Origin of the sequence: Chitinophaga sp. (genome assembly GCF_036569185.1) — a bacterium.
Classification (GTDB): domain Bacteria; phylum Bacteroidota; class Bacteroidia; order Chitinophagales; family Chitinophagaceae; genus Chitinophaga.
Window position 1 is genome coordinate 1 of record NZ_DATCRD010000172.1, and the last position, 57,671, is coordinate 57,671.

Below are 57,671 nucleotides of genomic sequence, written 5' to 3' on the forward strand. Positions count from 1 at the left end.
AAATGCTTCTCCGCACATTCAATCTTCATCCTTTCCCGGTCTCGTAAAAGCGACCTGTCTGCCGCCGCCTTTGCATCTTTTGTTTCTGCTACAAAGAAAAGCCTTGCTTCAGTTCCTTCAACTTTCTTAATCAATGCCCAATCGGGATTATAAGCTCCTACAGGCGTTTTTACCTGGAACTTCGGAGGGAGCTTTACATAAAACAGGATATCCTCCCTGTTTTCGCAATCTTCCGCAAACTTCCGTTCAGGGCTGCTCAGGGAATCTATTACCACGTAATTATAGAGCGTTTTTGCGGGGTTCTTTACTGCTATAAGATTGTCTGTATACTGACCTACTTCCGCAGATTCAAACAACTTCATTTCGTAGGTTTGTCCCGCTATTTTCTCATATACAATGCCATCTATCTTAATCCGGTCCAATTCTTCTTTTATAATTTTCACTACCGAATCCATAAATAACTGCGGGTTATGAAAGATCTCTCCCAGCCTGCCGGATGCCAGGATGACCCGGATAATAGTATTTCTTGTAAGCGCTGTTTTCGACTGGATATAAGCAACAAAGTCGGGTATATCGTATTGGGTATCTTTAACGATCCTTTCTTTGGAACCTTTTTGTTCGCCGCCCAGTTCTATCAATTCACCATCTTTATTCCTTACAAACTTCGCTGCATTCCTTTCCCTGTAAATTAAAGGCTTTTCAATGGCAGGCATTTTCTGCAAAGCGGCTACACAGCGCTTTACAAGGTCTTCCGTGCTATAATTTACTTTATAGATGGTACGGAATTTTATCTTCTCCCAGAGTGCTAAAAAAAGTGTGTCTTCCAGCCACTTATCTTTCAGCTTCACCTCTCTCCGGCTTCTGGCATTCCTGATCCTGCCTTCAAACTTAACGCCGGTATCTTCTTCTATTTCCGATTGCAGCGCTTTGGAAAATGCTTCATAAGATTCATTGGCGATTACCGTAAGCCGGTTCACAGAACGTTCCATATTACGCTCCCCTTCCTGGTTCACGCACAAACGAAGCCCCCGCCCGATTTCCTGCCGTTTCTTCATATCGGATTTAGTTTCATTGAGCGTGCATATCTGGAATACATTGGGGTTATCCCAACCTTCCCTTAATGCAGAATGACTAAAAATAAACCTCAATGGCGTGGTGATATCCAGCAAACGTTCTTTATCCTGCATGATCAGTTTAAAAGCATCATCATCCGCTTTTGACGACTTCCCTTCTTTGGAATCCTTAAATTTCCCTTTGTCCTGGCTGAAGTAACCGTTATGTACTTCATCCACGTCATAATTGTACAAACCGCGATAAGCAGGCATTTGCTGCCATCTGGCAAAGCTTTCTTCAAACCATACGGCAAACTTTCCCTTCACAGGATTGCCCTGCTCATCATAGCTGCGGTAGTTAGCCACCCGGTCAATAAAAAAGATAGACAACACCTTAATCCCTTTGGCGCTTAATTCTTTCTCCTTCTTAAAATGATTCTCTACCGTAGCATCAATCATCTCCTTTAATACCTGGTCGGTAAGCCCGCCTACAGCTGCTCCTTTATAAACTATACTACCACCCGAAAGCGCGATATAACCGTTTTCTGCATCCAGTTCATTGATCACATGCCCATCCCTGTAAATATCCCAGCCTTTGGACAGCTTATACAGATCATCTCCTGCTTTTGCGGTGACCTGTTTTTTCTGTACGCCCGTTTTCTCATTTATAAAAATGGTGAGCTTAGCGGTAACAGATTGCTTCGCAGTTTTAAACCCATCCACGCTGATAAATACGCCGGAGTGATCGTTCTTTGCCAGTACCGAATCTACTTCTATCTGTTTTACCAGCCCCAGGTCGTATGCCTCCACAGGATCCAGCTTGTAAACAAGATTGTACAAACTTTTATGCGTAGCGGAATAACGGAGCGTAAACAAAGGATGCAGGTTAGCAATAGCCCGCTTACGGATATCCGTTTCCATATTCTGCGGCTCATCAACAATCACAATGGGATTAGAGCGCTGGATATACTCAATCGGTTTTACCCCTGTTTCCCTTACCTGGTTAATGATATTGGCATCTTTGGTAAAACTGTCGATGTTGATCACCAGGATCTGGATCGCATTGCTTTTGGCAAAATTACCCAGCTCTGTTAACCGGCCGGAATCATATACCCTGAATTCAGCCGGTTGGTTTTCGTACAGCTCCTGGAAATGATCAAACGTAATAGCAAGACTTTTCAGTACCCCTTCCCTGATAGCCACCGAAGGCACTACGATCACAAATTTCTTAAAGCCATACACCTTGTTTAACTCATAAATACTCCGCAGGTAAACATATGTTTTACCCGTACCTGTTTCCATTTCTATGGAGAAGTTGGGAAAATCCGTTGCTACCGATGATGGGGTAATATCCCCTTTACCATCTGCCCCTTCATTGTACCATAGCTTTTCTATTACCGCAGATATTTCATCTGCCCTTAGATGATTGTCAATTTGTACTTTATTCAGGTTGGCCAACAACTCATCTTCCGTTAAGGAAAGCCGGTTACCTACTCCTGTTTCCGTAAACTGTATGCTTCCGCTATCAGCAGACGTATAAGAAAACTCCACCGCTGAATTATTCAGGTGCTGGCCTTCAAACAGGTCTATCACCGACTGGATCGCCCTTTGCTGGTGGGGCTGGTCTTTATCAAATCTAAGCTTCATTTACAAGTTGAATTAGGTAATCAAATAACTCATGCGAAAAAGTGTTGTAGGCGGGTCTTGCAAATAATACAGACTTTGCCACCTTCTCTCTTTCTATCACGTCGATCTTAATATCCGCATGATGAGGGCTGTTTTCCTTGGTTCCCCAAACGATATAAAACAGCCTGGGCCTGTATCCCAGCTTTGCGTTGAAATCATCTGCCAGGTTAAAGAAAACATTGAACCGTCGCCAGTCTTCCTGGCTGTATTTATCAATGCGTTCCTCCGCTACAGGCGTATCGATATTATGTGTTTTAAACTCAATGACAGCCGTAAACCGCTGCTGGCGGTGATCATAGATCATGGCGTCAATATCGCCGGGCCATGGATTGGTGGTGTTATTGGCCAGGTAACATTCCACGTTGGAAGAAGCCGTGAGCAGGTGCTTCACCTGGTTAAAGCTAAAACCTCTCAATGAGCGGATCCCCTGTTCCAGGTCCGAAATATTGGATCTCTTATAAGTATGTATTTTTAATTCCTCATTTTCTATATGCAGCTTAATGGAGTGGATGAGTTTAAGCGTCTTATCATAACCGGTTGGATAATCTACCGGCCAGATGAAAATGCGGGACTCACATTGTAACCCCTCCGCCAGGCGGCTGATGAGCAACAATTCGTTCCCCGGGATCACATGGGTAATATCTTCCAGTGAAATATTTTCACCGGGCTGTTCCTCTATATATTCCAGCTTCTTAAAAATACCGTTTACTGTCTTTTGCTTATTTATAACGAAACCATCTACGCTCACTACTGAATAGGCAGGATTATCCGTTCTTATCCATCGCACAGGATCGTGATCAGTGATCTTAAAAGACACTGTTTTACCTTCGCAAACCCTCTTTTCCGGTATCATTAAAATCATATTCCTGTCAGATAGTGTGAAAAATTATCCCGGCATCTTCAAACAGCAGCTGGATATTGGTTTTATCCTGGTCGCTCTTTTTGAAGATAGAATCAAGGAAAACCACCGTGCCGGGTTTCATCTTTATAATTTCTTTTGCAGAAGAGATACTTATGGCGTCAGTGCCTGCCACCAGTTTTTTCTCCGGGAAATGATAAAAATGATCCCCGTTGAAAGTAAGCACATTGATAGCAGATGAAAGCGGAACGCCGTGTTTAATGGCAATTTCCCAGGCCATTTTTTCTCCTGCTGCGGTATCTTTTTCTACCGTATCAAACATGCGGAGTTGTTCCACGATATCAGCTTCGCTCTTCAGAAAATCGCCCCTCCATATTTTGAAATTGGAATCTGAAAGCCGGAAGCAGCGGAAGCCTGCCGGGGCCTGTGTTCCGGTTTGCTCGTTGATGGATTGGGCCACTTTGCTCAGTCGTGTTTGGGTGACTTCTGCAATAGTTTTAAAGCCCAGTTTATACGCTTCATCTGAAGCATCGATCTTTTCAGGAAGCTGTACCAGTATAAATTTGCGGTTCGATCCTTCTTCCTTGTTTAACTCATACACCGCATGCGCCGTAGAGCCTGAGCCGCCAAAAAAGTCCAGTATCAGATCATCTTTTGAAGTGGAGATCTTTATCAGCGCTTTTAACAGGCGGGTTGGCTTTGGGTTATCGAATACATTTTTACCATTAAAGATTTCAGTAAGTTCAGCAGATCCTTCCTGGTTGCTGCCAAATTCCTGGTGCCCCCAGAAGTTGTGGGCGCTTTGGCCTTCCTCCATCCGGTCGCCCAGGTAGAATTTTTTGCGCGGCCAGCCATCTCCCCCGCTGGGGAAATAAATTTTCCCTTCTGCTAAAAGCTGTTGGTAAGTGCTTTCAGCGCCCATCCATTCCTCGTTTAATACCTTACCGGTTGGCGTGGTGATAGTATATTTAGAGCCAGTTTGCCCTGATCCTGCTTTCCAGGGTTTGGAATCCCAAGGGCCCAGCGGGTCTTTGTCGGGGTTGGAATAACTTCCCTGTCTTGTTTCGGAAAGCGGGATACCATAAAAGGTATTTTTCTTTTTCAGCGTCTCCGAATTTTTGGCGTAAACAACAATATACTCAGCTACCTTTGAAATCATTTTTGATTTATCGTTCGGCTGGTTATGCCGTCTTCTCCAGGTGATGATGGCTTCTTTATTCTCTTCTCCAAAAATTTCATCCATTAAAAGCTTGAGGTTGGCCAGTTCATTATCATCAATACTGATAAAGATAATACCATCATCGCTCAAAAGGTTCTTTGCCAGGAAAAGCCGGGGGAGCATCATCGACAGCCAGTTGGAATGAAACTGCCCGTTCTCTTTCTTGTTCGGACGGAACAGGCCTTCTTTCATCATAAAGCCTTCCTCATCCTTTTCTTTAATCCTCCTGAAGTATTCTTCTTTTGTTTCTGAAAATTTATCAGGATAGATGAAGCTATCGGAGCCTGTGTTATAAGGAGGATCGATACAGATGGCCTTTATCTTTCCATAATAAGATTTCTGCAACACTTTTAATACTTCCAGGTTTTCCCCTTCTATGAATATATTTCCGGTGTTGTCCCAATTTACGGATGCATTGATATCCGGCGCCAAAGTGGCAGTGGTAGGCATTTGCAGCACTCTGAACGCTTCGCTTTTACCAGCCCAGTTCAGCTGGTAACGCTCGTTGTCGGGGTTGATGTTTTCACCCAGTAATTGTTTTAACTGGTCTATATTCAATTTATCCTCCGTAAAAGCGCCGGGGATAATATCTTTCAGCTTTGCTATTAAGTCACCTGTTACGTTTAACGACTTACCATCCATGTCCTATTTGTCTTTTAATCTTTTTTCTGAATTTTTAAGCACCTTATGCGCAAGAGGTTCCTCTTCCAGCAGGTCCACAATCTTATCGGAGAGCCAGGTAACCATTAGTTCTTCTGTATTAATTTCCAGCAGTTCTGCCAATTTCCCTACCTGTTCTTTCTGGGCTTTCCTTTCTCCCCGTTCTATTTTGCTGATAAGGGCCGTATCTATTTCCAATGCAGCAGCCACCTGCCGCAGCAGCAGTCCTTTCTTTTCCCTTAACCGCCTGATTGTTTCACCGAAATTTTCCTGTTTCATTTTATTGACTTGTCACTAATTGTCAAATGTAATAAAAAGAAGGCAAAAAAAAGAAGGCGCCTCACCTGTGATGAGACGCCTCCTGCATTTTCATACTCAAACTATGCTTAATAGGTAAGTTTCGTGATAGAAGTTACATCATTGATACCCTGGAAATAAAGCCCCTGTTTTCCTGTAGCGGAAGCCACATCAATTACATAGAGATACAATTTACCGCTGTCTTCTTTCATTACATAGTAAGCGGTTTTCTTATCTGCCTCCACATACACTTTCATGTTGTAGCTCATCTGCGCATGTTCCGGCACACCGGTTACATAGGTAACTGTTTTCTTGTATACATCCACAATGGCCAGTTTCACGCGACCGCCGCTTACCCCTCCTGTTACATTGCCGGTATATAGGGTCATCAGGAATTTGCCGTCTGCAATATACTCGCCCCTGGCCAATTTGGAGCCGGTAGCCGCTTCCACGTCAAAGAAATAACCCTGGTCAAATACTTCTGTATCTTTTTTTATCCGGATGATAGCGGAATGTTTGGTGGACTTCAGCGAACCTGATCCTCCTGCGGTAGACCATGCGTATACATCGCCGTCTTCCACCTGCTGTACACCCTGCATACCAAACCAGTTACCGATAAAACCGGTGCGGCCATCACGGATCACTTTCTGGAAAGCCAGCTCGGGGTAAGAGAATACGGCAATCCAGGTGCTGTCTACATACTTCGTATTCTGCCCGTCTATACCGGGAGTGCTGCTATAAGGCACATAAATTTTGTTCCCTACCTGTGTTAACCCATTCCACACTGCCATCTCATCGGTGCCGGTGATCTTAGCCAGGTCCACGCTGTTACGCCCTGCTACTTTACTGCCCACGGCATCAAAGCGATAGAGGGTAGCCACGGAGCTTTCTTTTGAACGGTTTACGGAACCGCCTACATAGGCATCATTATTCACGGTGCCGTAAATCCCGGTGAACTCTGTATTGATAGCCGCGCCCGCCTGTACCAGCTTTCCGTCTGCATCCAGTTTGTAAGGCGTGGTAGGCCCCTGCGCTGCATACACAATTCCAAACAGTTTGTTGTTCTGGCGAATAAAAGAATAGGCTTCCGTTTCCACGCCCACCCCGGTAGTGGTGAGTGTTCCTTTGGTGACATCTGTTACGGGCACAATGTAGCGACCTGCTTCTCCACCGGAGCCATCGGTATACACCACAAATACAAATTTTGATTTTGTGCCGCCGTTATTATCGCCACCGCCATTGCCCGCAGGGTTATCATCCTTGCTGCAACCAGCGCCGAAAAGGGATACAGCACCCACACAAAGTCCCATGAGCAGCGTACTGCTTTGTCTTTTAATGAACATCTTGTTTTTATTTTATGATGAAAGAAGTATTTACATTTATTAAGCAGGATCTTTTACAAAGAAATACCGCAGCTTCACATTGAAGGCACGGCCGGGTTTCTGCAAACTGAAATTGTCGTACAGCGTTTTGTCAAACATATTCAGCACACCTGCGCCCACATTGTATTTCCCGTTCTTCAGGGAGTACACGATATTCATATCGTGCGATACCTGCTGTGGTACAATGTATTTGGAATCCTTTGCGCCCTGGCTTGGCCAGCGCAGGTAAAATTTTTCTACAAACAATATATTATAGCCTATACTGAGCCGGGTATCTTTCCAGATCACATTTCTCAGCGTAAGCGCTGCATTGGCGTTGCCAAAGAAGTAAGGCATATTGGGAATGCGGTCTTTATACACCTGGCTCTGCACTGTGCTGCCTGGTTCTATACGGGTATTATTCCGCAGGTTCTGGTAGGTTACATTTACACCGGCGGTGAGCAGTTCTTTAAAAGTATACCTCACATCCGCATCTACCCCCCTGTTGGTAACATTGCGGGTATTCACCGGCATCATCAGCTGGCGGCCGGTGAAGCTCACACCCTGCAGCTGGTTACGGATATAGTCCTTTGCATTCCTGAAAATAAAGTTGCCATCCACTACAAAGTGATGGATCTTATTTACATAAAAATTATAATTCAGGCCGATATTGATATTATCGCTGCTTTCCGGCTTCAGATCCGGGTTCCCTGTCAGGTTAATTACATCGCCAAAAAGCTCGTCGTTGTTGGGCAACCGGTAAGCTTTTTCATAAGATACCTTTGCCTGTAATGCCGGCAGGATAAAATACGTAGAGGCGATACCGTAGCCCCACTGGTCTACCGAACCCGACTGGTGATAATACTCCCCATCCGCCAGGATACTGCTTTTGCTGCCCTGGTGATAATTTTTCAGGAAGATGCTGGTGCTCCAGCGCTCATTATAATCAAACTTATAACCAAGACCCGCAATATTCTTAAATGTTTTCTTTGGTTGTTTGTCGGCCTCATTATCCGGGTCAAACTTATTTACGCCCGTGCGGTTGAAAGTAGTCGCCACATTGCTTAATACAAATGAATGATGGTCATTTAACTGGTAAGAAAGATTAAAGTTGCCGATACCATTGTTATTCTTGTACCGGTAATCCATCCGGCTGAATTCCCCGCCGGGTGTGGAAGGATTATTAGGATCCTTATACTGCCATTGCCCCAGCCAGTTATACATGCGGAACAGGGTATCCACCGATCTTTCCTCACCTGGGTTATACATACCGGAGATACGCAGGTCCAGCCCCTTTACAAACAGGCTGGTTTTGGTATATTTAAGCGTGGGCTGAATGATAGAACCGCTACGGGTACGGCCTCCAAACACATCATACATCCTGTTACCGGTTTGAATATCCGCATGGTTCCGGCCCAGCATGATGCCCAGCAGTAGCTGGTCCGCATACTTTTTTCCCACCACGCCAATGTTGGCAACAATCGCTTCATTATGATAGCGGTCATGGAATCGTCGCACACGCATGGGCGTATACACGCCGGTTTCAAGATCGGCTACATCCACATTTACCTTATAGTTGTTGTCTGAATAATTCTGATAAGCGTTTACCTGCAGGGTAAGACCGCTTTTTGAAATGATACCTGCATTAATGGAAGATTTATGTGTATTGAAGGAACCATAGGAATAAGATATATCCAGATAAGTGCGGGGAGCGGTATTGGTAACAATGTTTACAGCGCCGCCTAATGCGTCGCCTCCCAACCATACCGGCACCACGCCTTTATACACTTCAATTCTTTCCGCAAAATTGATGGGAATATTATTCAGCTGGAAGGAAGAGCCGAAGTTGTCCATAGGCATGCCATCCACAAAAAACTTCACCTGTTGCCCTGTAAACCCGTTCAGCGAAAAATTAAGATCGGCGCCGGTTCCGCCCGATTCCCGCACCCTCACGCCAGCTACTTTGTTCAATACCTGGCTCACATCCATAGCGGTGTTGTAGAGCTTTTTAGCATCTACCGCGACTACATTATAGGATTGTTGCCTTACTTTTTCTGCTTCCGTTTTTCCTGAAACGGTCACCTCTTTCAGGTCCCGGTCTTTTTTTAACCGGATCACCGATGGCTGTGCCGGTATTGGCAGAGGAGACTGTGACTTTGCCAGGTTTAAAAAAAGGCATAGGAAAGCCATCAACAAAATTTGCTTACTTTGCATTGCTTTTAATGTTTACCACGTTTTAAGCCCCTCTCATAAGGAGGGTGGCCACACAGGTGCGAACTGTGTGGCCTTTTTGATTGATTTAATAAATATTGCTACTGATATTTTTTGTTTCCACAGATCAAAAAAGGAAATTTTTTTTTGCATTAAACCATAGCCGGGCCTTCCTCACTTTATCACTACAGGTACAGGGTATGTTGCTGGCTGACCATTCCTGCTGTATATCCGGCACTTGCCAACGCTTACAGGCTTAAAAATTCACGACCACAAAGATCGGCTATCGAATACTGAATTGTTTTCGAATTTGGGAAAAATCCGGGAGGTAATTGGTTTTCTTTGAAATACCCGGGAAAGATGGGTAAACGCGTGTAAACGCTGCTATTTTGTAAGAAAACGCCCCTGCTATTATCATTATTGTGCGAAAAAAAATATAGTTCAGAAACGATATTTTCCCGGTTAGGACCTTGTATTTTTGACGCTGCTCATCTATAAAACCCATCACGATGCACAGCTATTTACTTTCTTTCCGGGAGATAAACAGATCAGATATTGCCATCGCAGGCGGCAAAGGCGCCAACCTCGGCGAGCTGTCGCTGATCAACGGGATACAGGTGCCGGAGGGCTTTTGTGTTACTACCGATGCCTATAAAGCAATAACAGGAAGCAACCCGGCGTTGAACAGCCTGCTTGATGAGTTAGCCCATTTAAAAGGGGAACAGATCAGCCACATCAGCGCAAAAATTCGCAGCACCATTGAAAATATACCCATACCTGCAGATATCAGTGAAGCATTGGGGAAATACCTCACAAAATTTGGAGAGCAGGATGCCTATGCGGTACGGTCCAGCGCTACCGCTGAAGACCTGCCCACGGCCTCCTTCGCCGGCCAGCAGGATACTTATCTCAATATAACCGGGAAAGAAGCCATCCTGCAGCATATCCGTAAATGCTGGGCCTCGCTGTTCACCGAAAGGGCCGTTATCTACCGGCTCCGCAATAATTTCGATCATCATAAAGTATACCTGGCGGTAGTGGTACAGAAGATGGTGTTCCCGCAGGCATCAGGCATCCTGTTCACTGCTGATCCCCTCACGTCCAACAGGAAAGTGGTATCCATCGATGCCGGTTTCGGACTGGGCGAAGCCCTTGTTTCCGGCCTGGTAAGTGCGGACAACTATAAAGTGCATAACGGTAAAATAACCGGTAAAACCATCGCTGCAAAGAAGCTGGCCATTGAGCCCCTAAAAGATGGCGGTACAGCAGAACAAACGGTTGCCCCTGCGTTGCAGCAGCAACAAACCCTTACTGATGGGCTGATCCTGCAACTGGAACAGCTGGGCAGAAAGATAGAAGCGCATTTTGGCGCTCCCCAGGATATTGAATGGTGCCTGGCAGATGGCGTATTTTATATTGTACAAAGCCGCCCTATCACCACTTTATTTCCCATCCCCGAGGCGAACGACCAGGAAAATCGTGTATACATCTCCGTGGGGCATAACCAGATGATGACCGACGCCATGAAACCGCTGGGGTTATCCTTTTTCCTGATGCTAACACCCGCTCCTATGCGTACCGCCGCCGGCCGGCTGTTTGTAGATGTCACCCATCATCTTGCGTCTCCCGCCGGCCGGAGAATAATGATCGATGTATTGGGAAAATCAGACCAGCTGGTGAGAAGCGCGCTGCAAAACATTACCAGCCGGGAAGACTTTATTAAAACAACCACAGATGACAAAGAAGCCCCGGCTTCCGCCAGGCTCAGCCAGTTCGACACTACGCCTGACTTTCAGCCCCGGATTGAAAATGACCCGGCCATTGTTAGCGGGTTGATTAAACATTCCGAAGAGTCCATAGAAGCGCTAAAACAAAATATTCAATCAAAGTCCGGATCAGCACTGCTCGATTTTATTCAGGAAGATATCCAGGAATTTAAAAAGATCCTGTTTAATCCGCGAAGCTCCGCAGTGTTCCTCACCGCTATGGATGCTTACACCCGGGTCAACGAAAAAATATACGCATGGCTGGGCGAAAAAAATGTAGCCGACATTCTTTCTCAATCCGTAGAGCACAATATTACTTCAGAAATGGGCCTCGCACTGCTGGATGTGGCGGATGTGATCCGCCCCTATCCTGCCATCATTGCATACCTGCAACAGGTAAAAGAGGAAAACTTCCTGGAGGAGCTGGTACAATTTGAAGGAGGAAAAGAAGTCCGCGAAGCGATCATCGCTTATCTCAATAAATACGGCATGCGATGCAGCGGGGAAATTGATATCACTAAAACCCGCTGGAGCGAAAAACCAACTACCCTGCTTCCCCTGATCCTGGGCAATATCAAAAACTTTGAGCCCAATGCCAGCCGGCGGAAATTTGAACAGGGAAAACAGGAAGCCCTGGCAAAAGAAGAAGAGCTGTTATCCAGGTTGAAACAATTGCCGGAGGGAGAACAAAAAGCGGCGGAAGCCCAACAACTGATCAGCTATATCCGGAACTTTATTGGTTACCGGGAATATCCTAAATACGGCCAGATCAGCCGGTATTATGTTTACAAACAGGCGTTGCTGAAAGAAGCGGAACAACTGCTGGAAGCCGGCGTTATTCACGAAAAGGAAGACATCTACTACCTCACTTTTGAAGAGCTACGGGAAGTGGTACGCACCCGGCAGCTGGATCACCAGGTTATTTATCAACGGAAAAAAGATTATCAGCAATATGAAAAATTAACTCCTCCCCGCGTCATCACATCCGACGGGGAAATTGTTACCGGCGCCTATAGCCTGGAACATTTGCCGGCGGGGGCCATTGCGGGGCTACCGGTTTCCTCTGGTATGATAGAAGGCCGCGCGCGTGTTATTTTAAGTATGGAAGATGCAGCCCTGGAAGATGGCGATATATTAGTGACCACTTTTACTGATCCCAGCTGGACGCCTTTGTTTGTCGCCATCAAGGGGCTGGTCACCGAGGTAGGGGGACTAATGACCCATGGAGCCGTTATTGCACGGGAATATGGCCTGCCGGCCGTAGTGGGAGTAGAAAATGCCACCAGGCTGATAAAAGACGGGCAAAGGATCCGGGTAAATGGAACAGACGGATATATAGAAATACTATAACCTGCGGTTGCCCCAGGGAATTCGCTAACTTTGTCTTATTATGAACGGATATGCCATAGCTCCCGGCACTGATAACGGGTCTACCTCTATTCTTCGCTACCGCACTACTACGCCTCCCGCCAGGTCCAGGATAATGCTGCAGCAAAACCTGTTCACCTTTTTGCTGGACGGAGAGAAAACCGTTCATTTCGCAGGCACACAGGTTACCGTAAAGCCTCACCAGTTCGTAATGCTGGCCGCAGGGAACTGCCTCATGAGTGAAAAGATCCCTGCAGAAAATGCAGACTACCATAGTATCCTCTTTTTCTTCGATAGCAAACTATTATCAGACTTCTTTACCCGGCATGCTGCATTAATTGGCGAACCGGCCAAACAACCGGTTGATCGCCCCTTCCTGCTGCTGGAGAAAGACGAGTTCCTGGTAAATTTCACCCGTTCACTTGACTACATGCTGAGCGGCGATAAACCCATTTATCATGACCTGCAAAAGGTAAAACTGGAAGAGCTGTTCTTGTATCTTGCCGTGCAATACCCCGGGCAGATACAGCAAATCAGGAACATGAACGCCGCCACCGGCGACGACCTGGTAGTGCGCCAGGCGGTTACATCGCACATAAACAACAATATCACGGTGGAAGAACTGGCCTTCCTGTGCAACATGAGCCTGTCTACCTTCAAACGCCGGTTTGCCCGTATTTACGGCAACAGTCCCAACAGGTGGCTGCTGGAAAAACGCATGGAAAGAGCGGCCCAAATGCTGCGGCAGAGCGACCGCAAAGCGAATGAGATCTATTATGAGCTTGGCTATGAAAACCTGTCCAGTTTTGTACAGTCCTTCAAGCAGGTGTATGGCATCACCCCCAAACAGTACCAGTTGTTGAATTGAACGTTTAGCTACATTTTCTGAACGGTTGCCCATCCTTTGTGACTGGTCTTTGCATCTACCTTTGAATAACAATTCAAACAAAATGGAAAAGATCATGACAACAGCAACAGCCGCACAAACATTTACACTGAAAAGCAATGAGCTTGGCGGTCAGCTCACCAATAAGCAATATGCAAACGGGATGGGCTTTAACGGGGAGAACCAATCGCCACAGCTATACTGGGAAAACTCTCCTGCAGCGACACAATCCTTTGCGGTAACCATTTACGACCTGGATGCGCCCACCGGCAGTGGTTTCTGGCACTGGGTAGTATTCAACATCCCCTCAAACATCCGTGAGCTGGCCTCCGGGGCCGGCGATCCCGGTGGGCGCCTGCTTCCTGAAGGAGCCATACAAAGCAATACCGATGCCGGTATGCCAGGTTATATCGGCGCAGCGCCCAATGAAGGCCCGGCCCACCGTTACCTGATCACAGTATATGCACTCAGTAAAAAGCTGGAGCTGGATAAAAATGCGACGCCTCCCTATGTAGGTTTTAACATGCACTTTGCTACACTGGCTAAAGCTTCGCTGGTGGTTTACGGGCAAAAACAATAGCGTATCAATATGCCCTGGCGCTTACAGCTGCCGGGGCATATCATCTTTCTGATGTCGCAAATCGCCCGGAGATTGTCGCTTACAGGGCGCCTCCAATTTACCCGGCCGGAGTATTTTTGTATCATAACAGAAATACTACACAAGATGAAAATCACTATCTATCTCGCTGCTTCCGCCAATGGAATGATCAGCAATAACAGGAATGTACCGGATTGGTTATCGCCCGAATACGGCCAGGGATTTATGGCTATTTGTGAACGTACACAGGCCGTGATCATGGGAAAAACAACCTATAATATCCTTGCTCCTAATTACCTGCCCCTGAAAGATGGCTCGCTGGTGGTGCTGACGCATGATACCGGAGCTACACCGGCCCAACCCAATGTACAGTTTACCAGCAACAGCCCCGAGGCAATTGTTGCACAACTCAGCGCCAAAGGACATACCGAAGCCGTGATCATTGGCGGTACGCAAACCGTAAGTGCCTTTATAAAAGCAGGACTGGTAAATGAGCTTATCCTGGTAGTGGAGCCGGTGCTGTTTGGCAAGGGGCTGCCATTAATGGAGGAAGTGGATCTTGAATATAAACTAACGCTGCTGGAAGTGAAAAAGCTGAATGATAATAGCGTGGAATTGCGTTATGAGGTGAAGAAGTAGGAGGTTTAAATATATAGCAACGGCATGGATACAGTATGGATACTCCTCGTTTACGCCATATATTCCCCGTATCCGAGCCCTATTCCAGCCCTATAATAGCCATATTTTATAGATACGGCGTATCTATAGGTGAATTCTGTGTCAGTGGTTGGCGGGGTATAAATATAACAGGAAGGGACAGCAGCGTATAATAGCGAAAATATAATATTAGCGGCAAACAAAACGACCGCACTACTTGTCGCAAACAACTCTTAAAATGTCGCAATAGCCGATCTGGGTTGTAAAATGACCTAATTACTTTTGTAAAAACTAATAATATGAGAAAGATAAAATTACAAATGAACATTCTACTTGACAATAAGTGGGACAGCGGAATGTCTGACTTTAGTATTGATAATCTCACCAATGTGGATTGCATTCTGCATGGGAGAAAAACCGGGGAAGGGTTTATTCCATATTGGACTGAAGTGGCAAACAATCCCAATGATAGTGAGCATAAACTTGGAAGACGGTTTGCAGAAATTCCAAATGCAGTTTTTTCAAATACTCTCAGGGACAGCAAGTGGGCCAATACAATCATTATAAATGGCAACTTAGCAGAGGCAATAAAAGCACTGAAAAATGAAGATGGGAAAGACATTATTGTATATGGTGGCGATTCATTTGTATCATCATTAATACAACATGATTTAATCGATGAGTATTATGTGCTTACCAACCCTGCTGCATTAGGCAACGGACAACAAACCTTCAATCCTTTAAAAAACGAATTAGCGTTAAAACTTGTAGCGTGTAAAGCGTTTGCCTGCGGTGCAGTTTTAGTGTGTTACTCAAGACAACGATAATATTAAAACAAGTATACCAGGGTCGTATGCGGAGAAACGCCTGTTATTTCGAGCCCTATTCCAGCTCTTTAATAGCTATACTTTCATAGATATGGCGTATCCACAGGTTAACTTTGTGTCAATACCTGGCAGGATATAAATCATTTATACCCCGGCCCCGGTAATTTGCTGAAATTGGTTGCTGTGAAGCAGATTAACAGCTTTTATAGGGTCATAGCGATACGGGTGCACTAACAGCTATAATTTCTATTGCTTCACAATTAAAACCGATGACACCGTTCTCATAATCTTCAATCTGAAAATTGATATTCTCCAGGCCATTAGCTGAAACATCAAGAATATTAAATCCCGAAATCTGTTGCCATCCATTTCCAGGAAAATCAAGTCTCAAATTTGAAACACTATGAAAATCCAGCTTTATTTCAAAAAAATCAGTAGCCATATCAGGCCAGCCTGACTCATTGCCTCTCAATTGGCAATAAGCAACCATTGTCAGACAATGACTTGCCCATTCAACACTTTTAACAAATGCAATGTCCGATGGTTTCCATGCTGGATAGATGCTTGTAATCCTTTCCAGGTTATTTATTTTTTTCATTCCGGTAACATTCTTTAAATTATAAAACGCCCCAGCCCGACCCGCCACAGACAAGACATGTACTATCCTCACTTAAGCAACCCTGGCATAGAAAAAGATATGACTTCAAATACCATTTTCCATCAAAAATCATTTCCAGTCTATAAGGGCTCCCATCCGCGGCATCTAAATATGCTTCAACAATATTCCCGTTTGTTGTAACTATCTTCTCCAGTTCAAAATCAAAATCAATATTATTTATCAGGTATCTCATCTCGAAAGACGGATGAATAACATCATGTGTTGTAAGCCGTTCAATAATTTTAGTGTTGTTTCTATAACTTTTAAATGTTGATGATACAAATTTTACTAATTCTACTGGTGTCATCTTTTAATTTTTAAAAAGGGAAAACGCAGTTTGTACTTTGGCAACTTACTATAAAGTTCCTTCTTAATAATTGAGATCATTATACAACTTCCCTATTCCATTACTATCGAAATAGTACTCATCCTTAATACTCCTGGAATGATCTTACCTTCTATACTTAAGTAGTCGGTATTAATTACTAAATCAATATAGGTATCTGAATTTACTATATTGAGAATTTCATCATACCCTCTTCTAAAAGAAATTTCGGGAAAATTGAAGCGAACTTCTCTTGCACCGGGCAATATCTTTTTTAAAAAGCTAAAATCAAGGGTAGAGAATAGTCCTTTAAATATTACTTCTATCAACATAACGATGCTGTCTATACTATTAATCTAACCTCCCTTTTAAATTGGCAAGCCGTCTGCAACCCTATTCCCGGAAAATCCCCACCCACTCACTCATTCCTACCAACGGCTCAAAAGCATTTCTCCCTCTCTCTTTTTCAATAAAACTTTGACAAAAACTATATACCATGTACCACAAATTAATACTAATCCTGCTAATAGCCACATTGACCATTGGCATTACCTCCTGCTCAAAAGACGGGCCCGCTGGTCCGCAGGGACAACAGGGAGAAAAAGGCGACAAAGGGGATAAAGGCGATAAAGGCAACACCGGCCCCACAGGCGCCACAGGAACAGCTAACGTAATTTATTCAAACTGGATCAAGCTGGGTTTCTCCGGGAATGCAGCCCGCATTCTTGCACCCAAACTTACACAGGATATTATAGACAAAGGCGAAATAAATGTGTACGTTAAATCACGGAACGTAATACGAAAGCTGAATATTGAAGAAGGTGGCGGGCATTATGCCATGTATGTTTTCTTCGCGGGGGAGATTTACATATACACTAATTTTTATACCGATTATGACGAGGATAGTTACCGCTATATTCTCATTCCCGGTGGCGTACCTGCACGTAAAGCCAATATCAACTGGGATAATTACTATGAGGTATGCCAAACCCTGGGTCTGGAACCTTAACGGCACTTCTTTGAAAACCTTTTCCCTGGTAACGCCTGACCAGCGCTTGACAATGAACAAAAATATATTTAATTTACAGGGATCATGAAAAAAGCGACATTAATATCCCTGATCACAATATCAGCATTTTGCGCTGGTTTCACATTTAATACCATCATAACACCACAAAATAAGACAACTGCAAAAATGAAAAAAGTAACAGGTATAGGCGGCATTTTCTTCAAATGCAAAGATCCCAACAAAATGAAAGAGTGGTATCAGAAACATCTTGGTTTAAACACCAACGATTACGGCGCCACTTTTGAGTGGTACGAAGGTGCAGACAGTACAAAGAAAGCCAGTACGCAATGGAGCCCTTTTGATGAAACCACGAAGTACTTTGCTCCTTCTACCAAAGACTTTATGATCAACTACAGGGTAGAGAACCTGGAGCTACTGGTGGAGGAGCTAAAAAAAGAAGGCGTTACCATCGTCGATAAAATTGAAAGCTACGACTACGGCAAGTTTGTACATATCATGGATGTGGAAGGGAACAAAATTGAACTATGGGAACCAACTGAGTAGTGCATTACTACTCAAATTGCGCTATTGCGTCTGCAAAACGGCTTGTGCGCATTTGTTGAACCGCCTCATTAAACAAGGCTTTTCCATACATAAATTGTCCTTCATAGGCTGCTAACGATAGTTTACCCAAAGCCATTAAACTGCCAAACGCTCTTAAATCATTTCCTTCCATTTGCTGGTCGTGCTCATAACCGGCTGGCTTTTGCTGCAGGGCAAGCTGGAACATCAGTAACGAATAAATTATCCTGCAAACCTGGCGCATCACATAAAAGCGCGCCATTTTATGATCATCAACAGCACCGTTGAAATATGCGTGCAGCAATGCGCTCTCCTGTTCTTTTGTTTGCACAAAGAAATTAGCCGCATTGGCCAGGTCCACATACCGGTCATTTAAAGAGGCCACATCCCAGTCAATGATCCATATCTTTTCCCCATCACATAAAATATTACTTGGATTAAGGTCGTTATGGCTAAACACTTTGTCCGACGCCGTCCGGGGATACCTGCTCCTGATGGTTTCGTAATGCTGAAAGCATTCGTCAAATAACGGCCCTGAAAGCATGTTAGTCTTCCTGAACTGCTCAATCATCCCATCCACCGTTTCAAACAGGTCTTTTCCTTCGCCATTATAAGGTATTTCATGCAGGGTTCTAATAGCGCCCCCAAGTTCAACCGCCAATTTATCAGGCGCAAAAATACCACGCACCGGTTTGTTCTCTATAAAATCGCTGATCACAATCCCCTGCTGTTTATCTTCATATCTCAGTGCAGGCGCAATACCGGCTGTTGCTGCCAGGGTCAGGCTATCGGGAATTGCAATGGCATTATTAGGGGTGATTAGCTTAAGCACATAAGGTTGCCCGCCGGTCACAATTTTATAAACAGCAGAACCCGACAATCCGCCTGCGAGTAAGGAAATACTGGTAACATCAGCAGTATTGAAAGCCTTTACCAATGCGGCTTCTATAGCGGCTATCCTTTCTGTTGGTATAGCGGAAGAATATAATAATGACATAACTTACGATTAAAACCTGGCTATCCTTTCATTTTCCAATGGCAGCAAATATAGAATATAAAAAGCAAAAAGGGGTGTTATAGAATACCATAACAGCCCCTTTTGCATACTTTTTCTCATTATCTAAAACCGCACCACCGACCAAAACGCTTTTTTAGGTTGCAGGTCTTTATCAAACAACAACGGGTAATCTTTCCGCCCACGCACAGGAAAATTATCAAGCCAGCTATGCCTGTCGGATATATTCCAGAAAGTAACGCCGGTTAAAGCACTGCTGTACTTCCTGAAAATTTCAAAGCACATACTGAATTGTTCGATCTGCTGCTGCTCTACGGCCGGGGTAAAAACGGCTGCACTGTCGCCCGCCTGTCTTGTGCGCATCTCATGCTCCTTCGGATAAACGGATACATCAAATTCAGTGATCTGCAGTTTCAGGCCCAATGGTATAAAATCCTTAAACGTATTTTCCAGCTGCTCCCTGGAAGGTTCGTTGATGGCCCAGTGCCCTTGCAGGCCAATTCCATGAACCGGTATGCCTTTACTTACCAGGCCGTTCAGCAACTTTATTATTTTCTTCCGCTTTACAGGGTTTATTTCGTTGTAATCGTTATAAAACAACAACGCATCCGGGTCGGCTTCATGCGCCCACTGAAATGCCTTCTCAATAAATTCCTCCCCGCAGATCCGGTACCATAAAGAGCTCCGGCAAAATTCACGGGGATCATCACTGATCGCCTCGTTCACCACATCCCAGGCATACACTGTGCCCTTGTATCTTTTTACTACGGTAGTAATATGTTCTTTCAACCTTTGCAGCAATACTTCTTTGCTTACCTGCTGCCCGTTGGCATCCTTAAAAATCCATCCGGGCGCCTGCCTGTGCCAGACCAACGTATGTCCCCGCAACTTCATCCCGTTCCTGCGGGCAAAGGCCGCTATGGAATCGGCCTCCTTCCAGTTATACCACTGCTCGCCGGGGTGGATAACGCCCATTTTCATGGCGTTCTCCGGGGTAAGACTATTAAACTGGCTGATAAGCAGTCCTGCTTCATCTGTTTGCAGGGCATGTGCCGACACGGCCACGCCTATAGGAAAATAGTTTTTGTAATAGTCTTTCAATCCTCCCGTACCGGGAGCTACGGCAGGATGCCGGCGATAGGCGAAGCAGCAAACGCTCCCCAGAACAATCAAAGCTATAACAGCATAGCTGGTGTATTTCATAAAAGATGATTTCATTAAACAGTTATTTCCACAACCGGTGTTATCTGAATGCGCTTACAGGCTGAATGGTACCGTCGCTGTTATACTTCAGCTCCGTTACCTTCACGTTCCTCAGGTGCGTTTTGCCCGACAGCTGTGTATCGTGGTAAAACAAATACCATTTGCCGCCGGTTTCAATAATAGAGTGATGGTTCGTCCAGCCATCAACAGGTTTCAGTATCACCCCCTGGTATTTAAATGGTCCGTATGGGCTGTCGCCTATGGCGTAAACGATATTATGCGTATCACCGGTGGAATAAGAGAAGTAATATTTGCCTTTATACTTATGCATCCAGGCTGCTTCAAAGAAACGTTTGTCGTTATCTTTTTCCATGAACTGGCGGCCATCGCTGTCTGTTATCTTCACTTCTGCCGCTTCTCCCTCCAGGCTTTTCATACCAGGAGAAAGCTTTGCAACACGTGGAAGGATGGCCGGTTCCTCTTTGTTGCGCAACTTCGCAGCAGCATCATAACGGTTGTTATTCCAGTGCTGCAGTTGCCCGCCCCAGATACCGCCAAAATATAAATAAAAGGAGCCATCATCATCCCTGAATACGCAGGGATCAATGCTATAGGTGCCTGCTATGGGATCCTTTTCTGCGGTAAAGGGGCCTTCCGGCCGCGTGGAAGTGGCCACTCCTATCCTGAATATGCCCTGTTTATCTTTAGCGGGGAAATACAGATAGTAGGTACCTTTTGAGAAAGCCGCATCAGGCGCCCATAGCTGTTGCGATGCCCAGGGTACATCTTCCACCCGCAGGGCTACGCCATGGTCTGTTACCTTTCCCCCGATGGCATCCATCGAGAGGATGTGGTAGTCGGCCATCCTGAAGTGATCGCCGTTGTCGTTCTCGGTAGTTTGCGTGGCAGTGTCGTGGGAAGGATAGATATATATTTTACCCTCAAAATAATGCGCCGACGGATCAGCGGTATAAATATGCGATACCAGCGGCTGTGACGCATATTTACCGGTATCTTTTTTATTTGTTACCTCCTGCGCGTTTACCCGGCTACATGCAGCCACATAAAAAAACAGGCAGAGCGCACGTTTAATCCATATTGTGCTATAATAACCCTGATGCATATATGTTGATTTAGTGAATAAAAACAGACCTGTACGCCTTATCATTTCCCGGGATCATTGGTAAAAGAAAACCAGTTCAAACCAGCTGCCGTGTTCCCTGTAAATTTAAATGTCAGTTGGTGCGTTCCCGTTAGTTGCTTCACCGGCACACGAATAGTTGTATATGCTTTTGTCGAAGCAGCCGGCAATGTTACCGACGCAATGGGATGCAATGAGTCTTTATCTGCATACACATCAATATGCCCCTGCCCCGGGGAAACCCGCAGCAGCAGGTACTTATAACCATTCTCAAAATCCACGCGGTTAAACCGGAACCATGCGCCATCTGCTAAATGAGCTATATCCTGCTCCCCGGGCTGGCTTGTATCCGCACTGGCTTTTACGCGTGCCAGGTGTATTTCATCATACATCTCCGCCTGCACCAGCGAGGAGGCTTTAAAAAGATTGGGCGGGCCCTGGCGGGTCTTCATCCGGAACCAGTTGAAATCCACATTACCACCCGGCTTGCGGGTGGCATAGTTGAACAGCGCAAACCTGTTGCCGGTGAACATCTTCAGGTTAAACTGCATGTTCAGCGTATCCCCGATGGGAATAAAATTGCGGTTATCAAAACTATAATAAAAATGAGCCTGGTTGCGGATGGTATTTACCGATGCTTTAAAGAAGATGACCTGTCTTTTACCTAAAGCAATGCTATCAATGATTTTCCCGGCATTCTCCATTACTATGAACTTCGACTGCTCCCCTGCCTTTACGCCTATTAACGCATGCGGCAGCTGCAATACGGCAATACCTGCCATATCTCCCGCCTGCATCCGGCTTACATCCAGTTCTGTAACAGCGTCTGAGAACGGACCAAATATGCGTTGCGTTAGGGTGTTTCTGGCCGTGGTGAGATCCGTGGCAATATGGCTGGTGGTTAGCCGTAAATACCCTTTGCGCGCCGCCAGGGACCATGCACTGTCGTTGGGATTATGATTCCATGCCCACTGGATCCCGGGCTTGCTTTCGTTAAATTCATCGCTGGTAGGCAGCACACGCACCGGTGCGCTCGCCCCTGTATTGGGTTTGGTATAGGTAACCACAGCGCGGCCATTTTTCCCTACCATGGGCCATCCATCCACCCATTGCACAGGCTGCAAGGTGGGCACTCTTCCCACGCCTATCCTGTCCTGGAAAATAATGCTCCACCATTCCCCCGTCTGGGTTTCAATTAATGCGCCCTGGTGCACGCCCATGCCATGGAGGTTCATATCATCCCGCAGCACAATCTTTTCTTCATAGGGGCCATAGATATTTTTTGACCGCAGGCAGCACTGGTAGCCATCTCCGCCTCCATAAGTGGCATAAATATAATAGTACCCGTTGATCTTGTAAACATGCGCGCCCTCCAGCCCCCGTCTTTGCACTTTGTCAAATACCACGCTGTCTTTCCCGATAGGTGCAAGCATGGAATCCACCTCCGTCACCGAGATCTTAGAATAACCATGCGCTATATAGATGCGCCCATCGTCATCAAAAAAAAGCCCCGCATCGTAATACGGTCTTACCAGCTTCCGGATTTCCCAGGGGCCTTCCGCCTTTGTTGCTGTACATAAAAAGCCGCCTTCATCGAGGGTAAGGAAAAGGATATGAAATTTGCCGTTGTGGTAACGGATACTGCTGGCCCACTGCCCTTTCCCGTAGCGGTTGCCGCCGTTCAAATCATAAAAGGGATGTTGTTTAAACTGCTGTACCGCGTTGGAGGCATACTCCCAGTTCACCAGGTCCTTCGACTTCAGCACGGGCACACCCGGGAAAAAATACATGGTAGTGGCTACCATATAATAAGTGTCTCCCACACGGATCACGTCATTGTCCGGGAAATCGGCCCAGATAACCGGGTTGGTATAGGTGCCGTCTTCATTATCCGACTGCTGGGCACGAAGCGAAGTGCTGATCAGCAGGAGGAACATAACGAGGTATCTTTTCAAATTCTTTGCGGATAAATTATTACGCATCTTCATAGAATTACATAACGTGCTGACATTTAGTCACCCGATCATACTTACCAGGTAACTGCTGATGATAAAACAAAAATACCCGGCGCATCTTTCCGCCGATAGCTCATTTGTTGAAATTCATAGCACAATTGTCGTTCAGACAATAATTTATCTTGTAACAGACTGCCTCCGGGCATGTACCAGGTATATTTACTTTTAAGATTGACTTACAATACTTAAATTCGGCAGAAGAAATGAATTCCCGGGATCCACGTATGAAACATTCAACCAACATCTTGCTTTTAACGATTACCATCTATGTTTAAATATAAACTAACCTGTTTCTGTTGTCTGCTATTCCTGGCCAGGATAAGCTGGAGCCAGGCCAAAAAGATAAATTTCACCACACTGGCCTCGAAAGACGGGCTGATCTCCAATGCGGTGAACTGCGTTATCAAAGATCAATACGGCCTGATGTGGTTTGCCACAGATGATGGCTTAAACAAATTTGACGGTACCAATTTTACCGTTTACCGGCATAACCCCGGCGATTCCTCCAGCCTGAGGGCCAACGAAGTATTAGCGCTGCACGAAGATAAAACCGGTAACCTCTGGATAGGCACCGGCGGCGGCGGCCTGAGCCTCTACAACCGCAGAAAGGACGCCTTCATCCACTTTCCCGTAAATGCCAATACTCCTGAGCTCCCTGCCAATGCGGTTATATTGGACATCTGCAGCGATACCTCCGGCAAAGTATGGATAGCGCAGTTCGAAAACCTGTTCCTTCTCAACCCTGCCACCCGGCAGATTTCCAGGATCAGGCTGCGCACCGGCCAGGAAAACCCCGATGCGACCATGGCGCTGGCCTGCGTTTTTGTGGACCATCAACAACAGGTATGGGTGGGCACCAGTACCGGCCTTTACCGGTATTCCCCTTCCACCGGTGCTTTAAAACTGATACTTAACAGCAACGCCGGTGCCGGCGCAGCAGATAATGATGTGAAGGCTATTACAGAAGACAAAAACGGCAGGCTCTGGGTGGGTACCGCCACGGGGCTTTGTATACTGCAACCGGATGGCAAAGGATTTACCTCCTATGCCCGGCTAAGCGGTAACACCTTCTTCAGTCACATACAGGTGAACTGCATCGAGCCAGACAACGATAACCAGTTATGGATCGGTACACAGGAAGGACTGATCGTTCTTAATCCCGTCACCAATACTTTCAATCACTACCTTCCCGATAACGAAAATATTTACAGCATCACCAGCCAGTCCATAAAATGTACTTATATCGACCGGCAGGGAATTTACTGGATAGGTACCTTTCGGGGCGGCGTCAATAAATACGATAAAAACCTGAACCTCTTTAACTTTAAGCCCGGTACCATTTTCCATACACATAACCGCAAATCGTCTATAGTAAGCGCTTTTGCAGAAACCAGCGATGATATACTGATTGGCACTGATGGCGGCGGTTTGTTCCGGTTCAACCGTCAAACCGGGAAAGTACAGCCGGTGAATATCCCCCTTCCGGCCAACGATTACATTTCCATTATGGCGCTTCATTATACCCGGAACAGGAAACTGTTCATCGGCACTTATGGGTTTGGCCTGCTGATACAGGACGTAGCCACCGGTAATTATAAACACCTGGTAAAAGGTACCGGCCCCGGCAACCTGAACGCCAATGATATTTTTTGTATAAAGGAAGACAGCAAAGGCAATGTATGGGTAGGCACTAACGGTGGTGGTGTGAATATCTTAAAGAATGAAGAAATCGTTGCCAGGTTTACGCCCCATCCCAGGCCCGGTATGCCCGGTGAAAAAAAACTGCCGCTCAACGGGTACATCCGGACCATAGAGGAAGATGCGGCCGGCAACATCTGGATAGGCACGCATGGCGGAGGCATCGGCGTTTATCATCCCGGTACCGGCCAATGGGATATCTATACGCAAAGCAACAGCCAGCTGTCGGGCGATAAGATCCAGGTGATCCTGCGCGACAGCCGCGGCAACATGTGGGTAGGCACTTATGGCGGAGGCCTGAGCCTTTTCGATAAAACCACCGGGCGGTTTATCAACTACGTTGAAAAAGATGGATTGCAGAATACTACTATCTACCAGATCCTGGAAGACCGGGACCATACCCTCTGGCTCAGTACCAACACCGGTATCAGCAGCTTTAATACCCTCTCAAAAAAGATCCGGAACTATACCCATTATAACGGCGCGCAGAATAATAATTTCGTGCATACATCCGGGATACGCTTGTCCGACGGAGATATTATGTTCGGCGGACTTGAAGGCTTTAATTACTTTACCCCCTGCAGTTTAACGGTGAATAAAAATGTACCGGTGGTACTGCTTACGGATCTAAAGGTGTCCAATAAATCTGTGATCCCCGGGGAAGACAGTCCAATCAAAGACCATATTTCTGTTACCCGCGATATCAGGCTTGAATACAAACAGAATTTTGCCCTCAGCTTTGTAGCACTGAATTATACCATTCCCCGGAAAAATTACTATGCCTACAAACTGGAAGGGTTTGATAAAGACTGGAACTACACGGGTACCGCCAACACTGCCTCGTACACCAACCTGGATCCGGGGGTGTATACCTTTCATGTAAAAGCAAGCAATAACGACGGCATCTGGAATACCGGCGATACTACCATAAAGATCTACGTGCGGCCTCCATTCTGGCGCACCGTGTATGCTTATATATTTTATGCCGTGGTTATTTGCGCGCTCCTGCTGTACAGCCGCTACCTGGGCATCGCCAGGATAAGAAAGAAGTTCCTGGCAGAGCAGGAAAAACAGGAGATCAAACGGGTACGTGAACTGGACCGGATGAAAATTAAATTCCTCACCAATCTCAGTCACGATTTCAGAACGCCTATTTCACTGATCCTGGGCCCCGTGGAACAACTGATCGCCGGGGAAAAAACCGCCAACAGGATTGAAAAGCTGAACATGATCAAACGCAACTCCAGGCGCCTGCTCAATCTTGTGAATCAATTGCTGGATTTCAGGAAGATGGAAGAACATGAACTGAAACTGCAGTTGTCGAAAGGAGAACTGGTGACCTTTATAAAAGAAGTGACAGATTCCTTTACCGACTTTGCCGAAAGAAAAAAGATCCGGTTCAGTTTTAACAGCGTCCCGGAATCGCTGTATGTTTTCTTTGACCACGATAAAATGGAGCGCATCCTTTTCAACTTACTGTCGAACGCATTTAAATTCAGCCTGGAAGACGGCAGCGTAACGGTGGAATTAAAACTATCGGAAAAGCCCGCCGCTCCTGGTCAGCAGTGGGTGCTCATCGTGGTGAAAGATACAGGCATCGGTATCCCTAAAGACAAAAGGGAAAAAGTATTCGACCACTTCTTCCAAACCAATACCAGCTCCGCTATACTGAACCAGGGCACCGGTATTGGGCTATCTATCACAAAGGAATTTGTAAAAATGCATGGAGGCACTATTGAAGTGGAAAGCGAATCCGGGCAAGGCGCTGCCTTTTCCATACAACTCCCTTTACAGGTAGCGGAACAACATACTCCTGCATCTGCGCTGCTGCCAATAGTGTTGCCACCTGTACAGCCGGTGTTGCAGGAGGCTGCCGCCGGACCTGAAAATTTCCCTGAAATGTCAACTATCTTATTGGTGGAAGATAATGAAGACTTCAGGTTCTATCTCAAAGACAACCTCCGCAACAGCTACAAGGTGATAGAAGCAGCCGATGGAAAAGAAGGCTGGCAAAAGGCGCTGGCGCTGCACCCGCATATCATTGTCAGCGATATCACCATGCCACAGATGGACGGCATCAGCCTGCTGCAAAAACTCAAGTCTGATAAAAGAACCAGCCATATCCCGGTAATATTGCTCACAGCGCTTACCAATGAAGAGCAACAGATCTCCGGACTGGAAACCGGCGCCAACGATTATCTCATCAAGCCTTTTAATTTCGAGATCCTTCACGCGAAGATCCGGAACCTGCTGCATCTTAACCACACGTTGAAAAACACGTATACCAAACAAATAAAAGTACTGGCCCCGGAAGTACAGGAAGAATCATCAGAAGAAAAGCTGCTCAATAAAATTGTGAGCCACCTGGAAGAAAAGCTCACCGATTCGCAACTCTCCGTGGAGAGCCTCAGTAAAGAAGTGGGTATGAGCCGCAGCTCTTTGTATAATAAATTGCTGGAGCTGACAGGGCAAACGCCGGTGGAGTACATCCGCTCTTACCGGCTGGAAAAAGCCATGACCCTCCTGAAAAAAAGCGACATGACCATTGCCGAAATCGCTTACCAGGTAGGCTTCTCCACGCCCAACTATTTCGCTAAATCATTCAGGAACAAATACAATATGCTGCCATCGGAATTTGTTGCACAGATCAAAAAAGGCAGCGCCGGCGAAAAAGTGTAAATGCAGCGAGGTGGATCGCCTTCGGCGATTGTCCTGGAGCATGATTACGCTGATTATAATGATTTGTTTGATTTTTATTTTTGGGGATTTTATAAAAGTATTTAGGGAGATAAAAGCATACCTGCTTTCATCTCCCTAAATATTAAAATAATTTCAAAAAAATAAATCAGCAAAATCAGTGTAATCCTGTGTCAGACAAAACCCGCTTGTTATTTCGCATTAGCTTCCAGCGCCTGCGCAGTAGCTGCATAACCCAGCTTCCTCACATACGCCTCTGTCCAGATGCCTATCGGCTCGCCTGCCCGCCAGGAAGAATTGGCACGGCTGTCTAAAGGGCTCCAGATGGTAATGCCATAGCGTTGCTTTGCAGGAATAAGCTCAAAATATTTATCGATCACATACTTATACATATCCGCCTGGGCTTTGTAATGCTCCGCAGTAGCCTGGGGTGTTTTAACGCCTACGCCTATATCCAGTTCGGATATTTTGATCAGTTTCCCGGTGGCCGCCAGCAGCCTGAACATCTCCGCAATATTCTCCTTACTGGTAGTAGTGTTGATATGCATTTGGGTACCAATACCATCTACTTTAGCGCCTTTGCTTTCTATATAATTCACATAGGCAATCAGGCCACGGCATTTATCAAGACTGTATTCAAGATTATAGTCGTTGATAAAATGAATATCGGTTGCATTGCCATATTGCCTGGCCATTTTAAATGCGGTAACTGCGTAATCCTTGCCCAGGTAGTCCTGCCAAAAGAATTCGTCCGCTGCTATGTTGGGCCTGCCTATACCCGTCTTTAATTCATAAGGGTTGCCATCATCCATGGGCTCATTTACCACATCCCACGCCTTTACCATGGGTTTCCCCGCTCCTACCATGCCGTTCATCCATTTATCAAGCGCTGTGGTAAGGATGGATTTTTTTTCCGCTGCGGTTTTCTCCACGATAGTAGTAGCGCCGCCGGTGGCTTTTGTATTCTTTAATACCACATCATCGATATAAACGGTACCGGCAAATTCACCGTAACTAAAAACCAGCCGTGTTCTGTTGGCCGCAGTAGCCGTGGCAGCTACGCTCACCTGCTGCCACTCCGTAGTAACCGCCACCTGTCCATACCCGTTGGAGGAATAGTCGGCGCTTTGCAATTCCGGGCGGATGATCCCGGCGGCTGTGCCTTTCACCCAAAAACTCAATTCATAGGTTTCCCCGTTATCCAGCGGGGCGGCAAAGTCGTAGCTGGTTTGCACCTCCCAGTAGTTAGCGGTTTTTGCAGGATTGGTCACATAAAAGGCTTTGCCTTTGTTACCTACTCCCATGCCATCAGCGGTGACACCGCGGGTGGAGCTGCCTCCCCAGCCTCCCCAGCCGCTTCCGGATTCAAAATTGCCGTTGCTTACAAGGTTGCTGACCACGGGTGTGCCCTGGGTATCGTATACGAATAAATTGTTGACGTCGATGTAATAAGTCACCCCGGGTTTGTACCCCAGGTCAAAATGCAGCTTAATACGATCCCCGGAAAAATCATCTACTGTAAAACGGATCTCCTTCCACGAAATCCCGGTAGTAAAGGTAGCAGAAGCCGTTCCTGATTTGGTCCAGTCTACCGAAGGCGTATTGTTATTCAATCCTTCAAAAGAGATCCTTCCTTCACCAGCTGCATTAGATTTGATATACATCACTACTTCATACTTATGCGTTTTATTCACCGTCACGCCCGGCGTCACTAACTGCAGGTCTGTAGCGGCATTCGAGCCGGCGCCGGCTACCAGCTTAATGGCTTTGTTCCCTGCTCCCATGCCTTCTCCATCTGCGATGGAAATACCAGCCCCGGGATGCGCCACGCTCCAGCCGGTAAAAGTTTTATCCTTCAACCCTGCAAGGCTCAGGTCATTCGGATAGGCGGGAGATGTTACCAGTAAAGGACTGATTAATCCCTTCAGGTAGCTGGCATTCTGGTTGGCATGCCACATGAGGGTATGGCCGTATACCTGCATCCCTGATGCACCTGCCGCCTGGAGCAGGGAATTTATTTTCACCAGGTCTAAACTGCCATCGACCTTCACTACGGCTCCATGTTTCATTTCATAACCCAGTACTATTTCATCGAAGTTCCTGTTGGCTAACCGGTACATCACTCCCTTATCCAGGTATTCCTGCAATCCCAGCGCTACTCCCAGCTTAAACCCGGGATGGGCAACGCGGTTAATATAACTTTTCAGGGCAGGGTAAGCATCTATGTTTTCCTGGGCGGCAATGCTTTCCGGTTTATCTACATTAAAATCGAGCGCCTGGTATTTATTGCAGGAAGTAATGATAACACAACCAATAAAACCAACGGCTATTTTATAAAGTCGATTCATAAAAATTACTTTAGTAGTTATTTACTTACTGGCGTAAATGTTTCCATGGTTACCGCCCTGTCTCTTAATACCAGCGTATCAGTTGTAGCCACCTGCATACCTGCCACGGCCACCTGGTAATTGAGATAAAGCGCATCGCGGTCTTTACTGCCCCAGCTGTTCTTCTCTCCCCTCTTTACAAACCGGCCGCTTCCTGTTGCTGTAAAACCTGCGCTGCCGGCGGAAATGGTGCATTTATCCTGGTCGTCGAACGTAAGCAGCAGCGTACAATAAACATTCACGCCGTCTTTGTCTTTATACACTACCGGGAATTCCAGCTCCTTCACAGAACGGGTGTTCAGTTTATTCACCTCGTCGGACTCCACATATTCCTTATGCCTTACAATTGTCTGGTTCACGTTTCCGGACACTACATCTTTTCCCCTGCGCAGGTAGTTCCCATGCCAGGTGTTCACGTATTTCACGGCGTAAAGGATAAAATCTTTCCCGCTCAGTATAGAGTCCGCGCCGGATTTATCGGTCATGCGCAGCGGGATCACATAAGTATTCCTGGTGGTTTTGGGATCATTGAAAAAAGCATCCGTGAGCTGTACTTCCACTCCTCCGGCAAGCGTGCCTTCGGGGATCACGATCTCGCCCGCGGCAAGTGAATAATAATTGGCGGGCATGGGCAGGATCTCCTCTTTCCCTGCGCCAAACAGCAGGCCATTTCCCAGCAGGGAGTTATCTACCCTGATCCCTATATGCAGGTCCTTTTTACTGTAATAAACGCCTCCCGTGGTGGCCATGATCTTACATTTACGTTGGTTATCCAGCTCGGTGCTGAATATATCTTCACCGAAAGTGATGGTCCGCACAGGATACTGGTAAGCGAAATACACGGTCTGGTATTCATAATCCGGGAAGGTAACCTCCTTGTTGCATGCTGCCAGTATAAAGAGCAGCATCACGGGCACTAAGAACTTTTTCATCTTCATTAATTTCAAAATCAGGAAAAAATTATTTCGTTATAAAGCAATATCCTGTTAGCGCCAGCCTTTGTTCTGTTCCAGGGAGCTGAACTTCAGGATCTCTCCGTAAGGAATAGGGCCATAGATCATGAATGGCTGGAACTGCCTGTTTTCCACATTTACAACGGAATAATTATTATTCCGTATGCTTACGCCTTTGGCGGTTTCACCAAGACCGGCATTCCAGCGGCGCAGATCCCAGAAGCGGAAGCCTTCAAAGCACAGCTCTATTCTCCTTTCATTCCTGATCAGCGCCCTCATTTGTTCCTTGCTGCCCCTGCACTGTTCCAGGTGAGGATCGCCGTTGGTAGTACCTACGCCGGCTCTTGTGCGGATGGCTTTAATAACATCATAGGCGGAAAAACTGTAAGCGCCGGTACCTGTTGGTCCCCAGGCTTCGTTGGCAGCTTCTGCGTAGTTGAGAAAAATTTCCGTGTACCGGATATGCGGTTTATAATGTCGCTGGTTGTTCGCCGAGTTGGGATTAAGGTTTACATCCTGGCGCAATAGCTTGCGCAGGTAGTAACCGGTGCGTGTGGATGTTTCCACTTTGTTCAGCGCATCATTGGTAGGCCCGTCTGCCGCGGTATTGATCGTTGTATTATTCGGTCCTGCAGTACCGCCATTCACTAAAATGAACATACGCAACCGGGGGTCCCTTCCGGCATAAGGATTAGAGGCGTCATAACCGCTGGCGGCATCCGTAATGGGAAGACCGTTCGCCATCGGGAATGCATCCACCAGGTTTTGAGTAGGATTAATACGGCCGTTGCCAAACAAACTGGGTGGAAAATTGGCTTGTTCCAGGTCGCGGTTATCGCCATAATTATTTCTCCAGAGTATTTCAGATGGATTGGCGCCATCGGCCAGCCCGGCTATTTCTGAAGCATTTGAATACCAGGTAAGCCCATTGGCCGATAAAGCGCTTATTCCGCCTTTCAGGGCAATTACTTCACCGGCATAATTTGCCGCATCTGCCCAGGTGGTGGTGCTGCCGCTGCTGAAAGCGGGGCTTGCCGCCAGCAATGCCGCTTTTGAGCGGATAGCCTTTGCTATGCGGCCGGTAAGGAAACCGCGGAAAGCGGAACCAAAGGCGCGATCGTACTGCTCTTTGGTAACAGTGCCATACTTCGGAGGTATCTGCGATGCGTTGGGGATATTCTCATAATCAGTAGGCAACAGCTGATCGGCCTGCGCCAGGTCGCTGTAGATCTGCTTCATGCAAGCATCAAAATTGCTCCTGGGCTTGTTGAAGTCGGAATTGGTTCCCTGTACATCCAGGTTAATGGGCACTCCAAGTATAGCGGAGCTTTCAGACATGCCGGCATGCGCCTGCAGCAGGTGATAGTAGAAAAGAGCGCGCAGGCCGCAGGCTTCTCCCTTTATCCGCATGGCGAACAATTTGCTCACCACCGGGTCTGCGGCCCATTTTACGGTGTCTACATCCCTTAGTGTAATGTTGAGATATTGAATAGCCGCGTATGCATTGCCCCACTGGTTAAGCGGGTTATTATTGGCGGTCCATTGCCCGTTGGCAATTTTCAGGAACGTATTGTTCTGATCGTTGGTTACTGCATCGTCTGTAGCTACATCGTTAAACGACCATGAATTGGTGGGTATGCGGTTATAACCATTCAGCAACACGCCAAACGGCAGCCCTGCATTATTGGGAGGATAATTCCCCAGCTCCTGGTTATTCTCTATTTCCGGCGTCAGCAGGTCTTTACAGCCGGTAAGCAAAAAAACAGATGACAGGAATATGATGATATTTCTTTTCATAAAGTGGAAACTTGATTGATTGAAAAACAGGAATCAGAACATTGCTTTTACACCAAGGTTATATAAGCGGGTTTGCGGCGCACTGCCAATATTCATCTCCATCAGCTTACGTTCGGCAGAAAGCGTGAGCAGATTGAAGCCGCTCACATACACGCCCATCTCCTGCACAATTTTCTTATTGCCAATCAGGCCGCTCAGATCATAAGAGATCTGCACTTTAGCCAGGTCGATGCGATTGGCCTTGTACAACCAGAAATCCGAATTGCGGAAGTTATTGTCGCTGTTGAAGGTGGTTAAACGCGGGTACTTCGCCGACGCTGCTGTTTCAGGCGTCCAGCGGTCCCTTACCACTTCGGAATATTTGTCTTCCCCATCTACCCAAAACCAGGAACTGTTCTTCATGCCATAGGAACCAAACCGGCCCTGGGCCAGCGCAAAGAAGGATAGATCTTTCCACCGCAGGCTGATATTTAATCCCAGCGTAAGCGGCGAGCCATACCAGCCCCCACGGCCCAGGTATACTTCATCGCGGGTATCAATAATGCCATCTCCATTCTGATCTTTATACTTGATATCACCTGGTTTCACCTGGCCAAAAGATTGTGAGGGAGAATTTTTGATATCATCTGCATCCCGGAAAAAGCCCTGGTGCTGCAGTCCCCATATTGCATCCAAAGGCTTGCCCTGGCGGTTCTGGTAATTGTCTTCATACACCTCCGCACGTTTGGTAGCAGTGGTTTTATACCAGGTGCCCACCAGCCCTATGGAATAATTAATGGCCGACAGCTTTTTGTTTAAACTAAGGTTGAAATCAACGCCCACGCGTTTGTCGTCGTTATAATTGATATAGGGAATAAAAGAAGACACCGGCCAGCCTGTGGTGAAATAAGAAGGGAACAACACGTCGGGCTGGATGATGTTGCCGGTGATACGGTTTACAAAGAAATTACCATCCAGTTTTACCAGTTCATGGAAAAAAGATCCCTGCAAACCGATGCTGATCTCTTCCCTCTTTGGGAAACGCATAGCAGGATTGGCGCCCCGCCTGGATTCTGTGGCCTGTACACCGGTACCATCCTTCCATCCAAACCAGCTGCCTTGTGTAGTATAAACACCCTGGTATAAATAGTAGGAGGCAATATCCAGGTCAGTATGCAGGATACCTGCGCTGGCGGTTAACCGCAGATCATCCACTCCACGCACACCGCGCATAAAAGGCTCGTTGCTGAGCCGCCAGCCTAATGAGGCGGTAGGTGAAAAAGCGGTACGGTTGCCTTCCGGCAGCTTCGCACTGTGCACTACGGCGCCGCTGAAATCAATGTAGTAAGTATGATCAAAATTGTAGCCCAGTTGCAAACCCAGATTGGCATTACTGGTACGGTGATACACGGCCGATTCAGATTGCTGGAAACCATTCACCAGTAACACAGCAGAAAGATGATGCCGGTTGTTAATGGAATTCACATAATTGAACTGACCTGTAGCGGCAATGGTTTGCCGGTACCAGCTGTTGCTTACATTCTGTACGCCGGAAGTAGCGTCCTGGCCGTATTGGGTAAGACTGCTGATCAGGTCCACTCCCGAATAATTATTCCAGGTAGGCGCATACACCGCATAGGTATTATTGAAGGCCAGGTTATAGGAAGTGTTATAATCAACCGCAAAGGTAGAGCGGAAAGAAAGCCCTTTCAATACATTCCGCAGATCTGCATTCACGCCGGTATTGAACTGGAACTGCCTGCTGATGTATTTGTTGTTGCCACCGGCATAAATAGCTGCAAACGGATTGGTTTGATCCAGCTGCGTTCCACCCAGCAGGTATTTCCCGTCAATAATATGATTGCTGTTTTTCACAAACACATTAGACGCTTCATCTGTTGGTTCAATCATATCCAGCGGGATGAGCGGCGCAAAACGGTGCGGGCGCAAGGTAGCCGCGCTTTCCCAGTAGTTGGCATTTACGCCTCTGCCGGTATAGAAAATGGCAGTAGCATCTACATTACAGGAAATATACTGGTTGAGATTAACATCCACATTGCCGCGCAGGTTGAAGCGGTCGGACGAACCGTTATTCACCGCCTCGCCAAAGTTGAGCAATGATCCGGAAGTCTGGTAACCAATGTTGGTATAGTAACGCGCCTTGTCATTTCCCCCGGATATTTCCGCTGTTACATCATAACGGCCAAAGGAATTTTTGAGATATTCACCGGAGTAATAATCCACATTGGGATACCTATATGGATTTTTACCGGAGGCGTACTGGTAAATGGTTTCAGGGCTATACAGTTCTGCCAGTCCATCGTTACGCCGGGCTTCATTATAAAGCGTCATGTACTCCGCCGATCCCAGGTAATGAGGATAGGCTTTGGGAACATTGACACCGGCATTGGCCCTGATGTTAATCTGCTGGTTACCTGGTTTACCTCTTTTAGTGGTGATGTAAACCACTCCTTTTGCCGCCCGGCTGCCATAAAGCGCCACTGCATTCACTCCCTTGAGAAAAGAGATCTGTTCTATTTCAGTGGGCAATACATTACCTGCGTCCCTGGGCACGCCATCAATGATAAGCAGGTAACTGCCCATGCCCCATATGCTGTTTCCGTTAAATCCATTTATCCAGCCATCCATATTTTCAAGGCTGGTGGTCATATAGTTCAGGTTCATCTGCGATGCTACACCTACTGCCGAAACATCACCTGCCAGGTCTTTTTTATCTACCTTCCGGAAGGCCACCTGCACCTTATTGTTTACGGGGATAACGGTAGTCGTTTTTACGGCGGTATCCTGTGCCTGTGAAACCGGCGCCAGGCCCATCAGCGCTACACCCGCTATTATTGCTTTTATCTGATTCATGAATTTTAAAATTTACAGTAAACGATACCTATAAAGCCTGCGCGTTTTTACCAGCCCGGGTTCTGTGGAAATTCCAGGTACATATTGGCATCTGAATTTTTTAATGGCAGCCAGTAATGTTTTTCAGAATACCTGCGCTCCAGGATAACGGCCTCACGTAAATTGAGCACCCGGTTGTTTTTCGGATCTGTGGTACTGAAAGATGGGGACCGGTCGAACTCAACGGATTTTTTAAGCGTATACGGACTTTGTATCAGTAACATCCATCTTCTCAGGTCGTTGAAACGATGGCCTTCAAAAGACAGCTCCACGGCTCTTTCGCGCCGTACTTCGCTCATGAAAGCCTCCAGCGAAGCGGTGAAGCGGGCGGCTACACGTCCTGCGCCGGCACGGTCGCGGATCACGTTAATGGCGTCTACTGCCGTTTTGGAGTAGTTGCCGGATTTGCCGGTGGCAACGCCATAGCCCTGGGCGGCCGCTTCTGCATACATTAAATACACATCCGCCAGGCGCATATAAGGGAGATGGATATTCAGCGCTTTGTCATAGGTCCAGCCATTATCAAATCTGTTGGCCGTGATGGGAATAAATTTGTAGAGCAGATAACCGGAGCGGCTGCCGCTGCTGATGTCGCGATAGGTTCCCCCGGTATACAGGTTGGCATAGCGGTTTCTCTCATCGGTGGTAGCGCCCTGTATACATTTTACCCCATCAAAAACGATATCGTTGTAGAAACGCGGATCCCTGCCTCTCCAGGGGTAAGCGGGATCGTATCCCGATTCCGGATCCGCCTGCGTGATATCCTTGATGGGCAGGCCGTTTGCCATACCATAATAATCTACATAGTTAGCTGTAGGCACAAACGTGATGGCTTCTTCTGTAAGCAAAGCGGGGCCATATTGCTTGGCGGTGCCATAAGTAGAGCCATGCGCTCCGTAATAAGGACTGCGGAAAATAGCTTCGGTGCTGCCTGGCATTAACCAGTTCTGACCGGTGCTGTAAAAATTGGTGTAGTACTTTGAAAATTCTACCAGCTTGTAGGGGGCATCAGCGGATTCACATAATTGCAGCAACTCTCCAAATGCTTCCGCCGCTTTTTTGCAATAGTCCTGGTTATAGGTTTTACTGCCGGTAGATACATAGTTCATCAACGGACTGCCAGCCCACAAATAATTTTTGCCCAGGTAGCCCAGCGCCATGATTTTATTAATGCGCAACTGGTTTTTTCCCAACGTTCTTTTACCTGCGGTAGTATTGTCCCAGTTCACCGGCAACAGGTTGGCCGCTTCCCTGAAATCGGCCGCCGCTTTATCTGCGCATTCATTGTATTTAAGACGGGGCAGGGTGAGTTTCTGATCACCGGGCAGTACTTTATCAATATAAGGTAATCCGCCAAAATACTGGATAAACATAAAGTGAAACCATCCCCTGAAAAACAACAGCTGTCCTTTGATCAGGTCTTTCTCCTCCTGGGTGGCATCGGTTAGCTTATCAAGATTCTCCAATCCCATATTGGCTTTGCGGATACCATACCATCCCAGTTTCCACATTGATTTTGCAAAACGGTCGTCGTTGGTACTGGTATTGTTCCGGTCCATCCAACCTGCCTGCCAACCATCAAACTCTGATTGCCAACCCCAGAAATCGCCGTTGTCTATTTTTATGATAAAATGAAAATCACGTGCGGTAGACTGGATCTCATCTTCTCCCCAGTTCCAGGAATTAGTCCAATAGGCGTTGGTAAAATCCGGTATACAATGATAGAGCTCTTCCGTAAATCCCTGGAAGGCGATAAAATTCCTGAAGGCATTATCGGCCGATACGATAGATTGTGGTTCCTTATCCAGGAACTTCTTGCAGGATGCCAGCCCCAGGATCATCATCGCGCCGGCAGCTGCAAACAATAGCTTTGTATATTTATTCATAAAATACCTGTTTAGAAAGTAAAATTGGCGCCGAGGTTGTAACGCTTCACGGTAGGATAAGCACCCTGTGATGCCCAGCCGGTACCGGCAAAATTTGATTCACGGTCGTCGGGCATCTTGCTCCAGGCTGCCAGGTTATTGCCGTTGAGATACACTCTCACCGATTCAAGTCCTGCCCGTTTTATAAATCCTTTATCGAGTGTGTAGGCGATTTCAGCATTCTTTAACCGCAGGTAGGAACCATCGTACATATACTGGGTGCCCCGGTAATAACCCGCAGGAGTAGATAACCACCGCGGCATGGGCACATCTGCATTGGTATTGTATTTCGACCAGTAGCTGCCTTCATCATACACCGTGTGGCCCTGTGAACCAAGACTATTAAACACTACCTGCCGTGTCACGTTATTCACGCCATAGAATTGTACAAAAGCGCTCAGTCCTTTCCAGTCTACCCCAAACGTGGCATTATAGGTATTGGTAGGCCAGCCGCTGTGGCCATAAGGAATGTTATCTCTTGCGTCAATTACGCCATCGCCGTTATAATCAACGATGTAATAGTTGCCCGGCAGTTTCTGGTTATCGTTGGTATTGTGAATAGTGCTGCCATAAAGCTCATCCCATGTATTGTAGTAGCCCTGGCTCACATAAGAATAAGCCTGGCCTATCTGCATTCCTTCGGATTTCTGGTAGGCTGGTAACAATTGAGGGTTATCTGCTTCAATGATCTTGTTCTTCGTGTGCGTCATGTTGAGATCAGACCAGAGCCGGAGTTTTTTGGAGAGCGGGTAGCTGAAGTGCAGCTCCAGTTCATACCCGCGCGAGGTTACCCGGCCAAGATTAGCTACAGGAGGCGTAGTACCGTAGTAAGAAGGAACAGAGGCCCTGTTGGCAAGCAATATTTTGGAGCGTTTATCTTCAAAGAAATCCACCTTACCTTTTATGAAGCCTTTGAACAATTCAAAATCGGCGCCCGCATTAATTTTCTCAGCCTGCTCCCATTGCACGTTCGGGTTTCCTACAGTAGCTTCACGGTACCAGTTGAACGGGCTTTGTTCTGCGCCTTCACCGGTGGTACCCAGCCTGGCCCTTCCACCATATCCCCATTCGGTGAGGTATAAAAAGCGGCCGGCCACGTTATCAAAACCCGTTTGCCCGTAAGAGGCACGGAACTTCAGCAGGTCCAGGAATTTTATATTTTCCATGAAGCGCTCGTTGGAGGCGATCCAGTTCACCCCACCGGAAGAAAAGAAAGCAAAACGGTAATCAGGCGCAAACTTTTCCGAGCCGTTATATGCGCCATTGTACTCAATGGTATATTTATTCCTGTAGGTATAGGTAGCGCGGAATACCCAGTCCTCGCGGTATGAAGGGATCATACTGCCGCTGGCGGTAATATTGCGGTTCATCAGTCCCATGGCCGTTACCTGGTGTTGCTCCGCAATGGTTTTTGCGTAATTCAGCTGCAACTGGTAAAACAGTCGCCGCTGGTTATCGGTAACAGCGCCGGCTGCGGGCGTCCACTTGATGCCTTCCTGGAAATCGAAATTGGTAACCCCGTCAAAAGCGCTTTTGTAAAATACATTTCCTGTGGCGGGATCTATCCATTTGCGTTGTACATCATGATAAAGATCGTTCACTCCCCTGTCGCTTTCAATGAAAGTATTGTCCATGGAAATAGTACCGCTGAATTTCAGCCCGTTAACAAGCATATCCAGGTTTTGTTCCACCGAAAAGTCGGTAGTGATGCGCGTGGTCGTCTGGTATTGGATACCGCCTACTGCCAGGCTCCTGGCGGAGTTTTCCGCGCGGCCTTCATTCGGCGCATAGTAGCCCCAGGAGCCGTCGGCGTATACTGGCAGGAATACATCCGGCGCGGTGGTATAAGCATCGATCCAGGAGCCGTATTGGTTGCCCGAAAATCCCCAGGGGCTTTTCCTAACCCCGTAAGATCCGGAGAGATTTACCTTAAAGAGCGTGGAGGGTGTTAATTGAAAATCGAGGTTGGAGCGGGCATTTAATCTTGTAAAGCCAAAACCGGGTTTGTAGCCGCGGCGGTTATCGTATATTCTAAAAAGATCGCCCTCATGCAGGAAATCCGCGCTGGTAAAATATTTTACAAAACGGGTGCCGCCGCTGATATTCAGGTTGGCGTTTTGTGAAGTGGCGTAATCCTTAAACAGGGTTTTGGCCCAGTCTACATTCGGATAACGCTCTGCTTCCTCCTGGTTGGCCGGGAAGCGGTATTTATTCAGGATGGCCTGCGGATAATAATTGTTCCATCCTTCGGGTTTTAATGCCAGTTCATATTCGATGGCTTCATTAACGGTCCGCAATGCGTCGTACGAATCCGCTTTTCCCGGCAATTTGGAAGGGGCTTTCACCACATTATTGACCGTGGCCCTGATGGAGGCCTTTCCCAGTTTTCCTCTTTTAGTGGTAATGAGGATAACACCGTTGGCGCCCCGGGAGCCGAATACGGACGTTGCCGAAGCGTCTTTTAAAACGGTAACGGTTTCCACAGAGCCTATATCCACACTGGACATTGGCCGTTCCACGCCATCCACCAATATTAACGGGTTGCTGTTGTTCCATGTGCTAAGCCCGCGGATGATCAGCTGGGGGTCTTCTTCACCGGGCAGGCCCGTGCTCTGGGCGGTGATCAGGCCCGGTACATTCCCGGTTAGCGCTGCGCCGATGTTTGATACGCCGCCGGCCCGCTCCAGCGTTTTACCGTTGGTTTGCGACACTGCGGCTACCACGCTTTCCCTTTTCTGGCGGCCATAACCTACTATCACCACATCCTCAAGGCCCACTACATTGTCTTTCAGGGTAACGGCAATAGTCGATTCGTTTTGGATATTCACTTCCTGTGGCAGCTTTCCTATATAGGAGAACACCAGTATATGCTTACCGGCGGGCACCCGGATAAAAAACCGGCCGTCGTTGCCGGTGCTGGTACTCACCTGGGTGCCTTTTACCACCACCGTGGTACCGGGTATGGGCGTCTTTTTTTCATCCTGTACCACGCCCTGCACCACCCGTGCATCCTGGGCCAGTAGTAATGAAGAAGAGGTGAGCGTAACCGACAGCATTACTGCTATCATAACAAGCCATTTGCATGACTTTCGCGAAAGAATCATTCTTAACATGGAATTCAAAATATTTAATGTTAGGGCAATGAAGGGTTATGACAGCCGGTTCAGGACTGTCATACCGGAATACCCGGCGGGAACAATGAGATGCAATAAAAAGCAGGACCTCTACAGTTACGGTCGGATGCTACACATTAGTTGATAGCGCTGAAAATGATTGCCGGGACGTGGTGACCCGGGGGATATTCAAATTTCATAAGTAATTATTTAGTGTTAAATAGACAATTATTCATAACGTCAGAACTGTGGATCATTAAGTGGCATTAAAACAAAAATGCAACATGCTAATCTACAAATCTCATGTTTATATGAATGCTACGAATCTCCAAAAGGAGGGTAATAATGTCTAAATAAGCGCTGGTAGCCGGAACTGGAAGGGGCTGCAGGCGGGGAAACGGGGATTCCGGGAGTTACGTTAATGGCCGGTTGCCGCCGGAGGAATTATAAAATGAGGGGCGAGTTCCCGGAACTGAAGGGAAGCATTAATGGCCGGCTACCGCCGGAGGAATTATAAAATACGGGACGAGTTCCCGGCTGGTTATATGGAACGGAATAACGGAACCGGGCGCCACGACTTCCTAATTTAACCGGTCGGTAGGCGCCTTGCCGAACTTCTTTTTAAAAGAATGGGAGAAATGAGAGAGACTTTCAAAACCCAGGTCAAGATAAATTGCAGAGGGTTTCTTATTCTTTTTTTCTATAAGATGCCGGGCTTCCGCCAGCCGTTTTTCCAGTAACCATTGTCTTGGGGGCATATCGAATATTTTCTGGAAATCGCGCTTGAACCCGGCAAGACTTCTTCCCGTGAGTTGTGCAAATTTTTCAATGGGAACATTGTAATGAAAATTGCGGACCATAAATTTTTCCAGGTCCATTTTATAAGGCTCCGAAAAGTCAAATAATAATTCTTTGAGCCCGGGCATGATATTCAGGAGAAGGTAAACCGCTTCTTTTACTTTAAGCATACCCATCGCCTGGGTTATTTTGTCTTCCGGGTGATGCACATAGGGAAGTATAGATTGAAAGAAGGCATGTAAAAAATCGTCGCCTGGAATCAGGATACTGCCGGGGCCCCTGTATTTATGTTCTATCTCTATCTGTTCCTCCAGGGCAATCTTCCGGAGCAGGTCTTCCTTCAGCCTGATAACAACAGTTTGATAATACTCTTCTTCCAGGGGCATTTTGGTAATTTCTCCCAGTTGATTTTTTTGTACCAGCAGCATTTCGCCGCGCCCCATTGAGATCTTCTGGGTAGCCGTTTCCAGTGTAAAACGGCCCGACACCTGCAGTATCAGTGTATTATCTTCCATGAATGCCACCTTTTCCTTTCTCATCTTTGAGAGATAAGAGAAAAAGATGACTCCCGGAAGTATTTCTGTTGGATTTGTCATAATGTAAAGATATGAAACGGGCGCGGCTTCTATACTACCGCTGCAGGTAAGTGCCTCCGAGAATAGCGCCGGGAGCAAAATGCGTGTTAAGCATGCTCATCTCAGCGGGAGTGAATGTTATCTCCATGGCCTGCCTGTTTTCCGGCAACCTTGATCTCCGGCTCATACTTACCAGCGGCATAATATGATCGCCCTGTGCATTCACCCAGGCGATGGCCAGTTGGGCAGGTGTATATCCTTTTTCTGTAGCCATTTGTTTTAACACTTCTACTTTTTCCAGGTTCTTCACCAGGTTATCTCCCTGGAAACGGGAAAAGTGATGATGGTAGGAACCGGCAGGAAGTGGCGCCTTCATTTCGCCTGTAAGTAATCCTTCGGCGGTATTGGCAAATGCCACTACTCCTATGCCCAGTTCCTTCGCAGCAGGAAGCAGGTCGCTTTCTATCTGCCGGTCGGCCAGTGAATAGCCTATTTCCAGCGCCGTTACCGGGTGGATGCTGTTGGCCTTGCGCAGCTGATCCGCCGTTACTTCAGAAACACCGAGGTAACGCACTTTGCCTTCTTTGATCAGGTCGGCTATGGTGCCGATCACATCTTCCACCGGCACACTGTTATCGAGCCGGCAGGGCTGATAAAGATCGATGGTATCTATGCCCAAACGTACCAGGGAATAATTGATGAAGTTTTTGATGGCTATCGGGCGGAGGTCAAGCCCCAGCCACTGACTGCCATAAAAAATACCGCCAAACTTAACGCTTATAAAAGCATCGTCCCTTCTGCCTTTGATGGCTTTGCCTATCAGCAGCTCATTATGGCCGCTGCCATAAAAATCGCCCGTGTTCAGGAAATTGATGCCGCTGTCTAACGCCGCCTGGATCGTAGCAATACTTTCATTTTCGTCGGCGCCCTCGCCTCCCCAAACGGACGACATCCGCATACAACCTAATCCGAGTTTGGATACCAGTGGCCCGTTTTTGCCCAGGGCTATCTTTTTTATTGTTGTCATTGCTGTAAATTTTATTTGATTAACAACACAAAGATCAGGGTTTAGAGAGCAGGGCTGCTTTCTTTTATAGCTCAAATTAGTTGTCTGGATGGCTCAGTTTATTTCCCCCACTTATCAAGCTCAACACTGGTTAATAATCTCCCTTTACTTTCAGATTAAATTAGTATTTTAAAAACCATTAATAAAATCCACGTAAAGAAAAGAAAGTAACCATGAACAGGAAACAATTCATCGGCCTCGCAGGCAGTACCGCGTTAACACTCTTGTTAAGCAGGAAAAGTATTTTTGCCAACACAAAGACGGCCGCACCTGGTGAATTTCTTTTCGTAGAAGCAGAAGGCTTTACAGACTACGGTGGATGGGAGCTTGATCAGCAATCAATGGATATAACCGGTTCTCCCTATTTGCTGGCCCATGGTTTAGGCATACCCGTTAAAGATGCTACAACAGCCGTTGAATTTCCGTCTGCCGGCACATACAGGGTTTGGGTACGTACCAGAGATTGGGTGGCTCCCTGGAAAGTGCCGGGAGCGCCGGGTAAGTTTCAATTACTCATCAATAATGTCCCTTTAAAAGAAACCTTTGGCACCAAAGGCGCCGCCTGGCACTGGCACGACGGCGGCCAGGTAACCGTACCCCAAAAAGCAACCCTTTCCCTTCACGACCTCACCGGCTTTGAAGGACGTTGTGAAGCCATCCTGTTTTGCAAGGATATAAATTTTGAACCTGTAAATGATCTCCAGGCGCTCACAAAATTCAGAAGAAAGTTACTGGGATTAAGCGACGAGCCCACCGATGGAGGAAATTACGACCTGGTGGTGATCGGCGGAGGCGTTGCAGGGACCAGTGCGGCCATCTCCGCGGCCAGGCAGGGAATCAGGGTAGCGCTTATACAGGACCGGCCGGTACTGGGTGGTAACGGAAGCTCAGAAGTGAGGGTATGGCCCGAAGGACGCACACAACAGGAACCCTTCCCACATGTAGGCGACATCGTAGAAGAAATAATGCCCACACCGCCCGAGCGTGTAAATGGCTCCCGCAATGCCTTGAACGGCGCGTCGTACGACGATTCAAAGAAAATGAAAGCCGTGGAAAACGAGCCCAATATCACTTTAATGATGTACGAGCGCGCTTTCCGGGTGGAAACAGCCAACAATGAAATTAAAGCCGTTATTATCCAAAATATACAAACCGGTAAACGCCGGAAACTGACGGCAAAATATTTTGCAGACTGTACAGGAGATGCTACCGTTGGCTTCCTGGCCGGGGCCGATTATGAAATGTCAAAAACAGGTTTGATGGGCACCTCAAATTTATGGAATGTGCTCAATGCAGCTGATAATAAACAGGTGCTGGCCTGCGAATGTAAAGACAAAACAGCTTTGGCCATGCAATGCGAGATGGGTGAAATAGCACAACCCTTCCCCCGTTGCCCCTGGGCCATTGATTTAAAAGACAAACCATTTCCCGGCCGTAAAGGTTATAAGGGACAATGGGGCCGCGAAGACCCACTCTCCAACCTGGGCGGATGGTATTGGGAAAGCGGCTTTGATAAAAACCCGATCACTGAAATAGAGCTTATACGGGATCTTAATTTCCGGGCCATGTACGGCGCGTGGGATACCCTGAAAAACGTAGATAAACAATATCCCAACCATCGCCTGGGCTGGGCGGCCTTTATTGCCGGCAAAAGGGAATCCAGGAGGTTGATGGGAGACCTGGTACTAACTGCGGACGACTTCAGAAAAGACCGTTCGTTTCCCGACCCGGCATTCCCCTGTTCATGGCATATAGATATTCATACCGCCGATCCGGCCTTCGACAAAGGCCTGAAAGGACAGGAATTTATTTCCAGGGCCAGCGAGGGAGAAGGATACGTGTATAAGAAAATATACTGGGCGCCCTACCGCGTTTTATACAGTCGCAATATCAGCAATCTTTTTATGGCCGGAAGAGATATCAGCGTAAGCAACGACGGTCTGGGCCCTGTACGTGTAATGCGCACCTGCGGCATGATGGGCGAAGTGGTTGGAAAGGCTGCAGCCTTGTGTACGAAATACAAAACAACACCCAGGAATATTTACGAAAAACACCTCGATAAATTGCAGGATCTGATGCGCATGCCCGGCCAATACCGGGCGGAGAATATGTCATAAACCAAATGCATCATTACTATGGGATTATTCAAAAAACTGTTTGGCAAAAGCAAACAGGAAATTGAAATTGCGATAGATAAAAACAAAGTGCCGGTATATCCCATGCTGAAAGCGGGAAACTGGCAGGCGATCAACCAGGTGGCAGCCATTCCTTTTGTAAAAGACAGGGAGCATTTGGAGCTGGCTGTCATTTTTGCACAGGACGCGGGAACCCGATTTGAATACATTACTCCGTCCGACCTGCAACATCCTGAAGTAAAAGCCAATTATGAAAACTGGCAACAGCACATAGATGCCTATCCATACGAATTCGAGGTTTCAGAGCGATTGGACAATCGTGTTATTTTTGCTTCCGGTGAAGATCATTCTTCAGAAAAGATCCTCTCCCCCGCTTTCCTCCATCATGCCTGTGAAGTACTGCATACCGACCGGTTGATCATTTCTGCACCAAGACGGCGTTGCCTGATGATAACCAGTTATCATGAAAATTTCCCCATGCTGGAAAACTTCTTCCACCTGCATTTTATCGCCTTCCGGGAAGAAGAATATGGCAATGAGCCCATCACGGAAATGATCTTTACCGCCAATAACAAAAATGTGGAGTATGCTGTACCGCTTGGGTTTCGTATTAACCTATATGAAAAAGACGGGCAGCGAAAATTAGTATATGCCACAATGGATGAATTGTTTGATGAAAATGGTCAGATAAATTTTCAAAAGATCATAGAGCGGAATAAAATACCGGTTCTTTTTAAGAGATAGAATATAAAGCGTGATACCGCCCTGCGGCCGTACCACGCTTCCTGCTTTAATAACGTTACCAGCTCAGGGTAGCCAATACATCTTCGTCCGTATCGTCATTAGGATCGCTGGGATCAGGCGAGATATGCGCCGTTAACCGGTACTGATCACCCGCCTGTAAGGTAACCGACTCCGTTCTGTAAGTGCTTTCCCCCGGGAATGTTGTAAAGCGCAGGTAAGTGCCTTTGGTAAGGTTTTCAAAGGTAACATAGGGCTGCTTAACGCTATGCCACAAAGGAATGTTCAATGTCAGCGAAGCCGTTCCGCTAACCGTTGATGTAAATACAATACTCCTGTAAGGATCATTGGGCAGGTCATCCTTTTTAGCGGCAACAAATACCTGGCCTTTTGCCTGGCTGTTTCCTTCTTTGCTTTCAATGGTTACCTCTGAAGAGGCCGGGTTTGACTGGGCATGTAAAGTAAAAGATGCAAACAGGGCCATGCACAATGAGAGGTGTTTTACAATGTTCTTCATTTTTCGGGTTTTATGTTTGGTGATCAAATAGGAGCGTTCATTTTTGGCAAGGTGGTATAAAAGGGCCGGCATAGGCTTACTTATATAGCCAGATAAATATAGTGTAAATCCGGGCAGGCACATCAGTGTGCGATATGGAATAATGATTTGTTAATATGTATGAATCCTTGTTCCGGAAACGAAAATATTTTTTTTCTAAAATCCCGATCGTTTTGCACAGCCGAATCGTCCAAAAGATAAATTCAAACAACATGAAAAATCTTAAAGACAAAGTAGCTGTCGTATTTGCTGCATCCGGTGAAATTGCCGGAGCTGTTGCACGGTCGTTTTCCCAACAGGGAGCTAAGGTGTATGTTACCGCCCGGAACCTGGATGCCGTAAATGAATTGGCCCGCGAAATCAAAGCCGGTGGCGGATGGGCGGAAGCCGCTAAAGTGGATGCGATGGTTGAGGCTGAAATCAGCGACTTCCTGGAAAAGGTGGTGGCGGATAACCAGCGATTGGATATTGTATTCAATGGCATCGGGGCTGATTACAATGAGATGGGCGGCCGGCCGGCTACAACCGAAGCCACCTTCGAACAGTTCATGGCCCCCATCCAAAAGATCTGCGGGTCACAATTCCTTACTTCAAGGGCGGCAGCCAGATATATGATACAAACACACTCCGAAGGCACCATCTTACTGCTTACCGCGGCATTATCCAGGTCAAAGCTCTCCAACGTAGCAGGCATCACGGCTGCCAGTGTTGCCATTGAAGGACTTACCCGGGTAATGGCCACGGAATGGGGGAAAAATGGCATCAAAGTGATTTGTATTTGTCCAGGCGCCATCATGGAAACCAAAAGGATCTCCGGATGGATTGAAGCCGCCGCACGGCAATATGGAATGCCGTTAGAGCAACTGATTGCACAGTATAAGTCGCTCGATATCCTGAAAACAAGTCTCACCTTAAAACAGGTAGGCGAAACAGCTGCCTTCCTGGCGTCTGAAACAGGAGTTGCTTTCAACAGTCATATTGTAGATGTGGATTGCGGCAAGTTGAATATTTTATAATCTACTTGTAGTAGCTTAGTGGTTACAGCCCTTTACGGAGGGCTGTAATTTAATTCCTTACTGCTAATACCAATTAAATCAGACGCTGTTACTATCTTTATTTCAAATACCATTCTATGATAGTACAGCAACTTCTGGCAGAATTCGAGCATGAAGTAAACAACACACGTAAATTATTACAGGCCGTTCCGGAAAAAGACCTGCAATACAAACCCGCAGCTACATCCTGGACAATGGGCCAGCTGGCCCAGCATATCGCCACCATCTATTATTGGTATACAGGCACATTCACTAAGGATGTATACGATCTGGCCGCTGACCCTCTTGAACGGGGAAGCGCTGATGATATCAAAGCTACCCTGTCGCTTTTTGAAAACAATGTAACGCTGGCCAGGAACGCATTAAAATCAATTACAGAAGAAAAGCTAAAGGATAACTGGACCATGAAAGCAGGTGAACGGGTTATTCTTGGTCCTATGCCCCGGGGAATTGTGGCGCGCGGTTTCCTGTTTAATCACATTTATCATCATCGTGGCGAAATGATCGTTTACCTGCGCGCTACAGGAAATAAAGTACCGGGGATGTATGGTCCTACTTACGAGGAAAGCAGGTCCTGAGCCTACGCTATATGGCTACCGGGAGCTGGCGCAAATGATCCGCCCGGGTATATCGGAAACGGATGTACGGCTCGCTTTCGAAATGCAAGCCTTCCGGCATGGCGGTCATACCGTACCTTATGATACCGTTGCAGGCAGCGGCTCCAACAACCTTTCGCCCCGTATCTATTTCGGCAGCCGCCTGCGTGTGGACCTGCAACTGGAGCCAGGCCATTTGATCACCGTGGAGCCAGGTTTATATTTCATTAAAGCTTTGCTGGAAGATCCGGAGTTTATAAAGAAACACCGGGAGGATGTTAACTGGAATGAAGTGGAACACTGGAAAAATATCGGTGGGGTACGGATTGAAGACAATATCCTGGTAACGGCTTCCGGTAATGAAAACCTTACGGAAGCAGTGCCGAAAGCGACTCATATATAATGACGCTTTTAACAACATGAAGCGCCCACAACCAAGCGTGGGCGCGCTTCATGTTGTTAAGGCTTGTTACATAAAAAACTGCTCAGAAACAATTTTACCATCTTTCACATGATATACGCAAAGCTCCGTCATCTTTTCACGCTCCCTGCCTTTCATTTTAATGTCCATCGTGAGCACAAAGGAGAAAACATTACCAGCAATTAACACCGTGGAAACAGTAGTGCCATAACGGGATTCTACCATCGAGCTGAATTTACGGTCCTTTTCCTGTAACGCTTCCAGTCCCCGCGTTTCCTTCTCAAATCCCGGAGTTTCCAAAGGCTCTATACTTACTGCATCTTCAGCATATAATTCCTGTTGGGCCCGGGTAAATTCTTCATTACGGCAGTATTCTGCCAGGCGTGAGGCAATTTGTTCTACTGTCATAGTAGGTGGTTTTTCGTGATGAAATAAAGTTACACGCTCTTAGTACTAATTTCAACAGGCACAGCATTTAATTCCCCGGAAAATAATAAAATATTAAATTTATTACCTGCAATTTCCTTACTTAACATTAATCTACAAAAACAGATAGTATGCGCCTGCAAAAAGTAGAAGAAGGAGATGGTTTCTTCAAAGCATTACTTATCAGGTTTATTTCAGGCGTATCCGGAATACGCTTACCGGATGCAGCACGGATCGTTATGTATCACCGCAGTTTTTATGGTAAGCCCATGACCACCTGGACCCATGCTGCAATGCGTGGAGAAAGTGGCTGGTCTGTTGGAGAACGGGAACTTTTTGCCGCCATGACTGCCAGATGGAACGAATGCCCGTTTTGTGTGGAAGCGCACGGCGCAATTGCTTCACTTGTTATCAATAAAACAATGGTAGCCACGGCGCTTAACGACTTCCGGACAGCAGATCTGTCTACTAAACTATATGCTACACTGCAATTCCTGGAAATATTTGCGAAAACCCCCGATGTACTAACCACTGAACATCTGGCAGGCATACTCCGGAGCGGTGCATCTCCCAGGGATCTGGAAGATGCAATGGCGGTTACTGCCCTGTTCAGCATTACTGCCCGCTGTGCCAATGCCTTCGGTTTTGAAATGCTTAATGATGCAGATCAGTCACGCGCAGCAAAACGAATGCTAAAACAAGGATATGTTTTTGGCAAAGGCAAACCTAAAGGCAGTCCTGATCACAGGGCTATGGCACAGGAACTGCACCGGTGCATATTTGAAGGACCAGGCATAACGGATACGCATCTTCGGCAGGCAGTTGGCAGAAGGGCAACTGGTGGCCCCGCATTGCCTGTGCCGGCTTACGATCGCATGGCGTTGGAAATTGGTCAAAGCTCCTACAAAATTACGGACGGACAGATAAAGGATGTAGTAAGTACCGCGGGGAGCGAAAAAGCAGCATTTGAATTAATTATAGCTGCAGCTGTGGCGGCTGGCTTATTTCGCTGGCAACGCGGGCTCACCCTGCTGAAGGAAGTAAACGTCGACAGTTGAAACATATGATACCTGGGCATCTATGCACAGACTCCTCTTTCAAAAGCAAAAATCCCTACCCCTTCTCCGGTAAATCCTCATCGCAAACCAGTAAGCCCATACCATAATAGCAGTGCACCATGCCAGCGCCACCCATATCTCCTGGCCTACCGGCTGACTAAAAAGCAACGCCCGTATCGCTTCAACAATGGGCGTTACCGGCTGATGCTCTGCAAATGCACGGACGCCTTTGGGCATTGAGGCCGTTGGCACGAAAGCAGAACTTATTAAGGGTAAAAAATGGATGGGGTAAGCAATGGCACTGGCTCCATCTACCGTTTTGGCTGATAAGCCGGCAATAGCCGCCACCCAGGTGAGGGCCAGCGAAAACAACCCGAGTATACCCAACACTGCCAGCCATTGTAATATACCTGCCGACGGGCGAAAACCCATGATCAAAGCCACCAGGATAATGATAACAAGCGAGATGATATTTGACAGCAAGGACGTAAGTATATGCCCCCACAGCGCGGCCGACCTTGCCACCGGCATTGAATTAAAACGCTCAAATATACCCCGTTGTACATCTGTAAACAGGCGGAAAGACGTATAGCCTACACTGTTAGCTACAGCGATCAGCAAGATACCCGGCAGCAGGTAGTCTACATAATTATCAGTGCCTGCATGAATGGCCCCGCCCAATACATAAACAAACAGCAGCATCATGGCAATAGGCATGATGGTAACCGTGATAATGGTATCCATACTCCTGGAAATATGACGCATGGAACGCCCGAGCATAATGCTCATATCCAGGAAAAAATGTTCTCTGATCCTTACCGTTTCCATTTATTTACCCTCCTTTTTTTTACCTACGACAGAAAGAAATATTTCCTCCAGCGTCGGCTGTTTTTCAATATATTCGATTGTTGCAGGCGGAAACAGCTTCTTCAGCTCCGCCAGTGTACCGTTTACGATGATACTGCCTTCATGCAAAATGGCAATCTGGTCTGCCAGCTGCTCTGCCTCTTCAAGGTACTGGGTAGTAAGAAATACCGTAGTACCGTTAGCTGACAGCTCTTTTATGATCTTCCATACTTCAATACGGGCCTCGGGATCAAGCCCGGTAGTAGGCTCGTCGAGGAAAACAAGCGGGGATTGCCCCACCAGGCTCATGGCAATATCCAGCCGCCGCCGCATTCCACCTGAATAGGAAGACGCCCTGCGGTTGGCGGCATCCGTTAAGCCCAGGCGTTCCAGCAAATCACCGGCTACCTGGTGTGGATTTTTAAGATGCCGTAACCGTGCTATCATCAGCACGTTTTCCCTGCCGGTAAGTATGTCGTCTACGGCGGCAAACTGGCCTGTAAGACTGATAGATCGCCGCACATACTGCGGATGTAGCAACACATCGAACCCGTTAACGGTAGCGCTTCCGCTATCCTGCCGCAGAAGCGTGGTAAGGATTTTAACGATGGTTGTTTTACCTGCGCCATTGGCGCCAAGCAGGGCGAAAATACTGCCCTTTTTAACCTCAAAGTCTACTCCTTTAAGGACATGGAGATCCCTGTAGGACTTCTTTAGTCCTATCACCTCTATTGAATTTTGCATAGCTGTATTTATATGATGGTAACCTTCGACAAATCAGCCCCGATGCCCTTCAGCGCGGCATAGGTCAGTTTATCCATCCTGGCATTGTCGAAGCAAATGGTTTTGATAGCCTTGTAGTATTTGTTGGTAAGCGCAAACTGTGGACGGAAAGAAACATTTATCAATGTGGCGCCGGCGAACCGGGTTTCATTCAATGCAGTCTTGTTAAATTTAACCCCGATAAACGTCTGCCCTTCAAAGCTAACGCCCCGCAGGTCGGAGTAGGTAAAGTCCACTCCCTCAAAGGTGCAGTTCTCAAAAATCGTTTTCGTCAGGTCATTCATGGTCAGTTTGGTATCGACCAGCTTCGCATTGGCGAACTTTGCATTCGTGAGGTCCGACTTACTGAGCTCCGTACGCACAAGAATGGTTTTGTTAAAGCTTGCACCGGTAAGATTGATGGCCGATAGAGTGCAGTCGGTCAGGTTTGTTCCATCAAAATTGGCTTCCTGTACATCACTGCCAAAGAACGAACTCTCTGTCAGGTCAGCTCCCGAAAAATTGGAGCCACGCAAAGCGCTTCCACTGAATTTCCGCTGACGCGCCGTAACGCCCGAAAAATCAGTATCAGGCAGATTGCTCCCACTGAAGTTCGTAAGGAGTGGCTGCTCCGACGCATAGGATGGATGATTCCCTTCCGGTTCGGCGGGCGCATCCTCACCGGCCCGTTCTGTTGCCGGTTTGAAGGTATTGCCATTATCAACAGACGGGAAGGTTTCTGAAAAATAGTTAAGGTCAACACCCAATATCTCCGCCAGCTGGTTAATAGTAATAATGTCAGGGATAGATTCTCCCCTTTCCCATTTTCCAACAGCCTGGGGGCTGATAAAAAGAAGTTGGGCCAGTTGCGCCTGGGACATATTCTTCTCTTTTCGCGCTTTGGTAATTTTGTTTCCTAATACTTTAATATCCATACATGCTGCGTTTTACTTGTTTCTGATTTGATGAAGCAAAGATATCAGCGTCATTCTTCAAACCGGTAAAACCATGAAACCTTATAGTTGTAACATTACTACTTGTGGTTGTAATTTACCAATTCACAGTTGTATATATTGAAAATCAAACATTTACAAATGATCCCTCAAAAGCAGCCTGCCGGGGGAAAAACCCGGCAGCAGATGAAAAAACATTAGCAGATGATGTCATTAATGAGCCTACCGGAAGCCGTCAGGGCATGCTGCCGGCGATACAATACCTGGTATCCGGTCGTAAATCTTAAAGTCAGAAACTTCCTTCCGCTTTTTTAAAATCAGCTGCGGCCAGTTTCTTTTTTCCCAACAGCCGGTAGATCTCTCCCCTGGCCTTGTAAGCACTAAGATCCTTCGGATCCAGGGTGATCATGGTGGTGTAGTCTTTGATAGCCGCCTGGTAATTCTTCTGATATTTATATGCAAGCGCCCGGTTACCATATGTAGATGCGTTGTCTGGTTGTAACCTGATAGCATGGGTAAAATCCTGTATAGCCAGCTTATAATCCTTTTTCAAAGCATAGGCCAATCCGCGAATGGCGTAACTCTCCGCTTCTTTAGGCTCCATCGCTATTGCTTTTGTCAGATCGGGAATGGCAAGCGACGGTTTATTTATATACGTATAAAGGTTTCCCCGCTGACGATAGGCCAAAGCATTGGGAGGCCCTTTGGTGATGACCGTGGTAAAATCCTGTATGGCTGGTTCAAACTCTCCCTTGTGGTAATAGGCCAGTCCGCGGTTGTAATAATTATTCACTGCCTCCGGGTCTATTTCAATCGCCTTTGTTATATCTGCAATAGCCAGATCCGGTTTGCCGGACGCTATATAAAGGGCGCCCCGGCCACTCAATGCACCGGACGATTGCGGATCAAGCGCAATGGCGCTTGTAAAATCAGCCATTGCCGGTTCGTTTTTGTTAAGTTTGGCATAAAGATACCCCCGCTCCCGATAAGCAGTGGCATTACCGGGATACAGCGCTATTACTTTTGTATAGTCCCTGATGGTTAACCCGTATTGCTCTTCTACCGAAGAAAAAGTGGTTCCACGGGTTACATATAATTGCTTAAAGCGTTCCTTTTCCAGGTGTAGTGCAGTGGTGTCTTCTATAAAATCGCCCGGGAGATTGTTGTCGGTTGAATCTGCTTCTTCCAGCCGCACAGGCATTTCCACACTTTTTGCATTTAACGCCAATGCTTTGGAAAGATCATTATAAGATAATTCAGGCGCATCCATTTTTGTATAAAGATACCCGCGCAAGCCCAAAGCCCAGGCGTAGCCTGCATTGAGATCGATCGCTTTATTTAAGGAAAAGAGCGCGTTTTTATCATCTCTTTTTTGAAGATAAGCAAATCCCAGGTTGGCATATGCTGAATCGGTGGGATGAAGTGCGATGGACTCAGTAAAACTGCTGATGGCTGCATCCGTTTTCTTCTCTTTCAGATAATCTTTCCCGGTCCTGTAACTCGCTTCTGCCTTACGGATCTTTGAGGTATCCTGCTGTCCGTAACACGTGGATGCTGCCATTATCAATACCGTCAATACCTGAACATTTATTCTTTTCATAAAGTCTATGGCTTGGTTAACAAAGCTGAAAAAAATCCCCTAAGCGCATAAATCGAACCAAAAAAATGCAGGTCGTTGTTCAGGCAAGAACGATAATCAAAAAGCCTCCGGACCTATGATCCGGAGGCTTCCTGCTGTTTAATGTTTCCTCTGTATACCCGGCGAAGATGTAATGTCCACATCTGCAAACCGCCAGGCTTCATCAAATACAAATTTAATTTTCTGCGCTTCGCTATTTTTGTTTTGGGAGATTAATGAATGATATAACCCCATCAATGCCCACCCGTTCTTCTTCCATGTTTGCAGGTCTTTGCGGTAAACGCTTTCTGCTTCACTGTATTTTCCTGCATCCTGGAGCGCTGCTCCCAGGTAATGTCTTACGGAGAAAAACCAATCGGGCGGCTCGTTATAATTCAGATTATCTTCTATGGCCACCGCTTGTTTAAGCAAAGCAATGGCAGTATCCGGATGCTGTTGTTTGACTGCTACTTCGGCAGATAACACCTTTACAGCGATCTGCACAAGATCTGCCGTGGTATTTATATCCCAGATAGTAATGTGTTTGAGGATAGTATCGGCCGCCATCCACTTCAGGCTGTCCAGCTCCTTTTGCGCGGCAGGAACACCGTTCTTTCCGAGATATGCCATTCCCCTTGCGTAGTGCCAGATGGCCCGCGGGTATACCAGGTCTTCCGCAGGCGCAGGAAGAGAAAGAATGGTATCCCACATGCCGAATTTTACAGCAACGTAATATGGTATGGAATAGTAGTGCTGTAAGGTGCCCCATCGTGGCAACCGCATAATATCTTCCGCGGTATGCTCCCGCAACTTTGCCGCGGCTTTCCATGCCAATGCGGAATTACCTTCCAGCGTAGCGGTGGCCGCCAGGAAATGGTAGTTATGCGGATAATAGCCCAGCGGATATGCTCCCTGCGCATGACAGGCAACCGTATAACCACTATCGGCTTCCACTGCATGTATGTTGGCAACAGAGCCTGCATGATAATCGCCGGTATTAATATAAATATGCGAAGGCATATGCAGTAAATGCCCTGCTCCGGGCACCAGGGTATCCAGCAACCGGGCGCTCGCCATTGCTTTTTCAGGATGGGCCGATGCCTCCATTGCATGAATATAGTAGTGATGCGCGCCCGGGTGCATGGGATTGATCCTGATCAGGTGCTCCAGTACCGCCACCAGCTCCGGTGTCCAGGCGCGGGGTTGTTTTGTTTGCTTATCGTACAGGTCCCATGGGTGAAGATCCATCAGCGACTCAGCATACAAGGCCCCTATATCGGGATCAGACGGGTATTGCTCATACACTTTCTTCATGGCGGCTGCATAGGCTATATCCAGCGCTTTCCGGTCTTCCGGCGCAGGCATTTCATAACGGGCAGCCAATGCATTGATCAGCGCTTTTTCCTTTGGGGCACAGGAGGCATACAGCGTTTTTGCTTTAGCCGTTGCTTCATAGGCGCGCTGAAAATTATCTTCTTCCATGCCTGCATTATAATTGGGGCCCAGCACATAAGCATATCCCCAATAAGCCATCGCACAGCTGGTATCCAGCCGGGCAGCCTCGAAAAAAGACCGGGCTGCTTCTGCATGATTAAAGCCATACATCAGCATCATTCCCTGGTTAAAATATTCCTGCGCTTCTTTACTGCTGGTGGAAACCGGGAAGCTGATCCCCTTTAACCCCTGCAGCTTAGGCGCTTTTTTACCCGAGGTATACCAGTCTTTGTCTGTTATCCTGGAAGTATAACAACGAACATCAGGTGATTTCTTAACAGTTGCGGAGGTTTCTTTTGTTTTGGTGCCATTATTACACGCAACAAGAAGTAAAAAAGAAATAATTGGCAAATAATGCTGTTTCATTTGGAAGCTTATTTGAATGATTTACTGATTCATAAGCTCCGCATTACTTTGAGCGTTTATTGAAGAACAGGTATAGCGTATGTTTAGCCGCTACTAATATACAAAATAATTGGCTTTGAAACTTCATGCGCAGATATCCCTTCCACTTTGCCTGATCACCAGCAGGCCGCATTCCTCCGGTATTTTCACATGCAGGGATATGGCCTGCCGGGTCATGTCAAACTTTTCATACATTTTCATACAATCTTCTGAGATACGAACACTTTTTCCTTCGCATTCCAAAGGAACTTTGCTGAAATTAAATGATCAGCCATGAAGATTGTACTTACCGGTTCTCTGGGGAATATCAGTAAACCGCTCACTGAAATACTGGTGAAAGAAGGCCACCACGTTACCCTCATCAGCAGCAATCCGGATAAACAGGCCCGGATACTGGCGATGGGCGCCCTGCCTGCTATTGGCAGCATCCAGGACCTGCCTTTTCTTATTGAAACTTTTACCGGGGCTGATGTTGTATACTGCATGAATCCACTGGATTTCACCTCGCGCGACCTGGGCCTGTGGGACAGGAATATGGATCATTATGTCAGGGCTATCAGGGAAACGGGGATAAAGCGTATAATTGTGCTCAGTGGTTGGATAGCGCACCTGTTGAATGATATCCATCCGGAGAAAAAGTTTGAAACGCTTCAAGGGGCCGCTGTTACCTTTATGCGGCCCGGGCCTTTTTACAGTAATTTTTATCACCTCAAAGAAATGATCCGTCAACAGGGCATGATTATCTCCAACTATGGCGGGGATGATATGGTAGCCTTTGCAGCACCTGAAGACATTGCCGCTGCTATAGCTGCAGAGATCAACACTCCCGCAGTTACCGGTTTAAAAGTGACATACGTCGCCAGCGAGGAGCTTACCTGTAACCAGGCAGCGCAAATTATAGGAGAAGCAATTGGTATACCCGGCCTCCAATGGATCGCTGTTCCCGGAGAACAGGTGAAACAGGCGCTCGAAGCCAGCGGCGTATCGCCAGAAGCGGCGGGGTTGCTGGTAGAAATGCAGGAACATATGCATAATGGAAAAGCGCAAAAGGATTACTACCTTAACAGACCCGTATTAGGGAAACGAAAGTTACGGGATTTTGCCAGGGAGTATGCTGCCTGGTACCATCAAAACTAAATATCATGGCCGGAAACCTGCCCCTGAAAATAAAAGGCGTGAATGAGCTGCTACAACTGAGAGGCTTGCCTGCTACCAAACATCCACTCATCAGTGTTATCAATATTGCCGAGTTAAAAGAGCCACGCAGGCAGCCGGATACAGCGTTTACCACCGATTTCTATTTTATTGG

Annotated in this window: 45 protein-coding genes (1 of these 45 running past the window's edge); 17 read left to right on the forward strand and 28 right to left on the reverse strand. The window is 46.9% G+C overall.

Features of this window, described 5'->3' with window-relative positions; genetic code table 11:
* The 6 genes from VIM72_RS12725 to VIM72_RS12750 form a co-directional block, all read right to left on the reverse strand.
* Positions 1-2,699, reverse strand: a 2,699-nt coding sequence (locus tag VIM72_RS12725) for a DEAD/DEAH box helicase family protein (protein ID WP_332003209.1), incomplete at its 3' end; no start/stop codon positions are given.
* Positions 2,689-3,591, reverse strand: a complete 903-nt coding sequence (locus tag VIM72_RS12730; protein WP_332003210.1) for a hypothetical protein — start codon at positions 3,589-3,591, stop codon at positions 2,689-2,691. The genes VIM72_RS12730 and VIM72_RS12725, both read right to left, overlap by 11 nt.
* A gap of 16 nt (positions 3,592-3,607) precedes the next feature.
* Positions 3,608-5,458 (reverse strand): site-specific DNA-methyltransferase, encoded by a 1,851-nt coding sequence (locus VIM72_RS12735; protein WP_332003211.1) that lies wholly within the window; start codon positions 5,456-5,458, stop codon positions 3,608-3,610.
* A gap of 3 nt (positions 5,459-5,461) precedes the next feature.
* On the reverse strand, positions 5,462-5,755 hold the full coding sequence (locus tag VIM72_RS12740) for a helix-turn-helix transcriptional regulator (protein ID WP_332003212.1): 294 nt from the start codon (positions 5,753-5,755) through the stop codon (positions 5,462-5,464).
* 107 nt (positions 5,756-5,862) lie between these two features.
* Positions 5,863-7,116 carry a DUF4374 domain-containing protein gene (locus VIM72_RS12745; RefSeq protein ID WP_332003213.1) on the reverse strand — a complete coding sequence of 418 codons (1,254 nt, stop codon included), beginning with the start codon at positions 7,114-7,116 and terminating at the stop codon, positions 5,863-5,865.
* A gap of 39 nt (positions 7,117-7,155) precedes the next feature.
* Positions 7,156-9,324, reverse strand: a complete 2,169-nt coding sequence (locus VIM72_RS12750; protein ID WP_332003214.1) for a TonB-dependent receptor — start codon at positions 9,322-9,324, stop codon at positions 7,156-7,158.
* A 530-nt stretch (positions 9,325-9,854) separates the two neighbouring features.
* Between VIM72_RS12750 and ppsA the strand changes: the two genes are divergently transcribed.
* The 5 genes from ppsA to VIM72_RS12775 all read left to right on the forward strand — a co-directional run bounded on the left by ppsA (position 9,855) and on the right by VIM72_RS12775 (position 15,447).
* Positions 9,855-12,461, forward strand: coding sequence for a phosphoenolpyruvate synthase (ppsA, locus tag VIM72_RS12755; RefSeq protein WP_332003215.1), 2,607 nt, complete (start codon positions 9,855-9,857; stop codon positions 12,459-12,461).
* 40 nt (positions 12,462-12,501) lie between these two features.
* Complete coding sequence (locus tag VIM72_RS12760) at positions 12,502-13,347, forward strand: AraC family transcriptional regulator (RefSeq protein ID WP_332003216.1); 846 nt, start codon at positions 12,502-12,504, stop codon at positions 13,345-13,347.
* A gap of 94 nt (positions 13,348-13,441) precedes the next feature.
* On the forward strand, positions 13,442-13,945 hold the full coding sequence (locus VIM72_RS12765) for a YbhB/YbcL family Raf kinase inhibitor-like protein (protein ID WP_332003217.1): 504 nt from the start codon (positions 13,442-13,444) through the stop codon (positions 13,943-13,945).
* A gap of 144 nt (positions 13,946-14,089) precedes the next feature.
* Entirely contained in the window at positions 14,090-14,602 is a 513-nt protein-coding gene (locus VIM72_RS12770; protein WP_332003218.1) for a dihydrofolate reductase family protein, read from the forward strand.
* A 317-nt stretch (positions 14,603-14,919) separates the two neighbouring features.
* Positions 14,920-15,447, forward strand: coding sequence for a dihydrofolate reductase family protein (locus VIM72_RS12775; RefSeq protein WP_332003219.1), 528 nt, complete (start codon positions 14,920-14,922; stop codon positions 15,445-15,447).
* Positions 15,448-15,658: 211 nt separating this feature from the next.
* Here VIM72_RS12775 and VIM72_RS12780 read toward each other — a convergent pair whose 3' ends face one another.
* The 3 genes from VIM72_RS12780 to VIM72_RS12790 all read right to left on the reverse strand — a co-directional run bounded on the left by VIM72_RS12780 (position 15,659) and on the right by VIM72_RS12790 (position 16,762).
* Complete coding sequence (locus tag VIM72_RS12780; protein ID WP_332003220.1) at positions 15,659-16,045, reverse strand: hypothetical protein; 387 nt, start codon at positions 16,043-16,045, stop codon at positions 15,659-15,661.
* Between the two features lie 19 nt (positions 16,046-16,064).
* Positions 16,065-16,412, reverse strand: a complete 348-nt coding sequence (locus VIM72_RS12785; protein WP_332003221.1) for a hypothetical protein — start codon at positions 16,410-16,412, stop codon at positions 16,065-16,067.
* Between the two features lie 92 nt (positions 16,413-16,504).
* Positions 16,505-16,762, reverse strand: a complete 258-nt coding sequence (locus VIM72_RS12790) for a hypothetical protein (RefSeq protein ID WP_332003222.1) — start codon at positions 16,760-16,762, stop codon at positions 16,505-16,507.
* 164 nt (positions 16,763-16,926) lie between these two features.
* On the opposite strand from VIM72_RS12790, the gene VIM72_RS12795 reads away from it, so the two are divergent.
* A complete protein-coding gene (locus VIM72_RS12795; protein WP_332003223.1) occupies positions 16,927-17,439 on the forward strand; it encodes a hypothetical protein in 513 nt (170 codons plus the stop codon).
* Positions 17,440-17,625: 186 nt separating this feature from the next.
* Entirely contained in the window at positions 17,626-18,003 is a 378-nt protein-coding gene (locus tag VIM72_RS12800; protein WP_332003224.1) for a VOC family protein, read from the forward strand.
* Between the two features lie 7 nt (positions 18,004-18,010).
* Here VIM72_RS12800 and VIM72_RS12805 read toward each other — a convergent pair whose 3' ends face one another.
* From VIM72_RS12805 to VIM72_RS12820, 4 genes are all read right to left on the reverse strand, one after another.
* On the reverse strand, positions 18,011-19,018 hold the full coding sequence (locus VIM72_RS12805; protein ID WP_332003225.1) for a phosphotransferase: 1,008 nt from the start codon (positions 19,016-19,018) through the stop codon (positions 18,011-18,013).
* A 123-nt stretch (positions 19,019-19,141) separates the two neighbouring features.
* A complete protein-coding gene (locus tag VIM72_RS12810) occupies positions 19,142-20,239 on the reverse strand; it encodes an endo-1,4-beta-xylanase (RefSeq protein ID WP_332003226.1) in 1,098 nt (365 codons plus the stop codon).
* Positions 20,240-20,279: 40 nt separating this feature from the next.
* Complete coding sequence (locus VIM72_RS12815; protein WP_332003227.1) at positions 20,280-21,362, reverse strand: glycoside hydrolase family 43 protein; 1,083 nt, start codon at positions 21,360-21,362, stop codon at positions 20,280-20,282.
* A gap of 41 nt (positions 21,363-21,403) precedes the next feature.
* Positions 21,404-23,362, reverse strand: a complete 1,959-nt coding sequence (locus VIM72_RS12820; protein ID WP_332003228.1) for a family 43 glycosylhydrolase — start codon at positions 23,360-23,362, stop codon at positions 21,404-21,406.
* A gap of 300 nt (positions 23,363-23,662) precedes the next feature.
* Between VIM72_RS12820 and VIM72_RS12825 the strand changes: the two genes are divergently transcribed.
* The gene (locus VIM72_RS12825) at positions 23,663-27,772 is read left to right on the forward strand and encodes a hybrid sensor histidine kinase/response regulator transcription factor (protein WP_332003229.1); all 4,110 of its coding nucleotides are present in this window, start codon (positions 23,663-23,665) and stop codon (positions 27,770-27,772) included.
* Between the two features lie 209 nt (positions 27,773-27,981).
* Here the strand turns inward: VIM72_RS12825 and VIM72_RS12830 are convergent, their stop codons facing one another.
* The 8 genes from VIM72_RS12830 to VIM72_RS12865 form a co-directional block, all read right to left on the reverse strand.
* Positions 27,982-30,138 carry an endo-1,4-beta-xylanase gene (locus tag VIM72_RS12830; protein ID WP_332003230.1) on the reverse strand — a complete coding sequence of 719 codons (2,157 nt, stop codon included), beginning with the start codon at positions 30,136-30,138 and terminating at the stop codon, positions 27,982-27,984.
* Positions 30,139-30,155: 17 nt separating this feature from the next.
* A complete protein-coding gene (locus VIM72_RS12835; protein WP_332003231.1) occupies positions 30,156-31,109 on the reverse strand; it encodes a DUF5627 domain-containing protein in 954 nt (317 codons plus the stop codon).
* Between the two features lie 54 nt (positions 31,110-31,163).
* Complete coding sequence (locus tag VIM72_RS12840; protein WP_332003232.1) at positions 31,164-32,927, reverse strand: RagB/SusD family nutrient uptake outer membrane protein; 1,764 nt, start codon at positions 32,925-32,927, stop codon at positions 31,164-31,166.
* A gap of 33 nt (positions 32,928-32,960) precedes the next feature.
* Positions 32,961-35,780, reverse strand: coding sequence for a SusC/RagA family TonB-linked outer membrane protein (locus VIM72_RS12845; protein ID WP_332003233.1), 2,820 nt, complete (start codon positions 35,778-35,780; stop codon positions 32,961-32,963).
* Positions 35,781-35,827: 47 nt separating this feature from the next.
* Positions 35,828-37,705: a RagB/SusD family nutrient uptake outer membrane protein gene (locus VIM72_RS12850; RefSeq protein WP_332003234.1), complete on the reverse strand. Its 1,878-nt coding sequence runs from the start codon at positions 37,703-37,705 to the stop codon at positions 35,828-35,830.
* 11 nt (positions 37,706-37,716) lie between these two features.
* Positions 37,717-40,812 carry a TonB-dependent receptor gene (locus VIM72_RS12855; RefSeq protein ID WP_332003235.1) on the reverse strand — a complete coding sequence of 1,032 codons (3,096 nt, stop codon included), beginning with the start codon at positions 40,810-40,812 and terminating at the stop codon, positions 37,717-37,719.
* 626 nt (positions 40,813-41,438) lie between these two features.
* Entirely contained in the window at positions 41,439-42,251 is an 813-nt protein-coding gene (locus VIM72_RS12860) for an AraC family transcriptional regulator (RefSeq protein ID WP_332003236.1), read from the reverse strand.
* Between the two features lie 34 nt (positions 42,252-42,285).
* Positions 42,286-43,257 carry an aldo/keto reductase gene (locus VIM72_RS12865; protein ID WP_332003237.1) on the reverse strand — a complete coding sequence of 324 codons (972 nt, stop codon included), beginning with the start codon at positions 43,255-43,257 and terminating at the stop codon, positions 42,286-42,288.
* Between the two features lie 212 nt (positions 43,258-43,469).
* Between VIM72_RS12865 and VIM72_RS12870 the strand changes: the two genes are divergently transcribed.
* Both VIM72_RS12870 and VIM72_RS12875 read left to right on the forward strand, forming a co-directional pair.
* The gene (locus VIM72_RS12870) at positions 43,470-45,413 is read left to right on the forward strand and encodes an FAD-dependent oxidoreductase (RefSeq protein ID WP_332003238.1); all 1,944 of its coding nucleotides are present in this window, start codon (positions 43,470-43,472) and stop codon (positions 45,411-45,413) included.
* Positions 45,414-45,431: 18 nt separating this feature from the next.
* On the forward strand, positions 45,432-46,175 hold the full coding sequence (locus tag VIM72_RS12875) for a DUF1444 family protein (RefSeq protein ID WP_332003239.1): 744 nt from the start codon (positions 45,432-45,434) through the stop codon (positions 46,173-46,175).
* Positions 46,176-46,230: 55 nt separating this feature from the next.
* Here VIM72_RS12875 and VIM72_RS12880 read toward each other — a convergent pair whose 3' ends face one another.
* Positions 46,231-46,689: a hypothetical protein gene (locus VIM72_RS12880; RefSeq protein ID WP_332003240.1), complete on the reverse strand. Its 459-nt coding sequence runs from the start codon at positions 46,687-46,689 to the stop codon at positions 46,231-46,233.
* Positions 46,690-46,940: 251 nt separating this feature from the next.
* On the opposite strand from VIM72_RS12880, the gene VIM72_RS12885 reads away from it, so the two are divergent.
* The 3 genes from VIM72_RS12885 (at position 46,941) to VIM72_RS12895 (ending at position 48,782) form a co-directional block, all read left to right on the forward strand.
* Positions 46,941-47,744 carry an SDR family oxidoreductase gene (locus tag VIM72_RS12885; RefSeq protein ID WP_332003241.1) on the forward strand — a complete coding sequence of 268 codons (804 nt, stop codon included), beginning with the start codon at positions 46,941-46,943 and terminating at the stop codon, positions 47,742-47,744.
* 116 nt (positions 47,745-47,860) lie between these two features.
* A complete protein-coding gene (locus VIM72_RS12890) occupies positions 47,861-48,361 on the forward strand; it encodes a DinB family protein (RefSeq protein WP_332003242.1) in 501 nt (166 codons plus the stop codon).
* Complete coding sequence (locus VIM72_RS12895) at positions 48,330-48,782, forward strand: M24 family metallopeptidase (RefSeq protein WP_332003243.1); 453 nt, start codon at positions 48,330-48,332, stop codon at positions 48,780-48,782. Before VIM72_RS12890 ends, VIM72_RS12895 begins: the two co-directional genes overlap by 32 nt.
* A gap of 66 nt (positions 48,783-48,848) precedes the next feature.
* Here VIM72_RS12895 and VIM72_RS12900 read toward each other — a convergent pair whose 3' ends face one another.
* Positions 48,849-49,208, reverse strand: a complete 360-nt coding sequence (locus tag VIM72_RS12900; RefSeq protein ID WP_332003244.1) for a nuclear transport factor 2 family protein — start codon at positions 49,206-49,208, stop codon at positions 48,849-48,851.
* 149 nt (positions 49,209-49,357) lie between these two features.
* Here VIM72_RS12900 and VIM72_RS12905 point away from each other — a divergent pair, with 149 nt between their 5' ends.
* The gene (locus VIM72_RS12905; RefSeq protein ID WP_332003245.1) at positions 49,358-50,284 is read left to right on the forward strand and encodes a hypothetical protein; all 927 of its coding nucleotides are present in this window, start codon (positions 49,358-49,360) and stop codon (positions 50,282-50,284) included.
* A gap of 39 nt (positions 50,285-50,323) precedes the next feature.
* On the opposite strand, the gene VIM72_RS12910 is transcribed toward VIM72_RS12905, so the two are convergent.
* The 3 genes from VIM72_RS12910 to VIM72_RS12920 are packed head-to-tail and all read right to left on the reverse strand — an operon-like array spanning position 50,324 to position 52,827.
* Entirely contained in the window at positions 50,324-51,112 is a 789-nt protein-coding gene (locus VIM72_RS12910) for an ABC transporter permease (RefSeq protein ID WP_332003246.1), read from the reverse strand.
* On the reverse strand, positions 51,113-51,874 hold the full coding sequence (locus tag VIM72_RS12915) for an ABC transporter ATP-binding protein (protein WP_332003247.1): 762 nt from the start codon (positions 51,872-51,874) through the stop codon (positions 51,113-51,115).
* Positions 51,875-51,882: 8 nt separating this feature from the next.
* On the reverse strand, positions 51,883-52,827 hold the full coding sequence (locus VIM72_RS12920; RefSeq protein ID WP_332003248.1) for a pentapeptide repeat-containing protein: 945 nt from the start codon (positions 52,825-52,827) through the stop codon (positions 51,883-51,885).
* A 104-nt stretch (positions 52,828-52,931) separates the two neighbouring features.
* Between VIM72_RS12920 and VIM72_RS12925 the strand changes: the two genes are divergently transcribed.
* Complete coding sequence (locus VIM72_RS12925) at positions 52,932-53,132, forward strand: hypothetical protein (RefSeq protein ID WP_332003249.1); 201 nt, start codon at positions 52,932-52,934, stop codon at positions 53,130-53,132.
* Positions 53,133-53,134: 2 nt separating this feature from the next.
* Here VIM72_RS12925 and VIM72_RS12930 read toward each other — a convergent pair whose 3' ends face one another.
* Positions 53,135-54,445 carry a tetratricopeptide repeat protein gene (locus tag VIM72_RS12930; RefSeq protein WP_332003250.1) on the reverse strand — a complete coding sequence of 437 codons (1,311 nt, stop codon included), beginning with the start codon at positions 54,443-54,445 and terminating at the stop codon, positions 53,135-53,137.
* Between the two features lie 138 nt (positions 54,446-54,583).
* Entirely contained in the window at positions 54,584-56,323 is a 1,740-nt protein-coding gene (locus VIM72_RS12935) for a hypothetical protein (protein ID WP_332003251.1), read from the reverse strand.
* A gap of 312 nt (positions 56,324-56,635) precedes the next feature.
* Here VIM72_RS12935 and VIM72_RS12940 point away from each other — a divergent pair, with 312 nt between their 5' ends.
* Both VIM72_RS12940 and VIM72_RS12945 read left to right on the forward strand, forming a co-directional pair.
* Positions 56,636-57,499 (forward strand): NmrA family NAD(P)-binding protein, encoded by an 864-nt coding sequence (locus tag VIM72_RS12940; RefSeq protein ID WP_332003252.1) that lies wholly within the window; start codon positions 56,636-56,638, stop codon positions 57,497-57,499.
* 5 nt (positions 57,500-57,504) lie between these two features.
* A protein-coding gene (locus tag VIM72_RS12945) for a helix-turn-helix transcriptional regulator (protein ID WP_332003253.1) crosses the window boundary here: on the forward strand, positions 57,505-57,671 show its 5' portion. It continues 763 nt past the right edge of the window; 167 of the gene's 930 nt are visible here — the first part of the coding sequence; it begins with the start codon at positions 57,505-57,507; the stop codon falls past the right edge of the window.

Bases quoted from the DNA above. Each gene is read 5' to 3' on its own strand.
- VIM72_RS12730 (WP_332003210.1), bottom strand. From the start codon at position 3,591: ATGATACCGGAAAAGAGGGTTTGCGAAGGTAAAACAGTGTCTTTTAAG.
- VIM72_RS12735 (WP_332003211.1), bottom strand. From the start codon at position 5,458: ATGGATGGTAAGTCGTTAAACGTAACAGGTGACTTAATAGCAAAGCTG.
- VIM72_RS12740 (WP_332003212.1), bottom strand. From the start codon at position 5,755: ATGAAACAGGAAAATTTCGGTGAAACAATCAGGCGGTTAAGGGAAAAG.
- VIM72_RS12745 (WP_332003213.1), bottom strand. From the start codon at position 7,116: ATGTTCATTAAAAGACAAAGCAGTACGCTGCTCATGGGACTTTGTGTG.
- VIM72_RS12750 (WP_332003214.1), bottom strand. From the start codon at position 9,324: ATGGCTTTCCTATGCCTTTTTTTAAACCTGGCAAAGTCACAGTCTCCT.
- ppsA (WP_332003215.1), top strand. From the start codon at position 9,855: ATGCACAGCTATTTACTTTCTTTCCGGGAGATAAACAGATCAGATATT.
- VIM72_RS12760 (WP_332003216.1), top strand. From the start codon at position 12,502: ATGAACGGATATGCCATAGCTCCCGGCACTGATAACGGGTCTACCTCT.
- VIM72_RS12765 (WP_332003217.1), top strand. From the start codon at position 13,442: ATGACAACAGCAACAGCCGCACAAACATTTACACTGAAAAGCAATGAG.
- VIM72_RS12770 (WP_332003218.1), top strand. From the start codon at position 14,090: ATGAAAATCACTATCTATCTCGCTGCTTCCGCCAATGGAATGATCAGC.
- VIM72_RS12775 (WP_332003219.1), top strand. From the start codon at position 14,920: ATGAGAAAGATAAAATTACAAATGAACATTCTACTTGACAATAAGTGG.
- VIM72_RS12780 (WP_332003220.1), bottom strand. From the start codon at position 16,045: ATGAAAAAAATAAATAACCTGGAAAGGATTACAAGCATCTATCCAGCA.
- VIM72_RS12785 (WP_332003221.1), bottom strand. From the start codon at position 16,412: ATGACACCAGTAGAATTAGTAAAATTTGTATCATCAACATTTAAAAGT.
- VIM72_RS12790 (WP_332003222.1), bottom strand. From the start codon at position 16,762: ATGTTGATAGAAGTAATATTTAAAGGACTATTCTCTACCCTTGATTTT.
- VIM72_RS12795 (WP_332003223.1), top strand. From the start codon at position 16,927: ATGTACCACAAATTAATACTAATCCTGCTAATAGCCACATTGACCATT.
- VIM72_RS12800 (WP_332003224.1), top strand. From the start codon at position 17,626: ATGAAAAAAGTAACAGGTATAGGCGGCATTTTCTTCAAATGCAAAGAT.
- VIM72_RS12805 (WP_332003225.1), bottom strand. From the start codon at position 19,018: ATGTCATTATTATATTCTTCCGCTATACCAACAGAAAGGATAGCCGCT.
- VIM72_RS12810 (WP_332003226.1), bottom strand. From the start codon at position 20,239: ATGAAATACACCAGCTATGCTGTTATAGCTTTGATTGTTCTGGGGAGC.
- VIM72_RS12815 (WP_332003227.1), bottom strand. From the start codon at position 21,362: ATGCATCAGGGTTATTATAGCACAATATGGATTAAACGTGCGCTCTGC.
- VIM72_RS12820 (WP_332003228.1), bottom strand. From the start codon at position 23,362: ATGCGTAATAATTTATCCGCAAAGAATTTGAAAAGATACCTCGTTATG.
- VIM72_RS12825 (WP_332003229.1), top strand. From the start codon at position 23,663: ATGTTTAAATATAAACTAACCTGTTTCTGTTGTCTGCTATTCCTGGCC.
- VIM72_RS12830 (WP_332003230.1), bottom strand. From the start codon at position 30,138: ATGAATCGACTTTATAAAATAGCCGTTGGTTTTATTGGTTGTGTTATC.
- VIM72_RS12835 (WP_332003231.1), bottom strand. From the start codon at position 31,109: ATGAAAAAGTTCTTAGTGCCCGTGATGCTGCTCTTTATACTGGCAGCA.
- VIM72_RS12840 (WP_332003232.1), bottom strand. From the start codon at position 32,927: ATGAAAAGAAATATCATCATATTCCTGTCATCTGTTTTTTTGCTTACC.
- VIM72_RS12845 (WP_332003233.1), bottom strand. From the start codon at position 35,780: ATGAATCAGATAAAAGCAATAATAGCGGGTGTAGCGCTGATGGGCCTG.
- VIM72_RS12850 (WP_332003234.1), bottom strand. From the start codon at position 37,705: ATGAATAAATATACAAAGCTATTGTTTGCAGCTGCCGGCGCGATGATG.
- VIM72_RS12855 (WP_332003235.1), bottom strand. From the start codon at position 40,812: ATGATAGCAGTAATGCTGTCGGTTACGCTCACCTCTTCTTCATTACTA.
- VIM72_RS12860 (WP_332003236.1), bottom strand. From the start codon at position 42,251: ATGACAAATCCAACAGAAATACTTCCGGGAGTCATCTTTTTCTCTTAT.
- VIM72_RS12865 (WP_332003237.1), bottom strand. From the start codon at position 43,257: ATGACAACAATAAAAAAGATAGCCCTGGGCAAAAACGGGCCACTGGTA.
- VIM72_RS12870 (WP_332003238.1), top strand. From the start codon at position 43,470: ATGAACAGGAAACAATTCATCGGCCTCGCAGGCAGTACCGCGTTAACA.
- VIM72_RS12875 (WP_332003239.1), top strand. From the start codon at position 45,432: ATGGGATTATTCAAAAAACTGTTTGGCAAAAGCAAACAGGAAATTGAA.
- VIM72_RS12880 (WP_332003240.1), bottom strand. From the start codon at position 46,689: ATGAAGAACATTGTAAAACACCTCTCATTGTGCATGGCCCTGTTTGCA.
- VIM72_RS12885 (WP_332003241.1), top strand. From the start codon at position 46,941: ATGAAAAATCTTAAAGACAAAGTAGCTGTCGTATTTGCTGCATCCGGT.
- VIM72_RS12890 (WP_332003242.1), top strand. From the start codon at position 47,861: ATGATAGTACAGCAACTTCTGGCAGAATTCGAGCATGAAGTAAACAAC.
- VIM72_RS12895 (WP_332003243.1), top strand. From the start codon at position 48,330: ATGGTCCTACTTACGAGGAAAGCAGGTCCTGAGCCTACGCTATATGGC.
- VIM72_RS12900 (WP_332003244.1), bottom strand. From the start codon at position 49,208: ATGACAGTAGAACAAATTGCCTCACGCCTGGCAGAATACTGCCGTAAT.
- VIM72_RS12905 (WP_332003245.1), top strand. From the start codon at position 49,358: ATGCGCCTGCAAAAAGTAGAAGAAGGAGATGGTTTCTTCAAAGCATTA.
- VIM72_RS12910 (WP_332003246.1), bottom strand. From the start codon at position 51,112: ATGGAAACGGTAAGGATCAGAGAACATTTTTTCCTGGATATGAGCATT.
- VIM72_RS12915 (WP_332003247.1), bottom strand. From the start codon at position 51,874: ATGCAAAATTCAATAGAGGTGATAGGACTAAAGAAGTCCTACAGGGAT.
- VIM72_RS12920 (WP_332003248.1), bottom strand. From the start codon at position 52,827: ATGGATATTAAAGTATTAGGAAACAAAATTACCAAAGCGCGAAAAGAG.
- VIM72_RS12930 (WP_332003250.1), bottom strand. From the start codon at position 54,445: ATGAAAAGAATAAATGTTCAGGTATTGACGGTATTGATAATGGCAGCA.
- VIM72_RS12935 (WP_332003251.1), bottom strand. From the start codon at position 56,323: ATGAAACAGCATTATTTGCCAATTATTTCTTTTTTACTTCTTGTTGCG.
- VIM72_RS12940 (WP_332003252.1), top strand. From the start codon at position 56,636: ATGAAGATTGTACTTACCGGTTCTCTGGGGAATATCAGTAAACCGCTC.